This is a genomic window from Empedobacter sp. UBA5987, assembly GCF_002429865.1.
GTDB lineage: Bacteria > Bacteroidota > Bacteroidia > Flavobacteriales > Weeksellaceae > Empedobacter > Empedobacter falsenii_B.
On record NZ_DJBB01000059.1, the window covers coordinates 1 to 50832 of the forward strand.

General features: G+C 32.9%; 52 protein-coding genes. 30 read left to right on the plus strand and 22 right to left on the minus strand.

Going from position 1 to position 50832, the window contains the following annotated elements; all coding sequences use genetic code 11:
• Positions 1-158: 158 nt before the first annotated feature.
• The 10 genes from clpP to B3J26_RS09850 form a co-directional block, all read right to left on the minus strand.
• Positions 159-824, minus strand: a complete 666-nt coding sequence (gene clpP, locus B3J26_RS09805) for an ATP-dependent Clp endopeptidase proteolytic subunit ClpP (RefSeq protein ID WP_038331995.1) — start codon at positions 822-824, stop codon at positions 159-161.
• Between the two features lie 50 nt (positions 825-874).
• Positions 875-2194 (minus strand): trigger factor, encoded by a 1320-nt coding sequence (locus tag B3J26_RS09810; protein ID WP_291074340.1) that lies wholly within the window; start codon positions 2192-2194, stop codon positions 875-877.
• A gap of 279 nt (positions 2195-2473) precedes the next feature.
• Positions 2474-3838, minus strand: coding sequence for an acetyl-CoA carboxylase biotin carboxylase subunit (accC, locus tag B3J26_RS09815; protein ID WP_221854334.1), 1365 nt, complete (start codon positions 3836-3838; stop codon positions 2474-2476).
• 20 nt (positions 3839-3858) lie between these two features.
• On the minus strand, positions 3859-4341 hold the full coding sequence (gene accB / locus B3J26_RS09820) for an acetyl-CoA carboxylase biotin carboxyl carrier protein (protein WP_125348723.1): 483 nt from the start codon (positions 4339-4341) through the stop codon (positions 3859-3861).
• 125 nt (positions 4342-4466) lie between these two features.
• Positions 4467-4664: a 50S ribosomal protein L32 gene (rpmF, locus tag B3J26_RS09825; RefSeq protein WP_019975824.1), complete on the minus strand. Its 198-nt coding sequence runs from the start codon at positions 4662-4664 to the stop codon at positions 4467-4469.
• A 55-nt stretch (positions 4665-4719) separates the two neighbouring features.
• Positions 4720-5298, minus strand: a complete 579-nt coding sequence (locus tag B3J26_RS09830) for a YceD family protein (protein ID WP_291048774.1) — start codon at positions 5296-5298, stop codon at positions 4720-4722.
• A gap of 72 nt (positions 5299-5370) precedes the next feature.
• Positions 5371-6444, minus strand: coding sequence for a 4-hydroxythreonine-4-phosphate dehydrogenase PdxA (pdxA, locus tag B3J26_RS09835; RefSeq protein WP_280051017.1), 1074 nt, complete (start codon positions 6442-6444; stop codon positions 5371-5373).
• A gap of 9 nt (positions 6445-6453) precedes the next feature.
• Positions 6454-6930 (minus strand): hypothetical protein, encoded by a 477-nt coding sequence (locus B3J26_RS09840; RefSeq protein WP_291074342.1) that lies wholly within the window; start codon positions 6928-6930, stop codon positions 6454-6456.
• 9 nt (positions 6931-6939) lie between these two features.
• On the minus strand, positions 6940-7326 hold the full coding sequence (locus tag B3J26_RS09845) for a RidA family protein (protein ID WP_125348731.1): 387 nt from the start codon (positions 7324-7326) through the stop codon (positions 6940-6942).
• Positions 7327-7339: 13 nt separating this feature from the next.
• Positions 7340-9952 (minus strand): putative LPS assembly protein LptD, encoded by a 2613-nt coding sequence (locus B3J26_RS09850; RefSeq protein ID WP_291074344.1) that lies wholly within the window; start codon positions 9950-9952, stop codon positions 7340-7342.
• 72 nt (positions 9953-10024) lie between these two features.
• On the opposite strand from B3J26_RS09850, the gene B3J26_RS09855 reads away from it, so the two are divergent.
• The 12 genes from B3J26_RS09855 (at position 10025) to B3J26_RS09910 (ending at position 20147) form a co-directional block, all read left to right on the plus strand.
• Positions 10025-11320, plus strand: a complete 1296-nt coding sequence (locus tag B3J26_RS09855; protein WP_257467976.1) for an N-acetylmuramoyl-L-alanine amidase family protein — start codon at positions 10025-10027, stop codon at positions 11318-11320.
• 59 nt (positions 11321-11379) lie between these two features.
• Positions 11380-12354, plus strand: coding sequence for an MlaD family protein (locus tag B3J26_RS09860; protein WP_038332017.1), 975 nt, complete (start codon positions 11380-11382; stop codon positions 12352-12354).
• Positions 12355-12408: 54 nt separating this feature from the next.
• Entirely contained in the window at positions 12409-13734 is a 1326-nt protein-coding gene (locus tag B3J26_RS09865) for a (Fe-S)-binding protein (RefSeq protein ID WP_185144083.1), read from the plus strand.
• Between the two features lie 71 nt (positions 13735-13805).
• The gene (locus B3J26_RS09870; RefSeq protein WP_125348737.1) at positions 13806-14234 is read left to right on the plus strand and encodes an LNS2 domain-containing protein; all 429 of its coding nucleotides are present in this window, start codon (positions 13806-13808) and stop codon (positions 14232-14234) included.
• 39 nt (positions 14235-14273) lie between these two features.
• Positions 14274-15065 (plus strand): (Fe-S)-binding protein, encoded by a 792-nt coding sequence (locus tag B3J26_RS09875; RefSeq protein ID WP_038332021.1) that lies wholly within the window; start codon positions 14274-14276, stop codon positions 15063-15065.
• Between the two features lie 173 nt (positions 15066-15238).
• Positions 15239-15706 carry an ABC transporter ATPase gene (locus tag B3J26_RS09880; RefSeq protein ID WP_125348739.1) on the plus strand — a complete coding sequence of 156 codons (468 nt, stop codon included), beginning with the start codon at positions 15239-15241 and terminating at the stop codon, positions 15704-15706.
• Between the two features lie 114 nt (positions 15707-15820).
• A complete protein-coding gene (locus tag B3J26_RS09885) occupies positions 15821-16423 on the plus strand; it encodes a LemA family protein (RefSeq protein WP_125348741.1) in 603 nt (200 codons plus the stop codon).
• Positions 16424-16428: 5 nt separating this feature from the next.
• On the plus strand, positions 16429-16869 hold the full coding sequence (locus B3J26_RS09890; protein ID WP_125348743.1) for a TPM domain-containing protein: 441 nt from the start codon (positions 16429-16431) through the stop codon (positions 16867-16869).
• Positions 16850-17662 carry a TPM domain-containing protein gene (locus B3J26_RS09895; RefSeq protein WP_291074346.1) on the plus strand — a complete coding sequence of 271 codons (813 nt, stop codon included), beginning with the start codon at positions 16850-16852 and terminating at the stop codon, positions 17660-17662. Before B3J26_RS09890 ends, B3J26_RS09895 begins: the two co-directional genes overlap by 20 nt.
• A gap of 17 nt (positions 17663-17679) precedes the next feature.
• Positions 17680-18012: a hypothetical protein gene (locus tag B3J26_RS09900; RefSeq protein ID WP_221854340.1), complete on the plus strand. Its 333-nt coding sequence runs from the start codon at positions 17680-17682 to the stop codon at positions 18010-18012.
• A gap of 79 nt (positions 18013-18091) precedes the next feature.
• Positions 18092-19459, plus strand: coding sequence for a deoxyguanosinetriphosphate triphosphohydrolase (locus B3J26_RS09905; RefSeq protein WP_286484788.1), 1368 nt, complete (start codon positions 18092-18094; stop codon positions 19457-19459).
• A 235-nt stretch (positions 19460-19694) separates the two neighbouring features.
• Positions 19695-20147, plus strand: coding sequence for a GNAT family N-acetyltransferase (locus tag B3J26_RS09910; protein WP_115001464.1), 453 nt, complete (start codon positions 19695-19697; stop codon positions 20145-20147).
• A 53-nt stretch (positions 20148-20200) separates the two neighbouring features.
• Here B3J26_RS09910 and B3J26_RS09915 read toward each other — a convergent pair whose 3' ends face one another.
• Positions 20201-20731, minus strand: a complete 531-nt coding sequence (locus tag B3J26_RS09915) for an RNA methyltransferase (RefSeq protein ID WP_291074349.1) — start codon at positions 20729-20731, stop codon at positions 20201-20203.
• A gap of 80 nt (positions 20732-20811) precedes the next feature.
• Here B3J26_RS09915 and mutS point away from each other — a divergent pair, with 80 nt between their 5' ends.
• The 7 genes from mutS to B3J26_RS09950 all read left to right on the plus strand — a co-directional run bounded on the left by mutS (position 20812) and on the right by B3J26_RS09950 (position 31063).
• On the plus strand, positions 20812-23367 hold the full coding sequence (gene mutS / locus B3J26_RS09920) for a DNA mismatch repair protein MutS (protein ID WP_291074351.1): 2556 nt from the start codon (positions 20812-20814) through the stop codon (positions 23365-23367).
• Between the two features lie 10 nt (positions 23368-23377).
• Positions 23378-24181 carry a M48 family metallopeptidase gene (locus B3J26_RS09925; RefSeq protein ID WP_125348750.1) on the plus strand — a complete coding sequence of 268 codons (804 nt, stop codon included), beginning with the start codon at positions 23378-23380 and terminating at the stop codon, positions 24179-24181.
• Between the two features lie 97 nt (positions 24182-24278).
• Positions 24279-26183 carry an acetate--CoA ligase gene (acs, locus tag B3J26_RS09930; protein ID WP_291074353.1) on the plus strand — a complete coding sequence of 635 codons (1905 nt, stop codon included), beginning with the start codon at positions 24279-24281 and terminating at the stop codon, positions 26181-26183.
• A 140-nt stretch (positions 26184-26323) separates the two neighbouring features.
• Positions 26324-26947, plus strand: coding sequence for a DoxX family membrane protein (locus B3J26_RS09935; protein WP_291074355.1), 624 nt, complete (start codon positions 26324-26326; stop codon positions 26945-26947).
• Positions 26948-27015: 68 nt separating this feature from the next.
• Positions 27016-27663 (plus strand): O-methyltransferase, encoded by a 648-nt coding sequence (locus B3J26_RS09940; protein ID WP_291074357.1) that lies wholly within the window; start codon positions 27016-27018, stop codon positions 27661-27663.
• On the plus strand, positions 27663-28427 hold the full coding sequence (locus B3J26_RS09945; RefSeq protein ID WP_291074358.1) for a C40 family peptidase: 765 nt from the start codon (positions 27663-27665) through the stop codon (positions 28425-28427). Before B3J26_RS09940 ends, B3J26_RS09945 begins: the two co-directional genes overlap by 1 nt.
• Before the next feature lie 140 nt (positions 28428-28567).
• Positions 28568-31063 carry a cation-translocating P-type ATPase gene (locus tag B3J26_RS09950; RefSeq protein WP_291074359.1) on the plus strand — a complete coding sequence of 832 codons (2496 nt, stop codon included), beginning with the start codon at positions 28568-28570 and terminating at the stop codon, positions 31061-31063.
• 32 nt (positions 31064-31095) lie between these two features.
• Here the strand turns inward: B3J26_RS09950 and B3J26_RS09955 are convergent, their stop codons facing one another.
• The 3 genes from B3J26_RS09955 to B3J26_RS09965 form a co-directional block, all read right to left on the minus strand.
• Positions 31096-31866 carry an alpha/beta fold hydrolase gene (locus B3J26_RS09955; protein WP_291074361.1) on the minus strand — a complete coding sequence of 257 codons (771 nt, stop codon included), beginning with the start codon at positions 31864-31866 and terminating at the stop codon, positions 31096-31098.
• 91 nt (positions 31867-31957) lie between these two features.
• Positions 31958-32524 carry a guanylate kinase gene (gmk, locus tag B3J26_RS09960; RefSeq protein WP_221854349.1) on the minus strand — a complete coding sequence of 189 codons (567 nt, stop codon included), beginning with the start codon at positions 32522-32524 and terminating at the stop codon, positions 31958-31960.
• On the minus strand, positions 32524-33384 hold the full coding sequence (locus B3J26_RS09965) for a YicC/YloC family endoribonuclease (protein ID WP_236688172.1): 861 nt from the start codon (positions 33382-33384) through the stop codon (positions 32524-32526). The genes gmk and B3J26_RS09965 overlap by 1 nt, the downstream gene beginning before the upstream one ends.
• Before the next feature lie 149 nt (positions 33385-33533).
• Here B3J26_RS09965 and B3J26_RS09970 point away from each other — a divergent pair, with 149 nt between their 5' ends.
• Positions 33534-34844: a DUF4026 domain-containing protein gene (locus B3J26_RS09970; protein WP_219033615.1), complete on the plus strand. Its 1311-nt coding sequence runs from the start codon at positions 33534-33536 to the stop codon at positions 34842-34844.
• Here the strand turns inward: B3J26_RS09970 and hutI are convergent.
• From hutI to hemH, 6 genes are all read right to left on the minus strand, one after another.
• Positions 34834-36063 (minus strand): imidazolonepropionase, encoded by a 1230-nt coding sequence (gene hutI, locus B3J26_RS09975; RefSeq protein WP_291074363.1) that lies wholly within the window; start codon positions 36061-36063, stop codon positions 34834-34836. The genes B3J26_RS09970 and hutI overlap by 11 nt on opposite strands.
• A 113-nt stretch (positions 36064-36176) precedes the next feature.
• Positions 36177-36713: a GNAT family N-acetyltransferase gene (locus B3J26_RS09980; RefSeq protein ID WP_125348758.1), complete on the minus strand. Its 537-nt coding sequence runs from the start codon at positions 36711-36713 to the stop codon at positions 36177-36179.
• Positions 36714-36718: 5 nt separating this feature from the next.
• Positions 36719-36928, minus strand: a complete 210-nt coding sequence (locus B3J26_RS09985; RefSeq protein ID WP_125348759.1) for a hypothetical protein — start codon at positions 36926-36928, stop codon at positions 36719-36721.
• Between the two features lie 70 nt (positions 36929-36998).
• Positions 36999-38051, minus strand: a complete 1053-nt coding sequence (locus tag B3J26_RS09990; RefSeq protein WP_291074365.1) for a DUF3078 domain-containing protein — start codon at positions 38049-38051, stop codon at positions 36999-37001.
• A gap of 25 nt (positions 38052-38076) precedes the next feature.
• Entirely contained in the window at positions 38077-39177 is a 1101-nt protein-coding gene (locus tag B3J26_RS09995) for a DUF3078 domain-containing protein (protein ID WP_286484774.1), read from the minus strand.
• Between the two features lie 80 nt (positions 39178-39257).
• On the minus strand, positions 39258-40241 hold the full coding sequence (hemH, locus tag B3J26_RS10000) for a ferrochelatase (protein ID WP_291074368.1): 984 nt from the start codon (positions 40239-40241) through the stop codon (positions 39258-39260).
• A gap of 108 nt (positions 40242-40349) precedes the next feature.
• Between hemH and ruvB the strand changes: the two genes are divergently transcribed.
• From ruvB to B3J26_RS10030, 6 genes are read left to right on the plus strand one after another with little or no spacing between them, the layout of a single operon-like run.
• A complete protein-coding gene (ruvB, locus tag B3J26_RS10005) occupies positions 40350-41387 on the plus strand; it encodes a Holliday junction branch migration DNA helicase RuvB (protein WP_038332085.1) in 1038 nt (345 codons plus the stop codon).
• Between the two features lie 3 nt (positions 41388-41390).
• Entirely contained in the window at positions 41391-42338 is a 948-nt protein-coding gene (gene queG / locus B3J26_RS10010; RefSeq protein ID WP_291074370.1) for a tRNA epoxyqueuosine(34) reductase QueG, read from the plus strand.
• A 60-nt stretch (positions 42339-42398) separates the two neighbouring features.
• Entirely contained in the window at positions 42399-43079 is a 681-nt protein-coding gene (locus B3J26_RS10015; protein ID WP_291074372.1) for an SH3 domain-containing protein, read from the plus strand.
• On the plus strand, positions 43072-43602 hold the full coding sequence (locus B3J26_RS10020; protein WP_291074374.1) for a hypothetical protein: 531 nt from the start codon (positions 43072-43074) through the stop codon (positions 43600-43602). Before B3J26_RS10015 ends, B3J26_RS10020 begins: the two co-directional genes overlap by 8 nt.
• Positions 43592-44086, plus strand: coding sequence for a hypothetical protein (locus tag B3J26_RS10025; protein WP_291074376.1), 495 nt, complete (start codon positions 43592-43594; stop codon positions 44084-44086). The genes B3J26_RS10020 and B3J26_RS10025 overlap by 11 nt, the downstream gene beginning before the upstream one ends.
• 29 nt (positions 44087-44115) lie before the next feature.
• Positions 44116-44631, plus strand: coding sequence for a hypothetical protein (locus B3J26_RS10030; RefSeq protein WP_291074378.1), 516 nt, complete (start codon positions 44116-44118; stop codon positions 44629-44631).
• 52 nt (positions 44632-44683) lie between these two features.
• On the opposite strand, the gene B3J26_RS10035 is transcribed toward B3J26_RS10030, so the two are convergent.
• Positions 44684-45736: an endonuclease gene (locus B3J26_RS10035; RefSeq protein ID WP_291074380.1), complete on the minus strand. Its 1053-nt coding sequence runs from the start codon at positions 45734-45736 to the stop codon at positions 44684-44686.
• A gap of 81 nt (positions 45737-45817) precedes the next feature.
• Entirely contained in the window at positions 45818-46696 is an 879-nt protein-coding gene (locus B3J26_RS10040) for a helix-turn-helix domain-containing protein (RefSeq protein ID WP_286478751.1), read from the minus strand.
• 196 nt (positions 46697-46892) lie between these two features.
• Between B3J26_RS10040 and hemA the strand changes: the two genes are divergently transcribed.
• From hemA to hemE, 4 genes are read left to right on the plus strand one after another with little or no spacing between them, the layout of a single operon-like run.
• On the plus strand, positions 46893-48140 hold the full coding sequence (hemA, locus tag B3J26_RS10045) for a glutamyl-tRNA reductase (protein WP_219033603.1): 1248 nt from the start codon (positions 46893-46895) through the stop codon (positions 48138-48140).
• Positions 48141-48147: 7 nt separating this feature from the next.
• Complete coding sequence (gene hemC / locus B3J26_RS10050; protein ID WP_280051036.1) at positions 48148-49074, plus strand: hydroxymethylbilane synthase; 927 nt, start codon at positions 48148-48150, stop codon at positions 49072-49074.
• Positions 49074-49751, plus strand: a complete 678-nt coding sequence (locus tag B3J26_RS10055) for a uroporphyrinogen-III synthase (protein ID WP_181816324.1) — start codon at positions 49074-49076, stop codon at positions 49749-49751. The genes hemC and B3J26_RS10055 overlap by 1 nt, the downstream gene beginning before the upstream one ends.
• Positions 49738-50766, plus strand: a complete 1029-nt coding sequence (gene hemE, locus B3J26_RS10060) for a uroporphyrinogen decarboxylase (RefSeq protein ID WP_291074382.1) — start codon at positions 49738-49740, stop codon at positions 50764-50766. The genes B3J26_RS10055 and hemE overlap by 14 nt, the downstream gene beginning before the upstream one ends.
• Positions 50767-50832 lie beyond the last annotated feature (66 nt).

Sequence of the window (50832 nt, forward strand, 5' to 3'; positions counted from 1 at the left end):
CCCCAACTTTTGATACTGATCCTTTTTGTCCTTATTTAGATTATTGTTTTTTTTTATTTCATTCTTATTGTTTTACAAAATTTTAAGTATTTGTAAACGAAAAAAAGGATACTCAAAATTTTGAGTATCCTTTTTTTGTATTTTTATTGAATTTAAAATTATTTACGAGGCAATAAAACTTCGTCAATCATTCCATATTCTTTTGCTTCTTGTGAAGTCATCCAGTAATCACGTTCACCATCTTTTTCGATTTGCTCGAAAGTTTGACCAGAATGAGTTGCAAGAATATCGTATAATTCTTTCTTCAATTTCAAGATTTCCTTTAATGTAATTTCCATATCAGTAGCTTGTCCTTGAGCACCTCCTAAAGGTTGGTGAATCATCACGCGAGAATGTTTAAGAGCCGAACGTTTTCCTGCTGCACCTGCACATAATAAAACTGCTCCCATAGAAGCTGCCATTCCTGTACAAATTGTTGCAACGTCTGGTTTTACTAACTGCATTGTGTCGTAAATTCCTAATCCTGCATAAACACCACCACCTGGTGAGTTAACATAAATCTGAATGTCTTTTGTCGCATCCACACTTTCTAAGAACAATAATTGCGCTTGAATAATATTGGCAATTTGATCATCGATACCTGTTCCTAAAAAGATGATTCTGTCCATCATCAAACGAGAGAAAACGTCCATTTGTGCAACGTTCAATTTTCTTTCTTCAACGATGTAAGGCGTTGTATTTTGGATGTAACTCTCCATATGTAAAGAGCTAATTCCTTTGTCTAACAGCGCATATTTTTTAAATTCTTCTCCTACGTTTTTCATTATTAAATTTAGATTTTAAATGAAAGGTATAAAGAATTTTTTAGAAGTGATTAAGCTTCTGCTAATTCTTTATTTTTTTCTGTAATAATGTCAACAAACTCGTCAAATGTTACTTCTTTCTCGTTCAATTTTACATTGTTTTTGAAGATGTCTAACATTTTGTCTGTAAACACTTGGTATGATAAACGGTTGTATTCTTCTTGATTTTGTAAAGCAGACATTGCAATTTGTTGTAATGTTTCTTCTGGAATAGAAGTTTGACCGTACATTTTTAATTGATCTTTGATTGCAGCAAAAGCAGCTTCTTTTACTTCCTCAGCATTTACTTCTACATTGTTAACTTCAGCAATTTTAGCTTCGATTAATTGGTAACGTAAACCTTTGTCCATTTTTACCAATTCTTCTTTCGCTTGCTCTTCAGAAGTTACATTTTCGTTAGAAGTGATTAACCATTTTGTTAAAAATTCTGTTGGTAAATCAAATTGAACTGTATCTAATAATTTAGCTACAACGTCATTGATAATTTGTTTGTCAGATTCTTTGTTGTACATGTTTTCTGACTCTTCTTTGATTTTGTTACGGAAAGCTTCTTCTGAATCTACAGCTCCTTCTCCATAAACTTTATCAAATAATTCTTGATTAACTTCAGCTTTTTCAGCTTTGTTAATTTCTTTGATTGTATACGTAACGTTAGTTCCTTCTTCAGAAACTTCTGTGTTCAATTGTTGTGCAGCTTCTTCAGCAGTATCAAAAATATCGTTAGAATTTACTTCTACAACATCACCAGCTTTTTTACCGATAAATGCAGAAGCATCTTTCAATTCTTCTAAACGGATAAATGTTGGTTTAGCTTCTTGCCCTTCTACAGCAGCTTCTACTTTCAATACAGCTTCAGCTTCAGCTTCAGTTAAAGATTTTAATGATCCAAAACGAGCAGCGAAATTATCTACATATTTTTGGATTTCGTCGTCAGCAACTTTTACTTTGTAGCTTTCAACTTCTACTTTAGATAAATCAACATCAAATTCTGGAGCTAATCCTAATTCGAAATCAAATGATAATTGATCAGCATCCCAATCAACATCTTTCATTACTGGAACTGGATTTCCTAAGATTGATAATTTTTCTGTGTTGATGTATTCAGATACACTTTTTTGTAAAATTTCGTTAACTGTATCAAAAACAACAGCTTGTTCGTATTGTTTTTTTACAAAGCTCATTGGAACTTGTCCTTTACGGAAACCTTTGATGTTAGCTGTTTTTCTGTATTGGTTTAATACATCAACTACTTTTTCTTGATAATCTGCCTTATCAACAGTTACAGTTAATACTGCGTTTAATTTGTCTGTTGTATTTTTAGTAATATTCATCTACCTTAAATTTGGAGTGCAAATGTATAAATTATTAATGATTTTTAATAGTAAAAAGTAATATTACAATCAATTCAATCACTATAAATTAACAATTCGGATTGAATCTTATCAAATAGTTTAGATTTTGATTTTAGATGTGATGATTGAATTGATTATTTACTACTTTTCTGAGGTGATATTTTCAACAATTAAGCCATTTGATTTTTGCTGACACAATGACATAAAAAAATCCAGAATATACGTTCTGGATTTTCAATATTTCGAAAATTTAATTTCTTATAATTCTCCGTAATTTGCGTAAGATTCGTCAAAAACAAAATCCTCCATAAATTTAGTTGTGTAATTACCCGCGATAAAATCTGGATTATCCATCAACTGTAAGTGGAAAGGAATCGTTGTTTTGATACCTTCGATATAAAATTCCCCTAACGCACGTTTCATTTTTGCTATTGCTTCTTCACGCGTTTGTGCAGTAACAATGATTTTTGCAATCATAGAATCGTAATTTGGTGGAATTGTATATCCAGCATAAACGTGTGTATCAACACGAACACCGTTACCACCAGGAATATTAATATTTGTAATTTTCCCTGGAGAAGGGCGGAAGTCGTTATAAGGATCTTCTGCATTGATACGACACTCGATAGAATGTCCGTTTGGATAATAGTTTTGACCAGAGATTGGCTCACCATCCGCTAACATAATTTGTTCACGAATTAAATCGAAACCTGTTACTTGCTCAGTAATTGGATGCTCTACTTGGATACGAGTATTCATTTCCATAAAGTAGAAATCTCCGTGTTTGTCAACTAAGAATTCAATTGTGCCAACACCTTCATAACCTATATATTCACAAGCTTTAACTGCTGCATCTCCCATACGTTGACGTAATTCGTCTGTCATGATTGGAGAAGGGGTTTCTTCTGCTAATTTTTGATTACGACGTTGAATAGAACAGTCACGTTCTGATAAGTGACAAGCTTTACCGTTTTGGTCACTTGCAACTTGAATCTCGATATGACGTGGTTCTTCGATTAATTTTTCCATATACATTCCGTCGTTACCAAAAGCTGCAGCAGCTTCTGTACGAGCAGATTCCCATGCGTGTAATAAATCTTCTTCTTTCCAAATTGCACGCATACCTTTACCACCACCACCGGCAGTAGCTTTCATCATAACTGGGTATTTAATTTCGCGCGCAACTTCTAAGGCTTGCTCATAGCTTTCTAATAAACCATCAGAACCTGGTACTACAGGAACACCAGCTTCTTTCATAGTAGCTTTCGCATTGGCTTTATCTCCCATACGCTCGATATTTTCTGCAGAAGCACCGATGAATTTGATTCCGTTAGAAGCACAGATTTTAGAAAAAGTTGAGTTTTCAGATAAAAACCCGTAACCTGGGTGAATAGCATCCGCGTCAGTAATTTCTGCAGCCGCGATGATGTTAGCCATTTTTAGGTACGAATCTTTACTTGGAGCAGGACCAATACACACAGCTTCGTCAGCGAAACGTACGTGTAATGAAGTCTCGTCTGCTTTAGAGTAAACGGCAACCGTTTTGATTCCCATTTCTTTTGCAGTACGTATAATACGCATTGCAATTTCACCTCTATTAGCGATTAATATCTTTTTAAACATAATTTTTTAGATGTAATTGATTAAGCTGGATCAACTAAGAATAATGGTTGATCGTACTCAACTGGACTAGCGTCGTCCACTAAGATTTTTACAATTTTTCCAGAAACTTCTGATTCGATTTCGTTGAATAGCTTCATTGCTTCAACAATACATAAAACTTTACCTGGAGCAATAGCATCACCTACATTAATAAAAGGTTCTTTACCTGGTCCTGCAGCACGGTAGAAAGTACCAATCATAGGAGATTTAACTGTAATTAAATTACTATTTTCTTCTTCTGTTGATGTTGTAGAGTTATTTGCTGGTGCAGCTGCTGACGCTTGAGGAGCGGCAATTGGAGCTACAGGAGCTTGTGGTACATAAATTTGTTGAGATGCAACTTGTGCAGGTACGCTTGCTAAAGTTTTGATTTTGATTTCGATGTCATCTTGTTTGATGCTTACTTCAGCAACTTCTGCTTTTGATACGAATCTAATTAAATTTTGAATGTCTTTAATGTCCATATAATGCGGTTTTTTATTTGACCTTTTATGTTTGTTTTTTATAAAACGATTTCAAAGGTATTGAAAAAAAAATAAAAAAAGCTGTTTCTTTTTAGAAACAGCTTCAAAATCTTTCGAAGATTATATTATTCAGTAACTTCTTGTACTTTCTCTAATACTACTTTACCTTTGTAGTATAATTTTCCGTCAGACCAGTGAGCTCTGTGATATAAATGTGCTTCACCTGTTGTTTTATCGATTGCTAATTGTGGAGCTTCGATTTTGTAGTGTGTTCTACGTTTATCTCTTCTTGTTGACGACTGTCTTCTCTTAGGATGTGCCATATCTAACTACTTTTTTTTCTTTATTTCTATAATTTATTTTAATAATAAAAACCAATTAAGGTTTTAAATCTTTCAATTTTGCCCAACGAGGATCAATGTCGTTATTATCGTCATCGTCATCATTGTTATCGTCATCGTCATGCTCGTCTTCTGCATCTTCGTCTAATTCGTAAATGCTGTATTGGTCTAACAATTCAATCATTTCAGAATCGCTTTTGCCATTCAAGACATCGGGATGAATTCGTTTTGTTGGTACTGATAGCATTGCCAATTCATAAAGAACTTGCGCAACGTTGATTTGGTATTCCTCTCTTGGAATTACCCACATCTCAAAATCAGTATCGTCAAACTCGTCGCCAAATTTAACAATTAATTCTGCATTATTCGAAATTTCTTGCTGAAACAATTCTCCAGTCAAATCACAAGGAACTGTAATGTCCCCTTTTAAGCTGATTTCTAACTCAAGCATTGTTGATTTTTTATCTAAAATAATTGTTGCAATTAAATTAGGATTGTCAAAATCTTGCTCAATTTCAAATAAATCAAAGAACGATTGTGATAATTCGAATGTAAAATCACTCTTACCAAAAGGCAAGCTTGTAAATACAATATTATAATTTTTTAACTTGTCCATACCACAAAAAGGTGTGCAAAGATAATCTAATTTATTTAAAATTAATAGCTCTTTGCAACTTATTTTAAATTTTTATTCTTTATTATCGCCTTTTTCTAATTTTAGAGGAATATGTTGCAATACATTTTTTGTTAGCTCTTGGTATTCGTTTCGATTTTTATATAATTCGATTGCTGAAAAAATAGCTTCCTTAAATGATTCTTCGTTTGCAATTCCTTTTCCTGCGATGTCGTAAGCTACACCATGATCTGGCGAAGTTCGTACAAATTTTAATCCAGCTGTATAATTAACTCCTTCATCAAAACTAATTGTTTTGAAAGCAACCAATCCTTGATCGTGATACATGGCCAAAACAGCATCAAAAGCGTCTAAATTACTTGGATTGAAAAAACTATCTGCCGAATAAGGTCCAAAAACTAATTGATTTTCGTTAATGCAGCGCTCGATAACTGGCGAAATAATTTCTTTTTCTTCTGATCCTAACAGACCATTGTCACCTGCATGAGGATTAAGACCTAAAACTGCAATTTTTGGTTTTTCGATGGCGTAATCTTCAATCAAACTTTTATGAATTTGTTGAATTTTTGCATAAACAGATTTTGGATTAATTTGTTTTGCAACTTCGCTAATCGGAATATGTTGCGTTACTAAACCAACTCTCAATTTTTCTGAAACTAAGAACATCAAAGGTTTTCCTCCCCAAATTTCTCCTAAATATTCGGTATGACCTGGGAAATGAAATTCTTCGGACTGAATATTATCTTTATTAATTGGAGCCGTTACCAAAACATCAGTAAAACCATCTGAAACAGATTTTGCAGCCGCTTTTAATGATTGATAAGCGTGTTCACCAGCTTCTTTGGTTACTTTACCATAATGTACATCAATTTGATCTTTCCAAAGATTAACCACATTGATTTTTCCGTCTACAATTTGATTCGCATCTTGAATACCTTGAAAATTGATTCGGTCAAATTTTAAACGATCTTTTTGATACGATAATAATTTGGTTGAACCGAAAATAACAGGCGTAAAAAACTCTGTTATTTCTTTTTCTTGTAAGGTTTTTAAGATAACCTCAATTCCGATTCCGTTATAATCACCAATCGAGATGGCAACTCTAATTTTTCTATCTTTTTCAGACATAATGTTAGTTTAATATGATTGGCTGGATGGTTTGTATTTTTTTAAAAATCTTTTGTAAATTAAATCTACAATTAAACCTCCAATCCATGATGAAAAGAATAAAACTGGACAGATCGCAATTTCGTACCAAGTTGGGTGATAAGGCGTGATAAGAACGTCGCCTAATGCAACGATTAACACAATAAAACCTACAAACATCGTGTAAGCTTGTTTAGCTCTTCTTACGATAAGTGCTGTTATAACACCTCCAACTAAAGCTGCAATTCCACTAATTGCGAGCATTGATCCAAAAAATTGAACTTCGTATTTTTTTCCTTCTTGATGCGAAAAGTATTTGATGATGTGTCTCCATTCAGGGAAAATTTTGTCGTCCCATCCTAATCTATCCGCGTTGTATATAAGACCAAATTGTATAATGGCAAAGATTACAGCTAATCCTACCACTACAGCAATTGTGTTTCTTAATACAGTTTTGTCTTTTAGCATAATATTTTATTAGTCTGCAATGGCGATTACAGAAATTTCAACATTTACGTCGCGTGGTAAACGAGCAACTTCTACACATTCGCGTGCAGGGTAATTTTCGTCATTAAAATAAGAAGCATAAACTTCGTTAACTGCATTGAAATCATTCAAATCCTTAACGAAAATTGTTGTTTTTACAACTTGGTCAATTGTTGTTCCGCCCGCTTCTAAAATTGCAATTACATTTTTCATTACTTGATGAACTTCATCTTGAATACCTGTTGTAACCAATTCATTTTTTTCTACATTAAAAGGAATTTGTCCTGATGTGTAAATAAATCCGTTGTATTTTACACCTTGTGAATAAGGTCCAATTGCTTGTGGTGCTTTTTCTGTATGAACGATTTGTTTTTTCATATTAATATTTTTTTTAGTAATTAAGTCTTGATCTGTCGTTGTATTTTAAATCTTGTAAGATTGATGCTTTGATTCCGATAAAGAAATCATAACTTTTATATGTTCCCATTGGTGTCCAGTTGAATGATAAGGTAAAGCTTCGTAAATCTCTTTCAAAACCAAAACGTACATAAGTTATTTCACTTTTGATGAAATCGTAAGTTGCATTTGCAGAAATTGCCCAATATGGTGTTGGCGAAATTTTACCATTCATTGCAATAGAACCTGTGCTACTTCCTTTTCGTTCTGTTCCTTTGCTATAATTATAACTTAAATTAGCTGTTAAACTCCAAGGAATAGCAAATTGCGCATAATTATCGCTGTCATAATAGAAATTTTCGTCACGAACTGTTCCACGCTTTTTATAGTTCTTGGCATCGAAACGTTTTCCACCAAATGTACTATTATCAAAAGTATAACCAGTTCCTAATGTCATATTCGAAATACGAAGATTTCCTAAGCCAAGTTCATCAATGTATTGAGCAACTTCATTTCCTTCAGCATTTATATAACGTTGAATTTTATATGGATTAACAGTTGATGAGAATTGTACATTAACTTTTCTATCAAACAAAGATGTCATTCCATTAATACTAATCGGAGAAAGTTTAAATTCATCCGCAGAGAAATTATAAGATGAACTCAAACGTAAATATTCAAAAATCTTTACTTTCTTGAAACCTTTTGGATCATTTGCATCTTTGATTTTCATCTCCAAGTTATTCGAAAGTCCAAAGTTTAATGAATTTGTCAAACCAGGAATTGATACACCATATAACATGTTTTGATATTGGTTGTACCAAACTTCTTCTTGATTTTGGTTTTGATAAGGTTTGTAATATCCCCAAGATTGACTTTGGAAATCTGGCGTATAACTATAACCAATAGATGGCGTAATTACGTGCTGAATTCCTAAAATCTTAGCATCTTTATTTGGATTAAGATATAATCCATAAATATTTGTTGAAACAGAAGCATTGAAATTAAATGTTCGATAAGAATTGAATCCTTTCAATGTTGTGTCCTCTATTTTTCCGTTAACAGAATTGTAATTTTTAATCAAACGATTATCACCCCAAACTTCATTATAGTCAGAAGAAAGTGTTAATGGGAAATAATTAGCAAGTGTAATACCTGTCTGCAAACCAATTTTGTGATTCGCACCCATTCGCATTTGATCTTTCCACATTTTGTCTGTAAAGATGTCTTTGTCGTTGGTGTTAACTTCATTTCCAGCTTGCATACTATACGTTAAACCAAGATTCTGAATTAAACCTTCTTTTGGCATATTTTTCTTTGCAAACGGGAAAATACGAGACATCGTCAAGTTGAAACGAGGAAATGCAATGTTAATATCTCCAGTATTGTAGTTTTGAGAGTGAGACATACTCAATTGAGCTGTTAGAGGTGCATTCTCAAAGTTTTTCGTTAGGTTGATAGACGAGTTAACGTTGTTTGTAAAAACTTGTCCAGTATTGATGTATTGATTTCGTACAGATTCACGGTAATATTTCGAACTCGAAAAGTTAACATTGGCATTGAATAACCAATATGGATTTGCTTTCGGATCTTGGCTATGTGACCACATAACACCAAACATACTTTGTTTAGAAAAGGCATTAGAGCCTTCTGTAAGACCTTTGATACCAGTTAAGCGATTTTCTACATTCGCTGCAAGTCGCCCATTGTATTTATAACGTTTTTTATAGGTAGATTCGGCTCTAGCAGCCCAACTACCTTTTGTATAAACATCTCCCGAAAGTTTTAAATCAAAATTATCTCCAAATGGAACATAAAACCCTAAATCTTCGATAAAGAAACCAAGATTTGTACGCTCACCTGGGCGAGGCATCAAAATACCTGCGGCACGTTTTGCACCCATCGCTGGGATGTAACCAAATGGCAATGCTAAGGGCGTTGGTACGTCATAAATCCACATATTGATAGGTCCGGTAATTAATGTTTTCTTACCATTTTTATCAATCATTTTTCCTTCTTTGGCGCGAAGAAAATAATCTGGTCGAGTATCTTTTCCTTCTTTAAAATAAGTATCCGTTGTAAAATCGGCACGTTTTAACAACATTACCGAATCATTGACACGCTTCGCTTTATCAGCAATGATGATTCCATCTTCTTGCGTCATGCGAATGTTATATGCAATTCCAACTTTCGTTTTGAAATTTACTTTGAAAGCATCTTGCAAAATTTCTTGTTGACCTTGTGTAAACTTAGTTTTTTCAATAATATTCCCAATAGAATCGCGCTTACCTTCGGCATATACATCACCTGTATCCCAATTTAGTTCGATATAATCTGCATCAATAGTCATATCGCCGTAAACTACATGTGCCTTACGCAAAAGGTAAGTCATACGTTTTTTACGATTATGTATTTCGTCCTCGGAATTGTGCTCTACCACAAACTCTAATTTCTCTTTTACAGGGATAATAGTATCTAATTTTACTGAATCAGAAACTATCTTAGAGTGATCTTTATCGTTATTATTTTGCTTAACTTGTCCAAAAGAAACGGTGCAAACCATAACTGGACTAAAAAATAAAATCGATTTAATTGCCTTTGTAAACAAATTGAAAAACTTATTTTTTATAAATTGCGTCAAAATTAATCAAAAAAACAAACCTATAGTATGAGTTTAAAAATGATTAACATACAAAAGTATTTATTTTTTGCGATGATGATGGTATTTTCTACATTTTCATTTGCACAAAAAAAGCAAAATTTTGTAATTGTTATTGATGCTGGTCATGGTGGACATGATGCTGGAGCAAGGGGAGTCGCTGATTATGAAAAGAATATCACGTTAGATGTTTCGAAAAGATTGGCGGAATTAATTAAGAAAAATCACAAAGATGTTAAAGTTGTTTTAACACGTGATACAGATATTTTTTTAGAATTATGGGAACGTACACGAATTTCAAATGATAATCATGCGAATTTATTTGTCTCGATTCACTGTAATTCGGCTGATAACAAAAGCGCAACGGGAACAGAAACATTTGTAATGGGATTGAAACGATCTAACGAAACAGATGAAGTTTCTAAACGTGAAAACTCGGTTGTGTTTTTAGAGAAAGATCAAGAACGTTACGAAAAATTTAATCCAAATGATCCGGAAGCGGTTATCGCTTTTGAGATTATGAATGCAGCTTATAAAGAACAATCTATTCGTTTTGCAGATTTGGTAGAAAAAGGTTTCGTAAATCGTGATTTCAGAAAAAGTAGAGGTGTTAAACAAGCAAATTTTCACGTGTTGAGAGGAAATGCTTCTCCTTCTGTTTTGGTAGAGTTAGGATTTATTTCGAATTATGATGAAGGAACATTTTTAGCATCAGACGAAGGAAAAGATAAAACGACGACTACAATTTATGAAGCTTTTAAACAATTCAAAAAAGAATATGATCGTAGAAGTGGAGTAGAGGACGAGGACGAAAAACCTAAACCAGTTAAAAAAGTTGAAAAACCTGTAGAAGGAAAAAAATTGAAGGTAAGGGTAATGGAGTCTAAAATGAAATTTTCTTCAACTTCGCCGCAATTAAGAGGTTTAACAGATTTAGATGTAATTCAGGAAGGTGATAATTACGTGTATTATTACGGAGAAACAGATTTACAATCTCGTGCAGATGATTTGTTGCAAACGGTAAAACGTAAAGGATTTTCTGGTGCAAAAATTGTAGAATTTGAAACGAATAAAAAATTAGAAGGTGGTAAAAATTATCGTGTTCAGTTTATGACATCAAATAAAAAATATAAAGACAAAGACGAAAAATTTAATGGATTGACAAATGTGTTGCGAGTAAAAGAAGGTGGACTTCAGAAATATTATTATGGCTCTGATAAAACAATGGAATCTGCTCAAAAAACATTGAAACAAGTACAAGACAAAGGTTTTAGAAACGCCTTTATCGTTACATTTAATGGTGAAGAACCAATGTAAACGTAATATAAAATGTTTCTTTACAAATTAAATTTTATTTTTGCATAAAATCATAACAAGTGAAGTTATCTAAAGAATTAAAAATAGGAGTTGTTACCATCTTAACCTTAGTAGGTTTTTTCATGCTATTCAATTTCTTAAAAGGTCAAAATATTTTTTCATCAGGACGTTTGTTTACTGTAAAATACGAAAATGTAAGCGGATTAGCTCCTTCTAAACCTGTTTCTGTAAACGGTTTGAGAGTTGGTCAGGTGAAAGAAATTAAAATTATAGATACTGCAAAACCTATCTATTTTGAAGTCGTGATTTCTGTCGAAAAAGATATTCAATTTTCGAAAAAAACAATTGCAGAAATTTACGAACCAGGAATTATGTCTGGACCAGAAGTTAGACTTTTATTAGACTATGGACCAGATGTAGCAAAAGATGGTGATTATTTACAAGGTCGTATTGCAGGCGGAATGTTAGATGGTTTGACGAAACAATTAACGCCAACACAAGCAAAGTTAGATAGTGTTTTATTAAGTTTTAATCAAACATTAGGAAGTGTAAACAATGTTTTGGATCCGTCAACTCAACAAGATATTAAAGCAATGTTGAGAAACTTGAATCATACAATTGATTCGTTCGACAAAACAGCGCAATCGTTGACTGCAACATCAAATAGTGCAAATAATTTGATCAAAACAAACGAAAAGACATTGAACACAACGCTTAACAATGCAAGTGCTACAATGGCTTCTGCAAAAGCTACGGTTGACAAATTTGGAAAAACTGCGGATAAATTAAACGCGTTAGAATTAGATCAAGTGATTAAGAATTTTGAAAATGCGTCTAAAAACTTAAATACATTGTTAGAAGATATGAATAATGGAAAAGGTTCTTTAGGAAAATTAGCAAAAGATGAAACGCTTGCTAACGAACTTGAAGCAACAATCAAAAATATGAATGAATTGGTAACAGACTTAAAGAAAAACCCAAGTCGTTATGTGAACATCTCTGTTTTTGGTAAAAAGCAACCAGTTCAGCCATAAAATCAAAACTAAAATTTAAATACTCAAAACTCACAAAAAGACTAATAAAAAATGATGAAGTACATTCCAAATGTAATCTTTCTTCTAATTATGATAGGAAGTATTTGGTTCTTTGCGCAAAACGTAAAGAAACTTATACGTAACATCAAATTAGGGAAAGAAATAGATCGTTTCGATCATCCTGCGGAAAGGTGGAAAACGATGGCTCGTGTGGCTTTAGGACAAGGTAAAATGACTGTTCGTCCTCTTGCTGGTATTCTACATGTTTTTGTTTATGTAGGATTTGTTTTAATCAATATCGAAGTATTAGAAATTATCATCGATGGTGTATTCGGAACACACCGTATTCTAAGTTTCTTAGGAGGTTTCTATAACGGAATGATAGGGTTTTTCGAGATTTTAGCCTTTTTGGTGATGGTTTCGTGTATCATTTTCTTCTGTAGAAGAAACTTTGTAAAAGTTGGACGTTTTTGGAAACCAGAAATGAAAGGCTGGGCAAAAGACGATGCTAATTATATCCTAATTATGGAGGTTGCATTTATGTTGGCTTTATTTACAATGAATGGTGCAGATCAAGTGTTACAAAAAATGGGTGCACCTCATTATATCGAAACAGGATCTTTTCCAATTTCTTCTTGGTTAACAGCACCAATTATTAGTCAATTCAACGACATCACATTTATTACAATTATAGAAAGAGCAGCTTGGTGGTTTCATATCATCGGAATTTTCTTTTTCTTAAATTATTTGTATTATTCAAAACATTTACACATCATTTTGGCTTTTCCAAATACATGGTTTTCTAAGTTAGAACCAAAAGGAGAATTCAATAATTTACAATCTGTAACAGATGAGGTAAAAATGATGATGGATCCAAATGCAGATCCTTACGCAGCACCTGCCGAACCACAGGGAGAGCCAGAAACATTTGGAGCAAAAGATATTTTTGATTTAAACAGAGTACAATTATTGAATGCCTACACATGTACGGAGTGTGGGCGTTGTACATCTGAATGTCCAGCAAATTTGACAGGGAAAAAATTATCTCCTCGAAAAATTATGATGGATACTCGTGATCGTTTAGAAGAAGTAAGTAAAAACATCGATGCAAACGGAAGTTTTGTGGATGATGGTAAAATGCTTGTCAACGATTACATTTCACCAGAAGAATTATGGGCATGTACATCTTGTAATGCATGTACACAGGCTTGTCCAGTAAATATCGATCCGTTATCAATTATTGTTGATTTACGTCGTTATTTGGTAATGGAACAATCTGCTGCACCAAACGAGTTGAACATGATGATGACAAATGTCGAAAACAATGGAGCTCCTTGGCAATTTAACAATGCGGATAGATTGAATTGGGCAAACGATTAAAATTGTAAAATACAATTACTCATTCTCAAAGAACTATTAATTTTTGTACATAACACACAAACACAGCACACATGGAAAATTTCTTAGAGGAAAAAATTGAAAACGGAGAAAGAGTAAGTCCTATTTTACCAGAAAATGTTAAAAATTATTTAATTGACATTGATGGAACAATTTGCGATGATATTCCAAACGAAGAACCAGAACGTATGCTAACAGCAGAATTATATCCAGATGCTTTAGAAACATTAAACAAATGGTACGACGAAGGACATATTATCACATTTTTTACATCACGTACAGAAGAACATCGTGAGTACACAGAAATTTGGTTGAAAAAACATGGTTTCAAATACCATGGACTTTTAATGGGAAAACCTCGTGGAGGAAATTATCATTGGGTTGACAACCATTTAGTAAAAGCGACACGATACAATGGTAAATTTACAGATTTGGTTGAAAAAAATGTTTCGATTCAAGTTTTTGATGATGGAAAACATTAAACCAAATCCATTCAAATAACACAAAGACTACAAAAAAATATGTCAAATATTACAGTTAAAACAATGGCTCAATATATGGCCGAAGGCAAACAACCAGAAGTTTTGTTTTGGGTTGGTTGCGCCGGAAGTTTTGATGACAGAGCTAAAAAAATAACACGAGCATTCGTTAAAATTTTAAATAATATTGGCGTAGAATTCGCCGTTTTAGGAACAGAAGAATCGTGTACAGGTGATCCTGCAAAGCGTGCTGGTAACGAATTTGTTTTCCAAATGCAAGCTATGATGAATATTGAAGTTCTGAATGCTTACGAAGTGAAAAAAATCGTTACAACTTGTCCACATTGTTTCAATACGTTGAAAAATGAATATCCAAGTTTAGGTGGAGAGTATGAGGTTTTGCATCATTCTCAATATTTACAACAGTTAATCAACGAAGGTAAATTGAAATTAGAAGGTTCTGAAACATTCAAAGGAAGACGAATCACTTTCCACGATCCTTGTTATTTAGGTCGCGGTAACGATGTGTATGAAGCGCCTCGTGAATTAATCGAAAAATTAGATGCCGAATTAGTCGAAATGAAACGTTGCAAAACACGTGGATTATGTTGTGGTGCTGGTGGAGCGCAGATGTTCAAAGAACCAGAAAAAGGAAACAAAGACATCAATGTAGAACGTACAGAAGAGGCTTTAGAGAAAGAGCCGCACATTATCGCAACAGGTTGTCCATTTTGTAATACAATGATGACAGACGGTGTAAAACACTTCGAAAAAGAATCAACGGTTATGGTAAAAGACTTAGCTGAATTGATTATGGAAGCGAAAGATTTATAATCGAATTTATAAAAATAATATAAAAAAGCCATCTCAAAGAGATGGCTTTTTTATGTAAAAATTTTAGCTTTCTAACATCTAACATCTAACATCTAACATCTAACATCTAACATCTAACATCTAACATCTAAAATTTCCGTATCTTTGAAACACAAATTTTAAACAAAGAGAAAATGAATTTAGCAGACGATTCAAGAATTTGGATTTTTCAAGCCAATCGTAAATTCTCAACAGAAGAAAAGCAAGCTATTACAGCTAAACTAAATACTTTTATAGCGGATTGGAATGCGCATGGCGCTGAACTTTTAGCTGATTTTGATTTACCTTATGATCAATTTATTGTAGTTGGTGTAGACGAAAATCAAGCGACAGCAAGTGGTTGTTCTATCGATAAATTAACGAAAATCGTACGCGAAATTGATGCAGATTATTCGTTCGATTTATTGAACAGAATGTTAGTTTCGTATGAAAATGAACAGGAAGTTTTTATCGAAAAATTACCAACATTCAAACAAAAAGTAAAAGAAGGAGAAATCAAAAATGTAAAAGTTTTCAATAATGGAATTTCTTCTTTGAATGATTTTAAGCAAAATTGGTTATTACCGATTGAAGAAAGTTGGGCAAAAACATTATTAAATTAAACGTTTAAAATCCAAAAAATAGTAAAGCCGAGTTTAGAAATAAGCTCGGTTTTATTTTTGATAAAAAATTGTTTAAAAAACACTATTTTTACGTAATAATAAATTAAAAATACTATGAAAAACAAAGGATGTCTTATTGGCGGAGTGATTCTTTTAGTTCTTGCAGGAATCGTTTTCTGGGGAATTGGAGTTTCGAATACGATTAAAACAACAGACCAAGGTGTACAAAAACAATGGTCGAATGTAGAAAATACATATCAAAAACGTTCAGATTTAGTTCCAAATTTAGTGAACACGGTAAAAGGTGCTGCGAATATGGAAAAAGAAACGTTAACAGCTGTAATTGATGCACGTGCAAAAGCGACTTCTAATCAAATTAAAATTGATGATCCAAGTCAATTAACAGATGCAAATATTGCGAAATTTCAACAAGCTCAAGATCAATTAGGATCTACATTAAGCCGTTTATTGGTTTCTGTTGAAAAATATCCGGATATTAAATTCAATCAAAACTTTACTTCTTTACAAGCAGAATTATCTTCTATCGAGCAAGAAGTTTTATTTGAGAGAAAAAAATACAACGATGCTGCAGAGAAATTCAATAACATGATTATAACTTTCCCTAACAGCTTAATCGCTGGTTTTACAGGTGCTACGAAAAAAGGTTATTTCAAAGCTGCTGCAGGATCTGAAAATGCTCCTAAAGTAGAATTCTAATCATTATGGGAAATAAGAAACATAAATTTCTTTCCTCAAAAGATGAAAAAAAAATAATCGAAGCCATCCAAAAAGCGGAGAAATATACAAGTGGGGAAATTCGAGTTCATATTGAATTCGAATCTTCTCCCAATCATTTTGATAAAGCTTTAGAGGTGTTTGAACGATTAGAAATGCACAAAACCAAAGATAGAAATGGTGTGTTGTTTCATGTTTCACCAACCGATCATAATTTTACGATTATCGGAGATGAAGGAATTGACAATGCAACGCCAGACGACTTTTGGGACGATATAAAAGCAGATGTTGTCAAGCATTTCAAAAAAGAACATTATGTAAAAGGACTTTGCAAAGGAATTAAGAAAACCGGCAAAGCACTTAAGAAATATTTTCCTCATCAAGAGGATGATACAAACGAATTACCAGATGAAATTAGCTACAGTTAAATACTTTTTTCTAACTTTTTTTCTTTCCATTTTAACCGTTTTTGGGCAAACGCCTGATGAATTGGTTAATATGAAACATCCGCCAAAAAAGCTTGTGCAAGATTATGCTCATGTTTTTGATGCAATGCAATTGGATGAATTAGAACGAAAATTAGTAGCCTATGATGATTCAACATCTACTCAAATTTTGGTATTAACAGTGAAGTCTCTAGATGGTTATCCATTAGAAATGTTTGCAAATGATATTGGTGAAAAATGGAAAGTTGGTACACAAGGAAAAGATAATGGAGTTGTAATTGTTTTAAGTGAACAAGATCGTAAGATTACGATTAGAACAGGTTATGGAGCTCAAATTTATCTACCACCAAGTGTCAACAAATCGATTATTGACAATGTTATTATTCCGTATTTCAAACAAGGTGATTACGCTGGCGGAATAAATGCTGGAGTCAATTCTATTTTTCAAGCTTTTGCAGGAAAATACAAACAAGACAAAGCAAAATCTCAAGAACCAGAAATGGATTGGTTTGCATTGATTTTTGCCATAGGATTTTTCATTTTTATTTTCATTATTATTTCGAAAGGTAGAGGAGGTAATAATGGCGGAAATGGCGGTAGACGAAGAAGTTTGTTAGACGATATTATCATCATGAACACAGGAAGTTCTGTTTTCGGTGGTGGAGGTTTCGGCTCAGGAGGAAGTTCTTGGGGTGGATCATCTAGCGGCGGAGGCGGCTTTGGTGGCTTCGGTGGCGGAAGCTTCGGAGGCGGAGGTGCTTCTGGTAGTTGGTAGAAATACTATTTTGATTAATGAATTTTAAAATTGTCACAAATATTGAAACTGATATTTTTTATTTAATTATTAATGAATTAGTAAAAGATAAATGGAAAATTATTTGTGAATATGATGATGAAATTTTTGATAAATCAATTGATTTCGACTTTTACAAATTAGCTAAAAATGAAAAAATAATTTTGTTTGCTTGGGACAACTGGTTTGAAGGAGAGATAAAAGCTGAAATTGAAATTCTAAAAGAGTTAGCTGTTCAATATAAGTTTGATTTAAACTTTAATGAAGCAAATTTTCTTCAAGATGAATATATTACAGAAAGAATGAAAAATCTTTTAAAATTTCACGAATAAACCCAAAAATCCGAACGAAACCGTTCGGATTTTTTTATGACTGAACATTATTCGTTAAATTCGTTTTCTAAATCAGTTTATGGAACTTCTCAATCATATTTACACCAATCAACGCAGCAATACAAACGATACGTCGGATGCGAGATCAGAATATCAGCGCGATTATGATCGTATTATTTTTTCGTCTGCCTTTCGTCGTTTGCAAAACAAAACGCAAGTTTTTCCTTTGCCAGGAAGTGTTTTTGTCCACAATCGATTGACGCATTCGTTAGAGGTTTCGTCTGTTGGACGCTCGATGGGAAATTTGGTAGGAAAGTTTATTTCCGAAAATTATAAATTAACAAAAGAATCACAAGAATTTTATAAATATAGTATTCACGATGTTATTTCAGCGGCATGTTTGTGTCACGATATCGGAAATCCAGCTTTTGGACATTCGGGCGAAGATGCAATTGCTTCTTATTTTGATCGCCATGAAACAGATTTGAAACAATATTTTACTGAAGCCGAATGGGCTGATTTAATCAATTTTGAAGGAAACGCAAATGCAATTCGAATTTTAACACAACAACAAAACGGAAAATCGGAAGGTGGTTTACGTTTGACGTATTCAACATTGGCTGCGATTGCAAAATATCCATGTGAATCGGTTGCAAAAGATAAAAGTCAATTGCATCGCAAGAAATTTGGATTTTTTCAGGCGCAAAAGGAAGCTTTCCGAACAATTGCTGAAAAAACGAATATGATTTTGGAACAAGATTCACCAATTATTTACAAGCGACATCCGTTTGTGTGGTTGGTAGAGGCGGCTGACGATATTTGTTATTCGATTATCGATGTCGAAGATTCGCAACGTTTAGGAATTATTGATCATGATAAATGCCGAAAATTATTTTTGAATTTAGTTGAATCTTTAGATCCATCTCAAATTGATAAAACAAAAAATACATTAAAATCAATTTCAGATAAAAATGATCGAATAGCCTATTTACGTGCAAAATCAATTAATTTATTGACGCAAAAATCGGTTGAAGTTTACCAAAATAATTTTGATCAAATTGTAAAAGGAGAATTTAAAACGGCGTTATTAGATGTGATTAAAAATGAAACGGAACAAGTAACGAAACGAGTTTTAGACGAAATTCAACGTTTCTCGATTGAAAATATTTATAATCATCGTTCTGTTCTCGAAATTGAAAATGCAGGTTATAATGTAATGTCAGAATTGCTTTCGCAATTTATTCCTCCAATTTTAAAAGATGAAAAAGAACGCAAAACGTTTGAGAAAAAAGCCTTGCGTTTAGTTCCTGCTCAGTTTTTATATGAGAAAGGAACAAAGTATCAAAAGGTAATGGGAATTTTGGATTATGTTTCGGGAATGACTGATAATTACGCAACAGAATTATATCGTCGTATCAAAGGAATCGAAATTGGAATGACGATTTAAGTACGAAGTTAGAAATACGAAGCTCGAATTTAGAGAAATTGTCATGCTGAACTCGTTTCAGTATCTCATCAAAAATTAGCGAATTTGTTATTCCGACGAATGGAGGAATCTATAGATTCTTCATTTCGCTGAAGCTATATTCAGAATGACAAAAAATAATGAATTCTACGTTTCGTAAACTAGATAACTAATTTCTAGTCTCGAATAACGAATAACTAAATAACATCACACAATAATGAAAAATGTAACAATACGAGAAGCAAGAAAAGAAGATTGTCCTCGAATTTTAGAGTTAATTCACGAATTAGCTTTATACGAAAAAGCACCAGACGAAGTAACGGTAACCTTAGAAGAAATGGAAGAATGCGGGTTTGGAGATAAACCAGTTTGGGGTTCTTTGGTTGCAGAAGTGGACGGAAATGTGGAAGGAATTGCGTTGCATTACGATCGTTATTCGACTTGGAAAGGACGCAGATTATATTTGGAGGATTTGATTGTAACCGAAAAAATGCGCGGTTCTGGAATTGGTAAATTATTATTGGATGAATTAATTGTTTATGGAAAAGCGAATAATTACCACGGAATGGTTTGGCAAGTTCTGGATTGGAATGAACCTGCAATTAATTTCTATAAAAAATATAACGCAGATTTTGATCCAGAATGGATTAATGTTTCGGTGAATTTTTAATAACAAAAAACTCCAACTTCTATTCAAGTTGGAGTTTATATTTTTGCTTAACGCTATTTCATAAAACTTTCATACCATTTCCATAAAATAATTCCTGTACAAACCGAAACATTAAGCGAATGTTTTGTTCCTGATTGTGGAATTTCGATACACGTATCACATTGATCAATGATTGATTGTTGCACACCATCAACCTCATTTCCCATCACAATTGCATATTTCTGAGATTGGTCAACTTCAAATTCATTTAACAAAACAGAACCTTCCGTTTGTTCAATCGTTACAATTTGATAACCATCTTCTTTCAGTTTTGCAATCAATTCATTCGAATCTTTTATATATTCCCAATCAACAGAATTTTCTGCACCAATTGCCGTTTTATGAATTTCTTTATGAGGCGGAGTTGCTGTAATTCCACACAAATAAATTTTATCAATTAAAAATGCATCCGAAGTTCTAAAAACTGCACCAACATTGTGCATACTTCTCACATTATCCAACACCACAACAATCGGGTGTTTTTCAATAGCTTTATATTCTTCCGCAGAAACGCGACCTAATTCGTCTAATTTTAGTTTTCTCATCACTTCGTTTTTAACTAACTTAGCTGTTCAAAATTTATAATAATTTGACAAAAGTAGTAAAGAATAAGGAAACTCCTCTAATGAAACAATATAACACGATCAAGGCGAAATATCCTGATGCGATGTTGTTGTTCCGTGTGGGAGATTTTTACGAAACATTTGGAGAAGATGCTGTGCGAGCTTCTCGCATTTTAGATATAGTTTTAACGAAACGCGCCAATGGCTCTGATAATAGTGCTTTGGCAGGTTTTCCTCATCATAGTTTGAATACTTATTTGCCAAAATTGGTGAAAGCTGGTTTGCGTGTTGCAATTTGCGATCAGCTCGAAGATCCAAAGATGGTAAAAGGTATCGTAAAACGTGGTGTTACAGAGTTGGTTACGCCTGGTGTTGCATTGCAAGATGAGGTTTTATCGTCAAAATCGAATAATTTTTTGATGGCTGTTCATCAAGGTGATAGAGCTTTTGGAATAGCTTTGTTGGATGTTTCGACGGGAGAATTTTTAGTTTCTGAAGGACAAGAAGATCAAGTGGCAAAAATTATTCAATCGTTTCGACCAAGTGAAGTGATTTATCAAAAACGTGTCAAATATAATTTTTCTGATGTCAAAAGTAAATTTTTGTTAGATGATTGGGCTTTTCAATATGATTTTGCAATTGATAAATTAACCAATCTTTTTAAAACTAAGAATTTAAAAGGTTTTGGAATTGAGGATTTAAAAGATGGAATCATTTCTGCGGGTGCAATTTTAGCTTATTTGGATGACACACATCACTTCGAAATTCAGCATCTAACATCTATTCAGCGTCTTAATCAAGATAGTTTTGTGTGGATGGATCCATTTACGATTCGCAATCTCGAATTGGTTTATTCTCCACATCCAAAAGGTGTTACGTTATTAAATGTTTTAGACGATACCAAAACTCCGATGGGAGCACGTTTGTTGAATCGTTGGATGGTAATGGTGTTGAAAGATTTGAAATCAATTCAACGTCGTCAAAATATTGTCGAATACTTCTACAAATTTGGAGATTTACGTTACGATTTGCGAGAAAAATTAGGTCAATTAACCGATTTAGAACGTTTGGCTGGAAAAGTTTCGACAGGTAAAATTACACCTCGTCAATTGCAACAATTAGCACAAAGTTTGAAAATTTCGGAAGAAATAAAAGAAGTTGCTGAACAATCGAATATCAAAGAAGTTGCAGATTTATTTTCTCGAATCGAACCAATTGATCATTTAACACAAAAGATTTTTGATACACTTTCTAACGAGCCTCCGCATCAAATTGTAAAAGGAAATGTAATTAGAGAAGGTGTTTCAGAAGAATTGGATCGATTACGAAAAATTCAGTTTTCTGGGAAAGATTATTTGGATCAAATGTGTCAACGCGAAACAGAACGAACTGGAATTTCGTCTTTGAAAATTGCGTTCAATAATGTGTTTGGTTATTATATTGAAGTTCGAAATACGCACAAAGATAAAGTGCCAGAAGAATGGATTCGTAAGCAAACTTTGGTGAATGCAGAGCGTTATATTACCGAAGAATTAAAAGAGTACGAAACACAAATTCTTGGTGCAGAAGAAAAAATTCTTGCTATAGAAAATCAATTATTTATTGAATTGTTACAAGAAATTATCACTAAACTTTTACCGATTCAACAAACGGCAAAAGCAATTGCATTTTTGGATGTTTTGTCAACTTTTGCAGAAATAGCAGAGAAAAATAATTACACAAAACCTTCTCTTAATGATGGTTTTGAACTAAATATAAAAGAAGGTCGTCATGCTGTGATTGAGCAACAATTACCAATTAGTGAACAATATGTGTCGAATAATGTTGAGTTAAATTCGGATCATCAGCAAATTATTATGATTACTGGACCAAATATGTCTGGTAAATCGGCGCTTTTACGTCAAACTGCTTTGATTGTTTTGATGGCGCAAATGGGAAGTTTTGTTCCAGCTCAAGCTGCAGATTTAGGAATCATTGATAAAGTTTTTACTCGAGTTGGTGCTTCAGATAATATTTCATCAGGTGAATCGACATTTATGGTCGAAATGAATGAGACAGCAAGTATCTTAAATAACATTTCGGAACGAAGTTTGATTTTATTGGATGAAATTGGTCGAGGAACTTCGACTTACGATGGAATTTCGATTGCATGGGCAATTGCAGAATTTTTACATCAAAGTGCCTTGAAACCAAAAACATTGTTTGCAACGCATTATCATGAATTGAATGAAATGTCAAAATCGATGGAACGTATCAAAAACTTTAATGTTAGTATCAAAGAAACAAAAGATACAATATTATTTTTGAGAAAATTAGTTCCAGGAGGAAGTGAGCACAGTTTTGGTATACATGTTGCTAAAATGGCTGGGATGCCAAAACGAGTGGTGGACAGAGCAAATGATGTGTTGAAAATTTTGGAAGCAACGAAAACAGATGAAGGAATCTCGAATAAAACGGAGAAAATAACGCAAGATAATATGCAATTAAGTTTCTTTCAGTTAGATGATCCTATTTTAGAATCGATTCGAGAAGAAATTATGAACACAGATATCAATACATTAACACCTGTTGAAGCATTGATGAAATTGAACGAAATCAAAAAGAAACTTGGTAAATAAACTTAAAAATATGAAGAAAATAATTTTAACCGTAGCAGGAGCTTTAGTCTTAGCTTCTTGTGCTACAAACCCTGTTACCGGACGTAAATCGTTGTCATTAGTTTCTAATGCAGATTTATTTCCGACAGCTTACAATCAATATTCTCAAATTCTTAAACAAGGGAAAGTAATTACAGGTACTGCCGATGCTAAAATGGTGCAAACAGTAGGGGAACGTTTAAAATATGCCGCTGAAAAATATTATCAAGAAAAGGGAATATCTTCTCAATTACAAGGTTATCAATGGCAATTTACGTTGTTAAATGCAAACGAAGTAAATGCATGGTGTATGCCTGGAGGTAAAGTTGCGGTTTATTCAGGTATTTTACCTGTTACCAAAGATGCAACTGGATTGGCTGTTGTTTTAGGTCACGAAATTGGTCACGCTTTGGCTGGTCATAGTGCGGAGCAAGCTTCTCAGCAAATGGCCGCACAAGGTTTAGGACAAATAGTTGGTGGATCCATTGGAAATGCAGAATATGCAAAAGTTTTTGAACAATTATATCCTGTAGGTGCACAAGTTGGTTTACTAAACTATTCTCGTAAAATGGAATTAGATGCTGATGTTACAGGATTGTATTTAATGGCGATGGCGGGTTATGATCCTTCTCAAGCAATTCCTTTTTGGGAACGTATGGCGGCGAAAAGTGGAAATGCAGGAGTTTCAGAATTCTTGAGTACTCACCCTTCGGATGCGACGCGTATGGCTAAAATAAAGGAAGCCTTACCAACTGCTTTAGCATATTACAATGCAAGTCCGTATAAAGAAAAATAGAATAGTTTTTATTCATTTGTAAAATATAGGCGAGTTAATTTGATAAATTGATTCGCTTTTTTTATATTTAGTATTCAAAACCACAATTAAAATTAAAATGATTAACAATTTTAGAATCAATTCGTTTTCTGAATATAAGAAAGCGTATAAAAAAAGTGTCGAGGAGCCTGAAAAATTTTGGGATAAAATTGCTGGAAACTTCGTTTGGCAAAAGAAATGGGACAAAACACTTGAATATAATTTTGAACAAGCAGATTTTAAATGGTTTCAAGGTGGACAACTAAATATTACCGAAAATGTTTTGGATCGTCATTTGGAAAAAAATGGAAACAAAACAGCTTTAATTTGGGAACCAAATAATCCTTTAGAAGAATCTCGAATTATTACATATCGTCAATTGCATTCAAAAGTTTGCCAATTTGCGAATGTCTTAAAAAATAATGGCGTACAAAAAGGAGATCGTGTGTGTATTTATATGCCAATGATTCCAGAATTAGCCATCGCGATGTTAGCTTGTGCTCGTATTGGCGCGGTACATTCTATTGTTTTTGCAGGATTTTCTTCTGCTGCAATTGCCTCTCGTATCAACGATGCGCAATGTAAGGTTTTGGTGACAGCAAACGAAGTTTTTCGTGGAACGAAATCAATTAACTTAAAAGCAATTTGTGATGAAGCCTTAAAAGATTGTGCTTCTATTCAGTCGTGTATCGTTTATCGTCGTGCTATCGAGCCTACTTCTATGGTTGGTGGACGTGATAAATTTTGGATTGATGAAATGCATAAAGTAGACGATAATTGTCCTGCGGAAATTATGGATGCTGAAGATCCTTTGTTTATCTTGTATACTTCTGGTTCTACGGGAAAACCAAAAGGAATGGTGCATACATGTGGTGGATATATGGTGGAAACGGCTTATTCGTTCGATAATATTTTCCAAATGGAACACAACGATATTTATTGGTGTACAGCAGATATCGGTTGGATTACAGGACATAGTTACATTATTTATGGACCTTTGGCTTGTGGAGCAACTTCGGTAATGTTCGAAGGAATTCCAAGTTTTCCAGATTTTGGACGTTTTTGGGAAATTGTCGAAAAATTAAAAGTGACACATTTCTATACAGCTCCAACAGCAATTCGTTCGTTAGCTCGTGAATCGTTAGATTATGTCGAGAAATATGATTTATCAAGTCTTAAAGTTTTAGGATCAGTTGGTGAACCAATTAACGAGGAAGCTTGGCACTGGTTTAATGATTATATTGGAAAAGGAAATTGTCCAATTGTAGATACATGGTGGCAAACAGAAACAGGATCTATTTTGATTTCTCCATTAGCAGGAATTACGCCGCTTCGTCCAACGTTTGCAACATTACCACTTCCTGGAATTCAGCCAGTTTTAATGGATGAACATGGAAAAGAAGTAGAAGCAGTAAATGAGAAAGCAGAAGGACGTTTAGCAATTAAATTTCCTTGGCCATCTATGGCTCGTACTATTTATGGTGATCATAAACGCTATGTAGAAACTTATTTTTCAACATTTCCAGGATATTATTTTACAGGAGATGGAGCGTATCGAGATGCAATGGAAAATTATCGAATTACAGGACGTGTAGATGATGTGGTGATTGTTTCTGGTCATAATTTAGGAACTGCGCCAATAGAAAATGCAATAAATGAACACGAAGCTGTAGCGGAAAGCGCAGTTGTTGGCTATCCTCATGATATCAAAGGAAATGCATTGTATGCTTTCGTAATTTTGCAAGATGGAGTACAAGGTTCACCAGAACTTGAAGCAGAAATAAAAAATGGAGTTTCTAAATTAATTGGAGCAATTGCAAAACCAGATAAAATACAGTTTGTTTCTGGTTTACCAAAAACGCGAAGCGGAAAAATTATGCGTCGTATTTTGAGAAAAATTGCAAGTAACGAAAGTGATTTTGGTGATACATCAACATTGTTAGACCCAGATGTTGTAACAGTTATTCAGAACGGAAAAGTTTAAAGTAAGGCTGAGGTTAAGATTTAGCTTAAGTTTATCAAAATAATTTTCAAAACTAAAAGCATTACCCCAAAAGTAATGCTTTTTTTGTTTGATTATTTTGGAGGAATATTTAGTAAATTAGTGATTATTAAAACTAAGTGATGAATAAATTTCTAAATTCAAAATGGTTTGACTTTTTTATAATCTGTGCAAGATTTTTATTAGCAATCACATTTTTTAATTACGGTTGGAGTAAATTATTAGATGGTCAATTTGGATTAAGACCTGAAGAATTAAATACGCCAATAAAAGATTTATCACTCTTCAGAATTAGTTGGCATTTGTTTGAACATCAGCCATTCAAATTTACGATAGGAATTATGCAACTCATCACTGCTATTTTATTACTTTTTAATCGAACAGTTATTTTAGGGACGCTATTATTTCTGATACTTATTTCTAATATTCTTTTGATTGATGAAACTGTCATGCCTTTAACATTGAAATTAGCATTTAGATCACGTTTAATCATTTATATCATTTTATGTTTTTTGATTTTATACCACAATAGAAGTAGATTTCTTCCTGCTATTAAACATTTATTTAGTAAATATGATAATCAGTACAAACACAAGTTCTGGATATATTTTTTAGTTCCAATTGGAGCTATTTTTATAGAACTTTTTTACCTTCTTATGAAAACATTATATTTACTAATAACAGATTATAATAATACAATTGAAAGTTTTACTCTAATGATTAAGTCATTAAATAAATTATTTTAATATCTAAATATCCTTTATATAGCCGAGATTCAATGCATTTTTTGTAATTTTGTAGACTTTTTAAAGGTATGATAAAAATTTCACCAGTTTTAGAATTGTATTTAGATCATCATGTGAATCAAGAACCTGAAATCTTGAGCCGTTTACGTGTTGAAACTTATCAATGTACAACGCAGCCACACATGATTTCGGGCGAATACCAAGGTCGTTTGTTAAGCATTTTGTCGAAGATTTTAGCGCCTAAAACTATTTTAGAGTTAGGAACTTTCACAGGTTACGCAACATTGTGTTTGGCGGAAGGTTTGACTGCTGATGGAAAAATCATTACGATGGATAAAAATGATGAGTTAGAATATCTTTGCAGAAAGTATTTTGATGAATCAGAATTTGCCTCAAAAATTGATTTCAGAATCAATGATGCGCGTGAAGAATTGAACACAATTGAAAAAGATTCTGTAGATTTAGCTTTTATTGATGCCGATAAAGAGAGTTACCCTTATTATTTCGAGAAGGTTTTGGAACTTCTTCGTCCCGGAGGAGCAATGTTAGTTGACAATGTGTTGTGGTACGGAAAAGTGATGATGGAGGAGGAAGATAAAAAAGATCCTTCGACAAAAATCTTGAAAGAATTTAATGAGATGGTAACGAAAGATGAACGTGTCGAATCGATCATTTTACCAATTCGTGATGGAATTACGTTAATTCGAAAAAAATAATGAAGTACGCCATTTGTCAAGTAAGTGTTGCGCCATTGCGCTACGAAGCAAGAGATTCATCAGAAATGGTGAGTCAGGTTTTGTTTGGAGAAAAGTTGATTATTTTAGAAGAATTAGAAAAATGGACAAAAGTTCAGTTAGCTTTTGATGGTTATGAAGGTTGGCTTGATCCAAAACAAATTGTAGAAATTTTGGAAGAAGAATATAATAAAGATTCGATCGAGAAATTTGCAATTAATCCGTATAATCATGCGATGGAAAATGGCTTGCCAATGACATTGACAATTGGAGCTGAGGTTCGTACTTTGAATGAAAGTAAAATCAAAATTGGTCCAAAATGTTTTGAATATTTTGGGGTATATACGTCTGGTAAAAAATCAAAAGATCAATTGGTAGAAATTGCAAAAGCCTATCTAAATGTGCCTTATTTGTGGGGCGGAAAATCTTCTTTTGGAATTGATTGTTCTGGTTTAACGCAACAAGTGTACAAAATAGGAGGTTACAAAATTCCGAGAGATGCTTATCAACAAGCGGAAATGGGTGAAGTTTTGAGTTTTGTAGAAGAAGCAGAACCAGGCGATTTAGCTTTTTTTGATAATGCAGAAGGTCTAATTATTCATGTCGGAATTATGTGTGGCAATGGTAAGATTTTGCATGCACACGGAAAAGTTCGCATTGACCCAATCGATACAAATGGAATTTTCAATACCGATTCTCAAAAATATTCGCATAAACTGCGATGCATTCGAAAATTAATTCCTTAATAATAGAGCAAAAATCATTTCGAAAGAAATGATTTTTTTGTTTTAATTGAAATCAAATCTAAATAGGACTTAATCAATGATTAAACTATTTTTTAATTGGATTTAGCTGTAACTTTAGTAGGCACTAATCGATTGAAATAATGTCTATAAAAATTCCTGAAAATTTAAAAGGATTATCTGATTCTGAAGTCAAAAAAGCTCAACAACAATACGGAGATAATGCAATAGAGGGTGAACGTAATTCTGCTTGGTACAGTTTATTGTTTGATATTTTAAAAGAACCAATGACACTAATTTTGATTGCGGTATCAATTATTTATGTGTTGGTTGGTGATTTGGGCGAAGCTGCATTTATGTTTGTGTCGATTGTTGCGGTGACAGGAATTTCTTTTTATCAAGATTCTCGTAATCAAAAAGCTCTGCAAGAGTTAGAAAAGTTAAACGAACCTTTGAGTTCTGTTATCCGTAATGGACAATTAGTTGAGATTCCAACACACGAAATTACAATTGGTGATTTGTGCGTGACGGAAGAAGGAAAAATGATCAATGCGGATGGAAATATTGTTCATAGCAATGATTTTTCGGTGAATGAATCTGCTTTAACAGGCGAAAGTATGTCGGTTTTTAAAGATACAGATCATCCAGAAATTTACAGTGGAACCCTAACGGTTTCTGGATTGGCTATTTTTGAAGTGACGGCCATTGGAGCAGAAACAAAATTAGGGAAAATAGGAACCTCAATTTTATCTATAAAAGAAGAGAAGTCGCCTTTGCAATTGCAGATAGAAAAATTTGTGAAAGGAATGGCAATCATTGGAATCATTGTTTTTGTAATGGTTTGCGGATTCAATTATTTTCAAACAAAAGACATTGTAAGCAGTTTATTAAACGGTTTGACTTTGGCAATGTCTATTTTACCCGAAGAAATTCCAGTTGCATTTACCACATTTATGGCATTGGGTTCATGGAAATTATTACGCGAAGGAATTATTGTAAAAAAGAGTAGCGTTGTCGAAACTTTAGGAAGTACAACTGTTATTTGTAGTGATAAAACAGGAACAATTACCGAAAATTCGATGAAATTGAAAGCGATTTATGATGCAAAAACGTCTTCTGTTTTTGATGAAAATCAATTCAAAAATGTCGAAATTTCTGAGATTATACAATATGCAATGTGGAGTAGTGAACCTGTTCCGTTTGATCCGATGGAAAAAACGTTGCACCGAGTTTACGAACAAACGCAGCTTGATGAACGTAATCAATATCAAATGTTTTTCGAATATCCTTTATCTGGGAAGCCTCCCATGATGACGCATTGTTTTAAAAATAATAAAAATCAACGAATAATTGCGGCAAAAGGTGCTCCAGAAGCTATTTTACAAGTTTCGAATCTTTCTGATCAACAAAAAGATCATTTACGAAACGTCATTCGCGATTTTGGAACAAAAGGTTTCCGACTTTTGGGTGTTGCAAAATCTACTTTTAATTCAAACGATTTTCCAAAACAACAACAAGATTTACCTTTTGAATTGTTAGGTTTTGTTGTCTTTTATGATCCGCCTAAAAAGGGAATAAATGAGGTTTTCGAGAAAATATATAATGCCGGAATAAAAGTAAAAGTAATTACAGGCGATAATGCCGAAACTACGATGAGTATTGCGAATCAGGCAGGAATTATTCATGCTGAAGATAGTATTACAGGAAGTGAAATTACACAACTTTCTGAAAAAGAATTATTAAAAGCAGCCGACGAAAAAGTCTTATTTGCACGAATGTTTCCCGAAGCAAAATTAGCCGTCGTGAAAGCTTTGAAAGAGGATGGAGAAGTAGTTGCAATGTTGGGCGACGGAGTAAACGATGGACCAGCATTGAAAGCCGCACACATTGGTGTTGCAATGGGCGAAAAAGGAACTGAAATAGCCAAACAAGCTGCGCAATTAATTTTAACAAATGATGATTTAGGAAAATTAGTTATCGGAATAGCTGCTGGAAGACGCATTTATACGAATCTTAAAAAAGCTGTTCAATACATTATCTCGATTCATATTCCAATTATATTAATTGTTTCATTGCCGTTGTTTTTAGGTTGGGCTTTTCCGCAAATTTTCACACCGGTTCATGTTATTTTCTTAGAATTGGTAATGGGACCAACCTGTTCTATTGTGTATGAAAATGAACCATTGGAAAAAGATTCGATGAAAAGAAAACCTCGTCCTATGACCGAAACTTTCTTGAATTGGAAAGAGCTTTCAACAAGTATTATTCAAGGAATTATAATTACATTAGGATTATTGTTTGTATATCAATATACTTATCAACTTGGAGGAAATGAAGAGAAAACACGTGCAATGGTTTTTACAACGTTAATTTTCTCGAATGTTTGGTTGAGTTTAACCAATCGCTCATTTTATTATAGTTTATGGTCAAGTTTTAAAAATAAAAATAATTTAATGGTTGGCGTTACAATTCTTACATTGCTTATACTTTTTACAATACTGTATATAAAGCCAATTTCTTTATTTTTTAAAGTTTCTTCGTTGAATCTAAAAGAATTAGGAATGGCGATGCTTGTAGCAATGTTATCTGTATTGTGGTTTGAAGTTTATAAATGGATTAAACGTAGGAGAAAAAATTGAGTAAAATGGTAATATTTAGGTTTATTGATTCGTTATAACGAATCAATAAACTCAACTGTTTTTGCCAAAGTCGGCGTCCTATTCTCTTTGTAAGGTGTATGTTTTGCATCAGGAACAAGATAACTTTCTTTTCTTCCTTTTACATTGTTGATAATTCCATTTACTTGCTCAATCGAACCATATTCATCATCAATTCCTTGAATAACCAAAGTTGGACATTCGATGTTTTGCAATTCTTTTCGAATATCAAAATCAATAAAATCTGGGCGTAACCAAGTTTCTGTCCACATCTCAAAAACTTTCTGCGTTTTATCGCCATGATATTTTGTCAAACGTTCTTTCAAATTAGTTTCTGCATATGCAATTTTTGCATCTCTGATTCCTTGTAAAGAAATTTCTTCTACAATAATGTGCGAACCAACTACAACAATTCCTTTTAAATTTTGATGATATTTCGAAGCATAAAGTAACGCAATCGATCCGCCATCGCTATGTCCAAATAAAATAATGTCTTTGAAGTTGAAATATTGAACCAAATCATTTAGAAAATCTGCTTCATCATGTATGTAAGTCAATTCGCGACGATCAATGGTAAAAGGCGACGATTTTCCATAACCTTTTCTATCGTAGATGAATAAATTACAATTTGTTTTTTCGGCAACTTCTTTTGGGAAATCTCTCCAAAGTTGGGTGCAACCTAAGGAATCGTGTAAAAAAATAAGTGTTGGATTTTCTGGATTTATTTCGTGGTGAACATAATGAATATTGGCGTTGTTGATTTCTAAACTATTTTCTATTTCCATTTTATGTAGTGATTTTTTCGAAAGCTAAAGATAACAAAAATGCCTCGATTTTATTTATTCGAGGCATTTATATCATGATGATTAAAAATTATTATTTAATAAAATCTGTAATAATTTCTAAGGTTTTTGCTTTTGCAGTTTCTAAATCGTCGTTCAATAAAATGATATCAAACTCTTTAGCTTTTTCCATTTCAATTCCTGCTTTATCAATACGTTGTTTCAATTTATCTTCGCTTTCTGTGTTGCGAGAAATTAAACGTTCTTTCAATATTTCCAAAGATGGAGGATTTACAAATACTGTTAAACATTGATCTCCGTACAATTTTTTGATATTCAATGCACCAATAACATCAATATCAAAAATTACAGAATTTCCTTCAGATGTAATGCGATCAACTTCCGATTTTAAAGTTCCGTAAAAATTATCGCGGTAAACTTCTTCGTGCTCTACGAATTCGTCGTTTGCAATTTTTGCCTTAAATTCTTCTGGTGTTAAGAAATAATAGTCTTCTCCGTGAGTTTCACCTTCGCGTTTATCTCTAGTTGTACAAGAAATAGAAAATTTGATATTCTCCAATTGTTCTAAAGCGTAACGAACCAAAGTTGTTTTTCCTGCGCCTGATGGAGCCGAAAAGACGATTAATTTTCCTTTTTTCATTATAAAATGTTTAACGATTGTTCTTTAATTTTTTCTAATTCATCTTTCATCTGAACAACAATTTTTTGCATTTCAGAATGATTTGATTTAGAACCTAATGTATTGATTTCACGACCAATTTCTTGCGAAATAAATCCTAGTTTTTTTCCATTTGATTCAGTTCCAGCTAATTCTTTTAAGAAATATTCGCAATGGTTTTTTAGACGAACTTTTTCTTCTGTGATATCAAATTTCTCCAAATAGAAAATTAATTCTTGTTCGAAACGATTTTGATCAACATCAACTTTTAATTCTTCTAAACGTTTATTGAAACGTTCTTTTATAGTTTCAATTCGTTCTTTTTCAAAAGGGACAACTTGTGTTAAAAGCTCAAGAATGTTATTCAAGTTTAAAGTCAAATATTTCTCTAAAACTTTTCCTTCATCTAATCTAAATTGATTTAATGCGTCGATCGCATCAATAATTGTTGCGCGAATTTGATTCCATTCGTCTTCACTCAAATCGTCTTGCGTGTACGAAATAACGTCTGGAAGGCGCATTACTACAGGCAATAATTCACCATCAGTCACATTTGGTGTGATTGATTTAAATTCTGCCATATAACTTTTGATTAATTCAGCATTTATATTTTGATTTCTTGCAGCAGGATTTAACTCTACTAACATCGAAAAATCAACTTTTCCACGTTGAACTTTTTCTGAAATAAGGTTTCTGATTTCTAATTCTTTTTCACGATAAAAAGAAGGAATTCTCGTGTTTAAATCTAGTGTTTTACTGTTTAAAGAACGGATTTCTATCGTTACTTTTTTCTCAGGTAATTCCAATACGGATTTACCGTAACCTGTCATAGATGCTATCATAATTGTAAAATTATGCGAACAAAATTACAATAAATTAACGTAATGCGAACTGAATTATCATCTTTAATCATTTTAAAGTTTAACATTTTGCTAAAATTTTGATGAACTTAAAACATTTATCTTTAACAAAAAACAAACTAAAAATAACTATGACAAATCAAGAATTGTACAAAGGAATTGCAGAGGATGGATTGAGTTTACCTTCTACAATGGGAATTTTTCCTTCGTCGAAAGATTTTGTATTTTCAAGAGAATCAATTGAAAAAAGTCTAAAATCAACCGATTATTTTCAATTAATCAATTTTGATCTTATCGAGATTGATAAAGACGAAAATGGAGCTGTAAAGCAAGAATATCAACTTGTAGTGTCTTATTTGGAGGAAGAATTTGATGTGAATTTGTATGTTGTGGATGCGAGAAGTAACGATTATTCTGAATTTGGTTTTGGAAATATGATTTCGGACGAAGAAATGGAAATTGCAACGCAACAAGATTTTTATTTGGAATCTGTGATGTATTTTGGAAATGATGCATTGGATAGTTTTCATTTGCAATTAAAAATTATGCAAGCAATTGTTGAAAACCCGTCTATTGTTGTCGATTTTATGCCTTATCGTTTGCTTTCTGGTAAATGGGCTAAAGTGACAGCAGAGTCAGAAATTCCGCCTGCGCCTTCGTATTTATATGTGATTCATGGCGTTTATGATGAGGATGAAAATGGCGATCGCGTGTATTGGATGCATACGCATGGTTTGCATCGTTGCGGTTCTGTGGAGTTGGAGATGTTGAACATCAAAGATGGAGTAGAGCAGATGAATTCGGCTTTGGATATGATTGTAAATGCGTTTATCAAACCAGATTTTCGTTCGCCAGAAAATGAAGAATTTAATATTGGTTATGATGGTTTGGATATTACATTTTGTTGGAAACGTTGGGAAGATGTGGTGAAAGATTATCCTGCTAAAATTCCTGGAGGTTACAATGAACGTCAGCCAGAAAACGAAAATTATGAACCTTGTGGCGTTTTGTTAGCGGTGCAAGAAGGACATACATTGACACCAGAAGTTTATGCGGCGACAATTGCAGATAATCCGATTTTCTTTATCAGCGATCAGGAAACGGAACGAATGTCAGCCTTGGCTTATCAACGTTTTGAATTGTATAAAAAAGCATTTAACACATATTTTAATCCAGAAGCAGATGAAGAAAATTATTATCGATTTTTAATTAAATTAGGATTTGATGTCGATCATGAAATGAATAAGGAACACATTTGGTTTGATGTGTACGGAATCAATGAGAACAACGAAATTTTTGGCGTTTGTTTGAATCGTCCTTATGCTGTAGAAGGTTTGAATGAAGGAGATGAAGGTCTTTATCCGCAAGAAATGATTACCGATTGGTTAATTTACACGCCGACAAACACCATCACTCCTGATAATATTTACACTATTGATTAATCAACGCGCCATTTTTCCAAACATGAGTTGGTTGTAATTGCCCTTGATAATAGATAATATTACGATAATCGAAGGTAGAGAAGCTGATAAAATCGGCTTTTTTACCTTTTTCTATTGTTCCACGATCAACTAAATTTAAAGCCTTTGCAGCACGAAAAGTAATTGCAGCTAAAACTTCTGCCATTGATAATTTTTCAAAAGTAGCTAAAACAGAAGCTTGTGTCAGAAGATTTCCCATTGGAGCTGAGCCAGGATTCCAATCCGAAGCAATCGAAACGCAACAACCAGCATCTAACAATTTTCGAGCAGGTGCATATTGCATTCCCAAACCGATAGAAGCGCCAGGTAAAACAGTTGCAACAACATTAGAATTCGCAAGGTTTTTCACTTCTTCTTCTCCTGAAAATTCTAAATGATCTGCACTCAAAGCATCGAATTTTGTAGCTAAATAACTTCCTCCAGCTGTAAATTGATCAGCGTGAATCGTAATATCAAAACCTTGATTTTTTGCTTCGTTTAAGAAATAATCGCCTTCCTCAACAGAGAAAGCAGATTGTTCCACAAAAATATCGATACGATTTGCTAAATCATCAGATTTTAATTTAGGAAAAACTTCTTTCACCAAAAGTTCTAAATATTCTTTGTTCGAACCTTCAAAATCTTTAGGTTTCATATGCGCACCTAAAAAAGTAGGAATCAAATCGATTTCACTTTCTTGATTCGCCATATTTATCGCTTCTAACATTTTAATTTCACCTTCAACAGAGAGAGCATAACCCGATTTTACTTCAGCAGTTGTGATTCCTTGTTTAGCTAATTGCGCAATATGTTTTAGCGTAATATCTTTCAGTTCGTCAACCGTTTTTTTACGTGTTTCTGTTACTGTAGACCAAATTCCACCACCACTTTTGGCAATTTCTAAATATGTTTTTCCATCCAAACGCATTGCGAAATCTTTGGCGCGATTTCCTCCAAAACAAACATGTGTGTGTGAATCTACAAATCCTGGAAGAAGAATTTGTTCTGTTTCAATTCGTTCAATTTGGATGTTTGGATGTTGTTGAGAAAGCGTTTCGAAATTTCCTATTTCTACAATTGTTTCATCATCAATAATAATTCCCCCATCTTCGAGAACTTCGACTTGGTTTTCGTGAATAGCACCTTTTAAAGGTAAATTGGCAAGTGTTATAATTTGTTTGAAAGGACCGATTAATTTCATTTTTGTTGTTTTAATAACACAAGTTTACGAAATTTAAGGGAGAATTTGTAGATAAGCTGAACTTGTTATCAAATAAGATATGATTCTAAAATGAGTTTGGAATGACTTAATATTTATAGAATGTCACTCGATAATATAGCGTAGCCATAATTATCTGCCCAACCAGATTTTAGAGGAAGTAATTGTCTTGTATGCGCTTCTCGTATCATTCCAACTTTTTCAAGAACTTTGTAAGAACCAATATTTTCAATTGCGCATCCAGCTTCAATTCTATGAAGATTTAAAGTATTAAAACCAAAAGAAATAATTTCTTTTAAAGCTTCTGTAGCAAAGCCTTTATTCCAAAAATCTGGATGAAGTTTAAACCAAACTTCTGCATTCTTGTATTTAGCCCGACCTAAATTTAAAGAAATTAATCCAGCAAATTGATTGTCATTTTCGATAACAAAAGTATAAGCTTGTGGTTGTTCTCCTTGATTAGATTTTATTAAATCTTTTACATGAAGAATTGTAACCTCTATATTTTCTGGAATTCCTAAAGTGTTATATTGATCAACTTCTTCGATAGAATGTAATTGATGAATTGTTTCAGTATCATCAATTGTGACTGGTCTTAAAGTTAATCGTTCAGTTTTAAGAATTACATTCATAAAAATTACTTTTTCTTCAAATAAGTAGGGTCGTTAGGGTATTTGATAACTTTGACTAATGTAATAATTGTAAAAATAACGAAGATTAATATCACGATTGCGCTAAGAATGATGCGGTTATTTTGTTCGTTGTTGAACCCAAGGTAAAACTCGAAAGCTGCCCAAACAATCATTAAAATTTGTGGTAATAGTGCGCCGAAAATATTTTTTGTCATTTTATTCTTCTATTGAGCTTTAAAAATAAGAAAAATAAAAAACCTGCTTATTAAAAGCAGGTTGAAAATATTATTGAGTGACTAATTTTGTTTCATTAAGAATTGGTTCTCTTTTCAGAATATTTGTTGCTACTTCTACAGTTTCTTCTTTTTCTTCGAAAATTGGTGCTTCTTGCATAAATGCAGTTGCTGGAGCTTCTTCTATTTTTGGTGGAGTGTTATCAAATTTGTAATTAAATCCGATTCCAAGTGTTTGTTTTATCTGTGTTTTTTTGATTTGATCTTCATCATATAGTAAATTCAAACTTACTTGTGCCGAAACAAACTTATTCACTTTCATATCCAAAATTCCTTGATAAGCAATGTCCATATTTCCGAAATTTTTCAGGTAATCTGCATAGATTCCAACACGGTTGTCATAAGAAATTCCTTCCATAATTTGTAGTTTGTATCGCGCACCTAAATATGCACCGAATTCAAATAAAGTTGTATCGCCATCATTCTTTAATCCAAAGTTTCCTTTTTTCTGTAAATCTTTGTCTAAGACAAAAGTCATTCTTGGTGTAAATGGGTGAATATTAACTTGAAAATTTTCGCTTGGTTTGTAATCAACACCTAATCCTAAACTTAAATAACCTGGAGCCATCAAGCCTGAGATCTTCGTTTTTGGATCTGTTGAATAATCAAAACCATCTGTAAATTGTGTACGGAAATTCATAGAAGCAGCTAAATACCAATGATTTCCGATGCTGTATCCGTAAGAAGAAGTAAGGTCTATCACATCATTTGTTTTGCGAGAACTTTCGCCTTTATTGGTTTGAACTCCGTATCCTAAAACAACACGATTATCCCAGATATGCTTTTCTTTTGTCAAGTTAAATTCGTAATCTAAACTTCCGTTCAGCGCAAACGAATTAACACCACCTGCAACCCAATTACTGAATGCACTTTGAGAAAATAAAAGTGAATTATTTCCCGAAACGAACCATCCAGGTTGACGACCATCAAATTTTTGATCTTTTAAATACCGCTTGCTATCAGTAGCTACTTTACCATCTTTTACTGTTTGTGCAAAAGTTGTAGCACTTCCTAAAATTGCTAATACAAATAAAACTTTTTTCATGTAGATTTGGTTGATTTATATAAATTTATTCCAAAAATATGGATTCTGATTTAATATACGTTGATTTTTCGTCAATTGTATTTTTATCAAAAACTTGATCATAGTTTTGCTTCTCCAGTTTTATTCTAGGTAATTTGACTGGAGAAATGCCAGATGTATCGAAATATGGGAGAATTTCCTTCTTTCGACGTTTCTTCTTATCTTTTTTCTTAGTACTGTCTATTTTATAAGTTAAGCCAATCCCAAGAGCTTGTTTAAACTGTGTTTGCGCAACTTGATCTTCATCGTAAATCAAATTGATGGTTAATTGGGTAGACATAAAATTATTAATTTTCATGTCTAATAATCCAGCATATACAATATCGAGGTTATAAAATTTGTTCGAATAATTAGAGAAAATTCCAATATTATTATCGTAAGTGACATTATCAAAAAGTTTTACCTTATAACGTCCACCTAAATATGCACCAACTTCGAAAAGAAACGTGTCGCCATCATTTCGCAAACCATAGGTTCCTTTCTTTTGCAAATCTTTGTCTGCAACAATTGTTGTTCTTGATGTTAAAGGTTGAAAACTGACAGAAAAATTAGAATTTGGCGTATAATTCGCACCGACCCCAATTGTTACATATGCAGGCGCAAATAAATTTGATAGTTTTGTTTTTGGAGTTGTTCCGTAATTGTAACCCGCAGAAAACTGTGAACGAATATTAAGTGATGAGGTTAGGTACCATTTTTCTTTAATCAAATATCCATAAGAAGTTGTGATATTTAGATTGTCAGCAGTTTTACGTGTTCCATTGGTTTTATTATCTAAAAAACCATATTCAAAAATAAAACGATTGTCCCAAAAGTGTTTCTTTTTTCGGAAATTGAATTCGTAATCAGTTTTTGCATTCAGTGAAACCGAATTTTCACCTCCTGCCATCCAATTGGAAAAGGTATTCTGATTAACGGTTAAGGTATTTGCACCATAAATTTCCCAACCCGATTTTCGTCCTGTAGTATCCACTTTAGATTTCAGATATTTTCGACCATCAATAATTAGATTTCCACTGGTATCTAAAAATTGAGCCGAACTAAAAAGTGATAGGACTAAAAAAATAATTGAGAAAATTAGTCTCATTTTAAAAAAATATCTTTGTTTAAAATTGAAAAATTCCAAACAAAGATATCTAATTTATTTTGTAAGGCTAAAAACCTTTCTTAATTATTTTGCCAACCTTTTAACCATTTTACCAATGTATCCACCCATTCTTGACGATCATTCAAACATGGAATGTATGTAAATTGTTCTCCACCAGCTTTTAAGAATTCTTCTTGTCCTTCCATCGAAATTTCTTCCAAAGTCTCCAAACAATCTGCAACAAAGGCAGGTGAACAAACAACTAAATTTTTTACACCTTGCTCAGGAAACTCTTCCAATACATAATCTGTATATGGTTTTATCCAAGGATCACGTCCCAAACGAGATTGGAAAGATGTTGTGTATTTATCTTCTGGTAATTGCAGATATTCAGTTAATAACCTTGTTGTTTCAAAACATTGATTACGATAAGTTTCAATTGGTAATTTACTAATCTTCGCAGCTCGAAGTGCTTTATTATCATGACGCTCTGGAATTCCATGATAAGTGAATAATATTTTATCGTATTCTTCAGGTAAATTTTCTTTGATGGAATCTCCTAAAACTTTGATATAATCTGGATGATTGTAAAAAGCTTTCAAGAAATTAACCTTAGTGTCTTTGTAGCTTTTTTTCTGAATTTCAAGTACTTTATCCGCAACAGTTTCTGTAGAAGACATCGTGTATTGAGGATATAAGGGAACAACCAAAATGTCGCGAACTCCTTTGTCATAAAGCTCTTGTAAACCAGCTTCTATCGAAGGATTTTTGTAACGCATTGCCAAAACAACTGGAATATCCATTTGTTTTTGTACCATATCTCTCAAAATTTTAGAGTAAACAATCAAAGGGGAACCTTCTTTTGTCCAAATTTTTCGGTAAGCTTCAGCAGATTTTTCTGGTCTTTTTGGTAAAATAAATAATTCAACAATAGTTTTACGAATAATCCAAGGAGAATCCAAAACTTTCTTATCCATTAAAAATTCGCGTAAATAAGTTCTTACGTCTTCAACATTGGTAGAATCGGGCGAACCTAAATTCACTAATAATATTCCTTTGCTCATAATTCTTTTTATCTAAAAAAATATTGCGTTCTTTGTAGGTGTAAAAGTACGGAGGATAATTTAATTTGTCCTTTGTAATATCATCATTATAATTTATATCATCATTTTATGTCAGATTTATTAAATCCTGATAAAGAATTTTATCCAGACGACGATCTAAATCACGAAAATACTGTTCGTCCGCAAAGTTTTGATGATTTTGCTGGACAAGCGCATATTCTCGAGAATTTAGAAGTTTTCGTAAAAGCGTCTAAACTTCGTGGCGAAGCGTTGGATCACGTTTTGTTGCATGGACCTCCAGGTTTGGGAAAAACGACATTGGCAAATATTATTGCGAATGAATTAGGTGTTGGAATCAAAATTACCTCTGGACCAGTTCTCGATAAACCAAGTGATTTAGCTGGTTTGTTAACGAATTTAGAAGAAAATGATGTGCTTTTTATTGATGAAATCCATCGTATGTCTCCTGTTATCGAAGAATATTTGTATTCGGCAATGGAAGATTTTAAGATTGATATTATGATCGAGTCTGGACCAAATGCGCGTTCAGTTCAAATTGGTCTGAATCCTTTTACATTAATTGGCGCAACAACACGTTCTGGTTTATTAACTGCACCGCTTCGTGCTCGTTTTGGAATTAATTTCCGTTTCGAATATTATAATGTCGAATTATTAAGTACGATTGTTGAGCGATCTTCTCGTATTTTAGATACACCAATTGACGAAAGAGCAGCGATAGAAATTGCAGGTCGTAGTCGTGGAACTCCTCGTATTGCAAATGCATTATTGAGAAGAACACGAGATTTTGCTCAAATAAAAGGAAATGGAAAAATTGATTTATCAATTGCCGAGTTTTCTCTAAAAGCTTTAAAAGTTGATGATAATGGTTTAGATGAAATGGATAACAGAATTTTATCAACGATTATCGAAAAATTTAAAGGTGGACCAGTCGGAATTACAACTTTAGCAACAGCAGTTGGAGAAAATGGCGGAACGTTGGAAGAAGTTTACGAACCATATTTGATTCAAGAAGGTTATTTGATGCGTACTGCGCGTGGACGTGTTGCAACAGAAAAAGCTTTCAAACATATTGGCGTAAAATACCGTGGCGAGAATTCTCCTCAAACCGATTTGTTTGATTTGTAACAAATGCTCCTTCAAACAGAAGAACATATCAAAATAAAATGGTCCCATCGCATCAAAGAAAAAGCTGAAGCGTTGGGATTTATTTCTTGCGGTATAGCCAAAGCTGATTTTTTAGAAGAAGAAGCACCTCGTTTAGAAGCTTGGTTAAAGAATAATTATCACGGCGAAATGCAGTATATGGAAAATCATTTCGATATACGATTGGATCCTCGAATTTTGGTCGAAGGAGCAAAATCTGTGATTTCGTTGGCGTATAATTATTACCAAAATTTAGATCGAAATCCTAATTCGTACAAAGTTGCAATGTATGCGCAAGGCGAAGATTATCATTTTGTCGTGAAGGAAAAAGTGCGCGAATTATTAGATTTTATTCAAGAAGAAATAGGGGAAGTGAGTGGACGAGCTTTTACAGATTCTGCTCCAATTTTGGAACACGCTTGGGCGAAAAAAGCTGGAATTGGTTGGGTCGGAAAAAATTCGTTGACATTATCTAAACAAAAAGGGTCGTTTTTCTTTTTGTCCGAATTGATTATTGATTTGGATTTAGCCTATGATTCTCCAATCGAAACGGATCATTGTGGAAATTGCACGCGTTGCATTGATGCTTGTCCAACTGAGGCAATTTTACCCAATAAAACAGTGAATGGAAGTCAATGTATTTCGTATTTTACAATTGAATTGAAAGATCAAATTCCGACCGAAATGAAAGGGAAATTTGATGATTGGATTTTTGGTTGTGATGTTTGTCAAGAAGTTTGTCCATGGAATCGTTTTTCGTTGCCAACGAAAGAAACTCGTTTTGTTGGTCATGAGAAAATTAATCAATTCTCGAAAAAAGATTGGGAAGAAATTACGGAAGATGTTTTTCGTGAAATTTTTAAAAAATCGCCTGTCAAACGTACAAAATTTGATGGCTTGAAAAGAAATATCGATTTTGTAAAATCACTATAATTCGTGAAAATTTTTGGTTTAGATTTTGTTAGCTTTACTTCAAGAAAATCGAATCAAAAAATGAAAAAAAGTTTATTCATTCTTACTACTTTTTTAAGCTATTTTGTGCAAGCTCAATTTGGGATTGTCCAAGATAAAGATGGTTTTGCAAATGTGAGAGATGAAAAAAGTACTTCATCTAAAATTGTTGCTAAAGTCAATTCAAATTCTATCTATCCAATTGATTCTGATGAAGAAAATTCGAAATGGTATTTGGTCGAATATCAACTTGAAAAAGCAGGTTATGTTTACCATGATCGAATCAAAAAATTAGAAGATTTTGAAACGATTTCACCAACTTCGGCAAATGATTCTAAAATAGAATTTTCGGTTGCTGATTATATTATTCAGCTCGAAACGCAAACATTTAATTCGAAAAAGCATAAAATTTTCAAGGAAGGTGATTTTGTTTATGCGATTGATGAAAAAGATTTTCTTGGTTCGGACGGAATGATTCCTCAAACAGAATTTAAATCGTTTAAAATATCCTTCAAAGGAAAAGATATTATCATTCCAAAAGAATATTTTACCAATTTATATAACGCGAATTTATCCGCTACGAAACTTACTTACAATAAAGAGTTAAATCAATATTATTTGTTCGGTACATATAGCGATGGAGCTGGTGTTTATGACGCACTTTGGGTGTTGGATAATGGAAAAATTGTAAAACATATTGCTCAAATTAATGCTTATGCTTAGTCGAATTTTATCAATTTTAGGATGCTTTTTGTTGTTTACTTCGATAATATTTGCTCAAAAAGTAACGACTTCCAAATTTGGAGATATTTCTTACGAAATGACACAAAAACAAGTTGCAGCTTTAACGCCAAACAAATTAGCTCTTTATGATGTAAATAATCCTGAAATGCCTGAACAGGACATTGAGTTGAATGGAATTAAATATCATATTTCGTACTATAAAAATTTGAAAACAAATCAATTTGAAGTATATACAGTTTCGTCTGTTAGCGCTCAACTTTCGACTTTATCAGGAATAAAAATTGGAAGTTCGTTGGATGATTTATGGAAAGCGTACAAAAAATATGATATTTCGGTGCAAGATATTTTTGAAGATGACGAGACAAAATCTGTCAGAGCTTTTGCAATAAATGATCTTGATAATGGATGTACATTAGATTTTTATTTGAAAAATAATAAAGTCGTAAAAATGGTTTTGTCAAATGAATCGGGTTTTTTAAATAACAATATTTATGAAAACTAAAATAGCTTTAGTAGGATTTTTCTTACTATCAATAGTAGGATTTGGTCAGATTTCTACAACACGAATGAATGAGTTGAAAATTGGAATGCGTCCGTCCGAAGTATTAAAATTGTTAGGTAAAAAACCTGCTGCAATTGTTGATGAAGGAGAAACGAATATCACGTTAAAAGGAATTGATTACACGATCGAAATAAGAAGTGGTTATTTGAGTAAAACAGAAAATGACACCTATTTAAGTTCTATTTCGACAACAAGTAAAAACATCAAAACCTTATCTGGAATTGGTATTGGCAGTACGTTGGACGATTTATGGAAAGCTTATTCGTCGAAATACAATGTGTTGTTGGATAAATCGAATAATAATTACAGAGAATTTAGAATTGATGATAAAGAAAATGGTGTAATATTGACTTTTTCTTTGAAAAATGAAATTGTAGCAACAATAGGATTGAGTTCTTATAATCCAGAAGAATGTACACTTTAAAATAATGATTAAAACCTAAATACATAAAAATGAAAAAAATATTTTTTATAGCTGCTTTTGTAGCTGGAATAGCTTTGCAAGCGCAAATTTCTACAACTCGTATTAATGACGTAAAACTTGGAATGAAATTGTCTGAATTAGAGAAATTAACTGGGCAAAAATTCAAGTTGAAATTAAACGAATATGGTTATCCAGAAGATGATTTGACAATTGTTTCGAAAGGCGTAACCTATAAAGTTGGCTTAACATCGAACGGAGAAGGAAACGGCTCTAATAACTTAACTGTTTATAGCGTAAAATCGACAGATTCTAGCCTTAAAACATTGTCTGGAATTAAAGTTGGTTCTTCATTAGATGAACTATTATCGAAATACAAAAACTTAAATATTTCGATTTATGATGGTTATGATGATAAAACGGATAAAAGAACAAAGGCTTTTCGTTATTTTAATGTAGAAGATCAAGATACAGGTTCAATATTACAATTTAAATTGGTAAATGATAAAGTAGCTTCTTTTGATGTGATGTATAACGAAGGTTGTTAAAATGAATAAACAAAAAATTCCAACTCTTAGAGTTGGAATTTTTTGTTTAAAATTATTTCTTAATCACTTTTTTTGTGATGATGTTTCCATCTCTTAGATGAATAGATAAAATATACATTCCAGCTGGATAATTCTTCAAATTAACTTCCGAACCCAATTCAATTCCAAGTAAACGACCATTAAAATCATACAGATTTACATAATCAAAATTCTTCGCATTAATTTTTACCTTATCTGTTGTTGGATTTGGAAAAACTTCTACAAGCGTTTGTTGATAATTGTAATCGTTCGCAGATAATTCAGCCCATGTATTTTCAGCTTTATCTCCGCCCCAAATTAACGTTGCTAAATACGGATTATCAATAAATGGATTTCGACTTCCTTGCGTTTCGGCAATAATTTCGTTTCGCACTTTCTCGAATTCAGATACTTTATCCTGTACATTCCATTTCAAAAACATATCAGGCATTCTATCTTCTTTGTTTGTCGTGGTATTGTTATACGCAACCAATTGAGGATCGGTTTCCAACCCATAATGTACATACATATACATAATAATTCGCGCCACATCTCCCGTCCATTCATCACCAGGATAAAAACCTCCATTGATCAATTTAGCTTGTCCTGTCACATCTTGTGCCCATTTTTCACGATAAGCATTGTTACTTCTTGTCGAATTTATTTGTCTATCAACTGCGCGTAAATTATGTGCATCTGTACCTGTTCCTGGACTATTAGTCGTCAAAACAGGATTTGCTAATGATTTTGGAAAAACATGTTCGCGTTCCCATTTTCCATTTGCATTTCCGCCAGTATTGTTTTTATTGTTTACATCACGTGTACGCTGTTCAGCATAGATTGTAGAATTATCTGTGAAACCATAAATCAATAAAACGCGACCTTTCGAATCTAAATCTAAGTCAGATTTATCTAAAATATTCCAAACTCCAGGCGTATAGCTAACTGCATGATGCGTAGCATTGATTAAATCGTGTAATTCTTCCTTTATAGTTTTTCCATTTTGTTTAAAATCAATCCCTTCATAATAGTCGGGTTGTTGCGCAAAAGCGGCAAAAGGAAATAAAAGAAGTAAAAATTTTTGCATAACTATTTATAAATATTTAACAAAAGTAAGTATTTATAAGTAGTTAATAAATGATATTAAGATTAACAATTATTAAAGTTTTTACTGAAATTGTTTAATGTATTGTTTAGGTGTCAAGCCATATTTCTTCTTAAATGCTGATATAAAATGAGATGGATTTTCGTAACCAATTTCAAACGAGATATCTTTTACCATTTGTTGATTTTCTTCTAATTTATGCAACGCATATTCCAGTTTTTTATCCAATAAATAACCATAAACAGTTGTTCCATAAAGTTCTTTGAAACCTTCTTTCAGATGATATTCCGAGATCGAAAATTTTTCGCAAAGTTGTTTGATGGTTGGAGGATTTTTAAAATCAGCTAATAAATAATCTTTGATTTCTTTGATTCGTTTTCCTTCATTTTCATCATTCAAGAAAGGACAATGCTCAGTTTGATTTTCGATTTCAGAAAAATAAAGCGTGAACAATTCGTACATTTTTCCAATCAAAAATAAATTTTGAAATTGTGGAGAAAGTTTCATTTGTTCAATCTGATTCAAAACTAATTTTATCGCTGGCCCAATTTCGCGTTCAATATAAAATTTCTCTTGCGTCATGCTCGAAATCAAATTATTCTGAATTTGATATTCTGCAAACAATTGATGTAATTTCTGAATAGACAAAACCACAATATAAACCTTACTTTCTGCATTTATATTTAACGATAATGGAATGTCTAATGTTGGATAATAAAACAAAAAACTTTTTCCTTCGTTCAAATTGATTTTATAAATACCATTATTAAAATTAAATGTCAACGAACCTTTTGTACAAAAATAGAATTGTATATAACGCTTGTCAATTCCTTTTAGAATCGTGTCTGTAGAAGCTGTAAAGTTGTCTATTTGAGCGATAAATACGTCTGTTGACAATTTATACTCGTTAATTTTACTTTTATGGGTATTTTTTAAATCCATTTCGAATGATGAGGTTTGTCATATAAAAAACGTGATAATTGTCAACTTCGCTCTTTATAATGGTTTACATACAAATATAAACCTTTAATTTATAATTATTCTAAAAAAGCAAACTTTAATTTTTAGCGTTATTTTTTCTTTTTAAAGTTATTTTTCGAAGACTTTTGAAACTACTTTTGTATCAGTATTTGAAGAAATGGCAATTAGAGGTAATAAAACGGAAGAAAATTTTTACGTAATCGGAATCAGTTATGAAAAAGCTGACGCCATTACACGAGGTAAATTTACTTTTTTCCCGGAACAAGTTGAAACGTTTACGCAAGATTCTAAAACGAATGGTTTAGAAAACTTTTTTATTGTATCAACTTGTAATCGTACTGAATTTTATGGTTTTGCAGAAAACGAAGATCAAATCGTTGAGCAATATTGTAAATACACAGAAGGTAATGCAGATGAATTCCGTCAATTTATGATGGTAAAAGAAGGAGAAGAAGCGATTACACATTTATTCCGAGTTTCTTCGGGATTAGAAAGTCAGATTTTAGGTGATTTTGATATCATCGGACAAATCAAAATTTGGTTTTCTCGTTTCAAAAAACAAGGCGCATCAAATGCTTTTTTAGAGCGTTTGGTAAATACTGCAATCCAAATTAGTAAAAAAGTAAAGAACGAAACTTTCTTAAGTAACGGTTCTGCTTCGGTTGCATATTCGGCAGTTAATTTTATTCAAGCAACGCAAGGAAACTTGGTCGACAAAAATATTTTGTTGTATGGAATTGGTAAAATTGGTCGTAATACGTGTGCTAATTTGGTCAAACATTATCCAAATACAAACATTACGTTAATCAATCGTACAAAAGAAAAGGCAGAAATTCTTGGACTGAAATACGATATTACCGTAAAAGATCACAGCGAATTAAAAGAAGAATTACAAAAAACAGATATTCTAATTGTTGCAACGGGAGCAAGTAATTACACGATTACAGAAGAAATGATTCCGTTCGATAAGGAAATGACGATTATTGATATGTCAGTTCCAGAAAATGTAATTCATACATTGGCTGCTCGCGAATCTATTCAATTGGTAAATGTAGATGGATTGTCTAAAATGGTAGACGATACAATTGCGCAACGTCGCAATGCAATTCCAGAAGCTTTGGCAATTATAGAGGAGCATTCTACAGAGTTTTACGAATGGTTAGAAACCAGAGAATTGGTTCCAGCTATTCAATCTTTCAAAGATAGATTAGACTTTTTTCAGAGTTTTGCTTTAAATAATTTGAAAAAAGATAATGTAAACATTGACGAAAATGAAACGATTTTAACTGAAAAAGTAATTCAGAAAATTACAAATCAGTTTGCTTCTTATTTGATCGAAAATAAAGAAAATGCAGACGAAACAATTCAGTTAATCGAAAAAATGTTTCATTTAAAACAAGCTTAATACAATCATGAAAACAATAAAAATTGGTACACGTCAAAGTCCGTTAGCGCTTTGGCAAGCCAATAAAGTTGCTTCTATTCTTGAGGCAAAAGGTCATCCAACAGAAATCGTTCCGATTACTTCTGAAGGCGATGCAAATCTAAAACAACCCATTTATTCATTAGGTTTAACAGGTGTTTTTACGCGTTCATTGGACATTGCTTTGTTGAATGATCAAGTAGATATTGCGGTTCATTCGTTGAAAGATGTGCCAACTGTTTTACCAGAAAAATTAGAGTTGATTGCATATCCAGAACGCGCAAGTTCTGCGGATATTTTGGTGTACAAATCGGAAGATATTTTCGAGAAAAAACATCGTGTTATCGCTACTGGATCTTTGCGTCGTAAAGCATTTTGGAATCATAAATATCCAAATGATACGATTGTAGATTTACGTGGAAATGTGCAATTACGTCTGAAAAAGTTGCAAGATAATGCAGATTGGGACGGAGCTGTTTTTGCTTTTGCAGGTTTGGATCGTTCAGAAATTTTAGATGAATTGGCAGAAAAAGGTCTTCATTATAAAGTGATTGATTGGATGATTGCTGCACCATCACAAGGAATTTTAGGAATTGTAGCCAAAGAAGGTTTGGATTTGAGTGATATTAATAATCCTCAATGTGAACTTTTTGCAACAGTAGAACGTCAATTCTTGAATGTTTTAGAAGGTGGTTGTACAGCGCCAATTGGAGCATTAGTTGAGAAAATTGATGAAGAAAATTACTCGTTCAAAGGAGCAATTTTATCAATTGATGGACAAGAGATGATTTCAATCGAAAGACAATTCAAAGCAGATGAATATTTGACGAAAGGTCGCGAATTTGCTGAAGAATGTATTGCGCAAGGTGCAGCAAAAATGATTGAAGAAATTAAAAAAGAAATCGGAACGAAATAGTGCGAACGAAGGTTTTATTCACGAAGTTAATTTCTTCTGAATTGCTTGAAAAAGAATTTGGAACTGATGTTGAGGTGGTTTGTAAACCAACTTTACAAATCGATTTGACTTCGAAAAATGAAATTTATGCACAGATTGATGAATCCGTTCATCAGTTTATCGTGACGAGTCAAAATACTGTAAATGCCATTCAAGATTTGGAATTGAATGGTCATTTTTTTGTTGTTGGAAAAAAAACGGCAGAAAAACTAAAAGCGCAAAACAGAGATGTTGTGTTGGTTGAAGATTATGCAGAAGATTTAGCTTCGAAATTAATTTCAGGAAATTATTCTCCGAAATGGAATTTCTTATGTGGTTCTTCCCGTCGAGATTTGTTGGTGAATGAATTATCAAAAGCAAATCACGAAGTCAATCAAATTATAACATATCAATCAGGGCAAATTGTTTATCAATTAAATGAAACATTTGATGTGTATGCTTTTTTTAGTCCGTTGTCATTCAAAGCGTTTCATCAACAAAATGAAATTTCAGAAAGTTCGCGTATTTTTACAATCGGAAATACAACAACTTCTGCGATAGAAGAAGTTTATCCAAATCATGAAATTATAACTGCGCAAACACCATTGGTGGAAGTAGTTATTGAAAATATAAAAAAATACATCAATGATAAAAAATGATTTGCTTTTAAAAGCATTGAGAGGTGAGGAGGTAGAGCGTCCGCCAGTGTGGATGATGCGTCAAGCAGGACGTTATTTACCAGAGTTTATCGAATTGAGAGATAAATATGATTTCTTTACACGTTGTCAAACGCCAGAGTTAGCGGCTGAAATTACAGTTCAACCAATTCGTCGTTTTCCGTTAGATGCAGCAATTATCTTTTCAGATATTTTGGTTGTGCCACAAGCAATGGGAATGAATTTCGAGATGAAACCTGGTGTTGGTCCTTGGTTAGAGAATCCTATTCGTACAGCTCAAGATGTAGAAAAAGTTTATATTCCTGATGTTGAAGAAGAGTTAGGATACGTTTATGCAGCGATGGATATTACAAAGAAAGAGTTGGACAATAAAATTCCGTTGATTGGTTTTGCAGGTTCGCCTTGGACATTGTTGTGTTATGCAGTGGAAGGTCGTGGTTCTAAATCTTTTGATCAAGCGAAAGGTTTTTGTTTCCAAAATCCAGTTGCAGCACACCAATTATTAGAAAAAATTACACAAACAACGATTCAATATTTGTTGAAAAAAGTGGAACATGGTGCAAATGTGATTCAGATTTTTGATTCTTGGGGTGGAATGTTATCGCCAAAAGATTATGATGAATTTTCTTGGAATTACATTGAGCAAATTGTAAACGAAGTTTCTAAAGCAGTTCCTGTAACCGTTTTTGCAAAAGGTTGTTGGTTTGCTTTAGAGAAAATGGCCGATTCTAAAGCTTCTGCTTTGGGAGTTGATTGGACAATTACGCCACAATTAGCACGCGAGTTTACTGGTTTCAAAAAGACGCTACAAGGTAACTTTGATCCTTCTCGTTTGTTATCTCCTCCAGAAACTATTCAACAAATGGTAAAAGAAATGATTGACGATTTTGGTTCTTATAAATATATTGCCAATTTAGGCCACGGAATTTTACCGAATATTCCAGTAGAAAATGCACAAGCGTTTATAGAAGCAGTTGTGAATTATAAAAGAGATTAAGAAACTCACTATAACAAAAAAAACTTCCGTAATGGAAGTTTTTTGGTAGTATCTTACTAACTGTGT

Coding starts and splice junctions, on each gene's coding strand:
- clpP (WP_038331995.1), bottom strand. CDS start 824: ATGAAAAACGTAGGAGAAGAATTTAAAAAATATGCGCTGTTAGACAAA.
- acs (WP_291074353.1), top strand. CDS start 24,279: ATGATTAACAATTTTAGAATCAATTCGTTTTCTGAATATAAGAAAGCG.
- B3J26_RS09900 (WP_221854340.1), top strand. CDS start 17,680: ATGAATTTTAAAATTGTCACAAATATTGAAACTGATATTTTTTATTTA.
- B3J26_RS09845 (WP_125348731.1), bottom strand. CDS start 7,326: ATGAAAAAACAAATCGTTCATACAGAAAAAGCACCACAAGCAATTGGA.
- B3J26_RS09830 (WP_291048774.1), bottom strand. CDS start 5,298: ATGGACAAGTTAAAAAATTATAATATTGTATTTACAAGCTTGCCTTTT.
- B3J26_RS09995 (WP_286484774.1), bottom strand. CDS start 39,177: ATGAGACTAATTTTCTCAATTATTTTTTTAGTCCTATCACTTTTTAGT.
- B3J26_RS10015 (WP_291074372.1), top strand. CDS start 42,399: ATGAAAAAAAGTTTATTCATTCTTACTACTTTTTTAAGCTATTTTGTG.
- B3J26_RS09970 (WP_219033615.1), top strand. CDS start 33,534: ATGACAAATCAAGAATTGTACAAAGGAATTGCAGAGGATGGATTGAGT.
- hemE (WP_291074382.1), top strand. CDS start 49,738: ATGATAAAAAATGATTTGCTTTTAAAAGCATTGAGAGGTGAGGAGGTA.
- queG (WP_291074370.1), top strand. CDS start 41,391: ATGCTCCTTCAAACAGAAGAACATATCAAAATAAAATGGTCCCATCGC.
- B3J26_RS09990 (WP_291074365.1), bottom strand. CDS start 38,051: ATGAAAAAAGTTTTATTTGTATTAGCAATTTTAGGAAGTGCTACAACT.
- mutS (WP_291074351.1), top strand. CDS start 20,812: ATGAAACAATATAACACGATCAAGGCGAAATATCCTGATGCGATGTTG.
- B3J26_RS09870 (WP_125348737.1), top strand. CDS start 13,806: ATGGAAAATTTCTTAGAGGAAAAAATTGAAAACGGAGAAAGAGTAAGT.
- B3J26_RS09865 (WP_185144083.1), top strand. CDS start 12,409: ATGAAGTACATTCCAAATGTAATCTTTCTTCTAATTATGATAGGAAGT.
- ruvB (WP_038332085.1), top strand. CDS start 40,350: ATGTCAGATTTATTAAATCCTGATAAAGAATTTTATCCAGACGACGAT.
- B3J26_RS09905 (WP_286484788.1), top strand. CDS start 18,092: ATGGAACTTCTCAATCATATTTACACCAATCAACGCAGCAATACAAAC.
- B3J26_RS09910 (WP_115001464.1), top strand. CDS start 19,695: ATGAAAAATGTAACAATACGAGAAGCAAGAAAAGAAGATTGTCCTCGA.
- B3J26_RS09895 (WP_291074346.1), top strand. CDS start 16,850: ATGAAATTAGCTACAGTTAAATACTTTTTTCTAACTTTTTTTCTTTCC.
- hutI (WP_291074363.1), bottom strand. CDS start 36,063: ATGAAATTAATCGGTCCTTTCAAACAAATTATAACACTTGCCAATTTA.
- gmk (WP_221854349.1), bottom strand. CDS start 32,524: ATGAAAAAAGGAAAATTAATCGTCTTTTCGGCTCCATCAGGCGCAGGA.
- B3J26_RS09810 (WP_291074340.1), bottom strand. CDS start 2,194: ATGAATATTACTAAAAATACAACAGACAAATTAAACGCAGTATTAACT.
- B3J26_RS09985 (WP_125348759.1), bottom strand. CDS start 36,928: ATGACAAAAAATATTTTCGGCGCACTATTACCACAAATTTTAATGATT.
- rpmF (WP_019975824.1), bottom strand. CDS start 4,664: ATGGCACATCCTAAGAGAAGACAGTCGTCAACAAGAAGAGATAAACGT.
- B3J26_RS09885 (WP_125348741.1), top strand. CDS start 15,821: ATGAAAAACAAAGGATGTCTTATTGGCGGAGTGATTCTTTTAGTTCTT.
- B3J26_RS09980 (WP_125348758.1), bottom strand. CDS start 36,713: ATGAATGTAATTCTTAAAACTGAACGATTAACTTTAAGACCAGTCACA.
- accB (WP_125348723.1), bottom strand. CDS start 4,341: ATGGACATTAAAGACATTCAAAATTTAATTAGATTCGTATCAAAAGCA.
- B3J26_RS09890 (WP_125348743.1), top strand. CDS start 16,429: ATGGGAAATAAGAAACATAAATTTCTTTCCTCAAAAGATGAAAAAAAA.
- B3J26_RS10025 (WP_291074376.1), top strand. CDS start 43,592: ATGAAAACTAAAATAGCTTTAGTAGGATTTTTCTTACTATCAATAGTA.
- hemA (WP_219033603.1), top strand. CDS start 46,893: ATGGCAATTAGAGGTAATAAAACGGAAGAAAATTTTTACGTAATCGGA.
- B3J26_RS09840 (WP_291074342.1), bottom strand. CDS start 6,930: ATGCTAAAAGACAAAACTGTATTAAGAAACACAATTGCTGTAGTGGTA.
- B3J26_RS09935 (WP_291074355.1), top strand. CDS start 26,324: ATGAATAAATTTCTAAATTCAAAATGGTTTGACTTTTTTATAATCTGT.
- B3J26_RS10030 (WP_291074378.1), top strand. CDS start 44,116: ATGAAAAAAATATTTTTTATAGCTGCTTTTGTAGCTGGAATAGCTTTG.
- B3J26_RS09950 (WP_291074359.1), top strand. CDS start 28,568: ATGTCTATAAAAATTCCTGAAAATTTAAAAGGATTATCTGATTCTGAA.
- pdxA (WP_280051017.1), bottom strand. CDS start 6,444: ATGTCTGAAAAAGATAGAAAAATTAGAGTTGCCATCTCGATTGGTGAT.
- B3J26_RS09880 (WP_125348739.1), top strand. CDS start 15,239: ATGAATTTAGCAGACGATTCAAGAATTTGGATTTTTCAAGCCAATCGT.
- accC (WP_221854334.1), bottom strand. CDS start 3,838: ATGTTTAAAAAGATATTAATCGCTAATAGAGGTGAAATTGCAATGCGT.
- B3J26_RS09940 (WP_291074357.1), top strand. CDS start 27,016: ATGATAAAAATTTCACCAGTTTTAGAATTGTATTTAGATCATCATGTG.
- B3J26_RS10040 (WP_286478751.1), bottom strand. CDS start 46,696: ATGGATTTAAAAAATACCCATAAAAGTAAAATTAACGAGTATAAATTG.
- B3J26_RS09875 (WP_038332021.1), top strand. CDS start 14,274: ATGTCAAATATTACAGTTAAAACAATGGCTCAATATATGGCCGAAGGC.
- B3J26_RS09945 (WP_291074358.1), top strand. CDS start 27,663: ATGAAGTACGCCATTTGTCAAGTAAGTGTTGCGCCATTGCGCTACGAA.
- B3J26_RS09955 (WP_291074361.1), bottom strand. CDS start 31,866: ATGGAAATAGAAAATAGTTTAGAAATCAACAACGCCAATATTCATTAT.
- hemC (WP_280051036.1), top strand. CDS start 48,148: ATGAAAACAATAAAAATTGGTACACGTCAAAGTCCGTTAGCGCTTTGG.
- B3J26_RS10035 (WP_291074380.1), bottom strand. CDS start 45,736: ATGCAAAAATTTTTACTTCTTTTATTTCCTTTTGCCGCTTTTGCGCAA.
- B3J26_RS09925 (WP_125348750.1), top strand. CDS start 23,378: ATGAAGAAAATAATTTTAACCGTAGCAGGAGCTTTAGTCTTAGCTTCT.
- B3J26_RS10020 (WP_291074374.1), top strand. CDS start 43,072: ATGCTTAGTCGAATTTTATCAATTTTAGGATGCTTTTTGTTGTTTACT.
- B3J26_RS09965 (WP_236688172.1), bottom strand. CDS start 33,384: ATGATAGCATCTATGACAGGTTACGGTAAATCCGTATTGGAATTACCT.
- B3J26_RS09855 (WP_257467976.1), top strand. CDS start 10,025: ATGATTAACATACAAAAGTATTTATTTTTTGCGATGATGATGGTATTT.
- hemH (WP_291074368.1), bottom strand. CDS start 40,241: ATGAGCAAAGGAATATTATTAGTGAATTTAGGTTCGCCCGATTCTACC.
- B3J26_RS09915 (WP_291074349.1), bottom strand. CDS start 20,731: ATGAGAAAACTAAAATTAGACGAATTAGGTCGCGTTTCTGCGGAAGAA.